The sequence below is a fragment of the Paenibacillus aceris genome (assembly GCF_017874035.1).
Classification (GTDB): domain Bacteria; phylum Bacillota; class Bacilli; order Paenibacillales; family NBRC-103111; genus Paenibacillus_E; species Paenibacillus_E aceris.
Genome location: NZ_JAGGKV010000028.1, coordinates 1 through 57,671, shown reverse-complemented (window position 1 = coordinate 57,671; position 57,671 = coordinate 1). Strand labels below are relative to the sequence as shown.

Annotated in this window: 50 protein-coding genes (1 of these 50 running past the window's edge); 5 read left to right on the top strand and 45 right to left on the bottom strand. The window is 41.6% G+C overall.

All coding sequences use genetic code 11. From position 1 onward, the window contains the following. The 31 genes from J2Z65_RS30780 to J2Z65_RS30630 form a co-directional block, all read right to left on the bottom strand. On the bottom strand, positions 1–1,140 hold the 5' portion of the coding sequence (locus J2Z65_RS30780; RefSeq protein WP_167052055.1) for a CDP-glycerol glycerophosphotransferase family protein. Its footprint begins 48 nt before the window's first position; the window shows 1,140 of its 1,188 coding nt (coding positions 1–1,140); its start codon is at positions 1,138–1,140; the stop codon falls past the left edge of the window. Between the two features lie 17 nt (positions 1,141–1,157). Further along, positions 1,158–2,216 carry a glycosyltransferase gene (locus J2Z65_RS30775; RefSeq protein ID WP_167052053.1) on the bottom strand — a complete coding sequence of 353 codons (1,059 nt, stop codon included), beginning with the start codon at positions 2,214–2,216 and terminating at the stop codon, positions 1,158–1,160. Then, positions 2,209–3,261, bottom strand: a complete 1,053-nt coding sequence (locus J2Z65_RS30770; RefSeq protein ID WP_167052051.1) for a glycosyltransferase — start codon at positions 3,259–3,261, stop codon at positions 2,209–2,211. Before J2Z65_RS30770 ends, J2Z65_RS30775 begins: the two co-directional genes overlap by 8 nt. A gap of 77 nt (positions 3,262–3,338) precedes the next feature. Beyond that, on the bottom strand, positions 3,339–4,412 hold the full coding sequence (locus J2Z65_RS30765) for a glycosyltransferase family 2 protein (protein ID WP_167052049.1): 1,074 nt from the start codon (positions 4,410–4,412) through the stop codon (positions 3,339–3,341). Positions 4,413–4,441: 29 nt separating this feature from the next. Continuing rightward, the gene (locus tag J2Z65_RS30760; RefSeq protein ID WP_167052047.1) at positions 4,442–5,620 is read right to left on the bottom strand and encodes a glycosyltransferase; all 1,179 of its coding nucleotides are present in this window, start codon (positions 5,618–5,620) and stop codon (positions 4,442–4,444) included. A gap of 18 nt (positions 5,621–5,638) precedes the next feature. Beyond that, entirely contained in the window at positions 5,639–6,739 is a 1,101-nt protein-coding gene (locus tag J2Z65_RS30755; protein ID WP_167052045.1) for an EpsG family protein, read from the bottom strand. Between the two features lie 15 nt (positions 6,740–6,754). Next, on the bottom strand, positions 6,755–7,894 hold the full coding sequence (locus J2Z65_RS30750; protein ID WP_167052043.1) for a glycosyltransferase family 1 protein: 1,140 nt from the start codon (positions 7,892–7,894) through the stop codon (positions 6,755–6,757). An 11-nt stretch (positions 7,895–7,905) separates the two neighbouring features. Further along, on the bottom strand, positions 7,906–8,838 hold the full coding sequence (locus tag J2Z65_RS30745; protein ID WP_167052041.1) for a glycosyltransferase family 2 protein: 933 nt from the start codon (positions 8,836–8,838) through the stop codon (positions 7,906–7,908). Positions 8,839–8,920: 82 nt separating this feature from the next. Continuing rightward, positions 8,921–9,724, bottom strand: a complete 804-nt coding sequence (epsE, locus tag J2Z65_RS30740; protein ID WP_167052039.1) for a glycosyltransferase EpsE — start codon at positions 9,722–9,724, stop codon at positions 8,921–8,923. Between the two features lie 3 nt (positions 9,725–9,727). Beyond that, complete coding sequence (locus J2Z65_RS30735) at positions 9,728–10,894, bottom strand: glycosyltransferase family 4 protein (protein ID WP_167052037.1); 1,167 nt, start codon at positions 10,892–10,894, stop codon at positions 9,728–9,730. Positions 10,895–10,905: 11 nt separating this feature from the next. Further along, positions 10,906–11,790, bottom strand: a complete 885-nt coding sequence (gene galU, locus J2Z65_RS30730) for a UTP--glucose-1-phosphate uridylyltransferase GalU (protein ID WP_167052036.1) — start codon at positions 11,788–11,790, stop codon at positions 10,906–10,908. 17 nt (positions 11,791–11,807) lie between these two features. Next, positions 11,808–13,637, bottom strand: coding sequence for a polysaccharide biosynthesis protein (locus J2Z65_RS30725; RefSeq protein WP_167052034.1), 1,830 nt, complete (start codon positions 13,635–13,637; stop codon positions 11,808–11,810). Between the two features lie 423 nt (positions 13,638–14,060). Further along, positions 14,061–15,236 (bottom strand): nucleotidyltransferase domain-containing protein, encoded by a 1,176-nt coding sequence (locus J2Z65_RS30720; protein WP_167052032.1) that lies wholly within the window; start codon positions 15,234–15,236, stop codon positions 14,061–14,063. A gap of 21 nt (positions 15,237–15,257) precedes the next feature. Then, entirely contained in the window at positions 15,258–15,713 is a 456-nt protein-coding gene (locus J2Z65_RS30715) for a lasso peptide biosynthesis B2 protein (RefSeq protein WP_167052031.1), read from the bottom strand. A 30-nt stretch (positions 15,714–15,743) separates the two neighbouring features. Beyond that, on the bottom strand, positions 15,744–17,552 hold the full coding sequence (locus tag J2Z65_RS30710; protein ID WP_167052029.1) for an ABC transporter ATP-binding protein: 1,809 nt from the start codon (positions 17,550–17,552) through the stop codon (positions 15,744–15,746). A gap of 11 nt (positions 17,553–17,563) precedes the next feature. Further along, the gene (locus J2Z65_RS30705; RefSeq protein ID WP_167052028.1) at positions 17,564–17,884 is read right to left on the bottom strand and encodes a lasso peptide biosynthesis PqqD family chaperone; all 321 of its coding nucleotides are present in this window, start codon (positions 17,882–17,884) and stop codon (positions 17,564–17,566) included. A 3-nt stretch (positions 17,885–17,887) separates the two neighbouring features. Further along, complete coding sequence (locus J2Z65_RS30700; RefSeq protein WP_167052026.1) at positions 17,888–18,817, bottom strand: aldolase; 930 nt, start codon at positions 18,815–18,817, stop codon at positions 17,888–17,890. A 110-nt stretch (positions 18,818–18,927) separates the two neighbouring features. After that, positions 18,928–19,056 carry a paeninodin family lasso peptide gene (locus J2Z65_RS30695; protein ID WP_167052025.1) on the bottom strand — a complete coding sequence of 43 codons (129 nt, stop codon included), beginning with the start codon at positions 19,054–19,056 and terminating at the stop codon, positions 18,928–18,930. Positions 19,057–19,071: 15 nt separating this feature from the next. Next, entirely contained in the window at positions 19,072–21,009 is a 1,938-nt protein-coding gene (locus tag J2Z65_RS30690) for a lasso peptide isopeptide bond-forming cyclase (RefSeq protein WP_167052023.1), read from the bottom strand. 176 nt (positions 21,010–21,185) lie between these two features. After that, positions 21,186–22,229: a nucleotidyltransferase family protein gene (locus J2Z65_RS30685; RefSeq protein WP_167052022.1), complete on the bottom strand. Its 1,044-nt coding sequence runs from the start codon at positions 22,227–22,229 to the stop codon at positions 21,186–21,188. Further along, positions 22,198–24,021, bottom strand: a complete 1,824-nt coding sequence (locus J2Z65_RS30680; RefSeq protein ID WP_167052020.1) for an ABC transporter ATP-binding protein — start codon at positions 24,019–24,021, stop codon at positions 22,198–22,200. The genes J2Z65_RS30685 and J2Z65_RS30680 overlap by 32 nt, the downstream gene beginning before the upstream one ends. A 23-nt stretch (positions 24,022–24,044) precedes the next feature. Then, complete coding sequence (locus J2Z65_RS30675; protein ID WP_167052019.1) at positions 24,045–24,413, bottom strand: S24/S26 family peptidase; 369 nt, start codon at positions 24,411–24,413, stop codon at positions 24,045–24,047. Between the two features lie 73 nt (positions 24,414–24,486). Next, a complete protein-coding gene (locus J2Z65_RS30670; RefSeq protein ID WP_167052017.1) occupies positions 24,487–24,756 on the bottom strand; it encodes a PqqD family protein in 270 nt (89 codons plus the stop codon). After that, the gene (locus J2Z65_RS30665; RefSeq protein WP_167052016.1) at positions 24,756–25,538 is read right to left on the bottom strand and encodes a hypothetical protein; all 783 of its coding nucleotides are present in this window, start codon (positions 25,536–25,538) and stop codon (positions 24,756–24,758) included. Before J2Z65_RS30665 ends, J2Z65_RS30670 begins: the two co-directional genes overlap by 1 nt. A 71-nt stretch (positions 25,539–25,609) precedes the next feature. Continuing rightward, complete coding sequence (locus J2Z65_RS30660; RefSeq protein ID WP_167052014.1) at positions 25,610–25,816, bottom strand: hypothetical protein; 207 nt, start codon at positions 25,814–25,816, stop codon at positions 25,610–25,612. Between the two features lie 12 nt (positions 25,817–25,828). Then, positions 25,829–27,547, bottom strand: a complete 1,719-nt coding sequence (locus J2Z65_RS30655; protein WP_167052013.1) for a hypothetical protein — start codon at positions 27,545–27,547, stop codon at positions 25,829–25,831. 21 nt (positions 27,548–27,568) lie between these two features. Continuing rightward, positions 27,569–28,852: an efflux RND transporter periplasmic adaptor subunit gene (locus J2Z65_RS30650; RefSeq protein ID WP_167052011.1), complete on the bottom strand. Its 1,284-nt coding sequence runs from the start codon at positions 28,850–28,852 to the stop codon at positions 27,569–27,571. 42 nt (positions 28,853–28,894) lie between these two features. Continuing rightward, on the bottom strand, positions 28,895–29,560 hold the full coding sequence (locus J2Z65_RS30645) for a CpsD/CapB family tyrosine-protein kinase (RefSeq protein WP_167052010.1): 666 nt from the start codon (positions 29,558–29,560) through the stop codon (positions 28,895–28,897). Then, positions 29,541–30,302, bottom strand: a complete 762-nt coding sequence (locus J2Z65_RS30640) for a YveK family protein (RefSeq protein ID WP_167052008.1) — start codon at positions 30,300–30,302, stop codon at positions 29,541–29,543. The genes J2Z65_RS30645 and J2Z65_RS30640 overlap by 20 nt, the downstream gene beginning before the upstream one ends. A gap of 185 nt (positions 30,303–30,487) precedes the next feature. Continuing rightward, complete coding sequence (locus tag J2Z65_RS30635) at positions 30,488–30,787, bottom strand: response regulator transcription factor (protein ID WP_167052006.1); 300 nt, start codon at positions 30,785–30,787, stop codon at positions 30,488–30,490. After that, on the bottom strand, positions 30,784–31,809 hold the full coding sequence (locus J2Z65_RS30630; RefSeq protein ID WP_167052004.1) for an HD-GYP domain-containing protein: 1,026 nt from the start codon (positions 31,807–31,809) through the stop codon (positions 30,784–30,786). The genes J2Z65_RS30635 and J2Z65_RS30630 overlap by 4 nt, the downstream gene beginning before the upstream one ends. Before the next feature lie 559 nt (positions 31,810–32,368). Between J2Z65_RS30630 and J2Z65_RS30625 the strand changes: the two genes are divergently transcribed. Continuing rightward, complete coding sequence (locus J2Z65_RS30625; protein ID WP_420850753.1) at positions 32,369–32,782, top strand: collagen-like triple helix repeat-containing protein; 414 nt, start codon at positions 32,369–32,371, stop codon at positions 32,780–32,782. Between the two features lie 198 nt (positions 32,783–32,980). Here the strand turns inward: J2Z65_RS30625 and J2Z65_RS30620 are convergent, their stop codons facing one another. The 12 genes from J2Z65_RS30620 to J2Z65_RS30565 all read right to left on the bottom strand — a co-directional run bounded on the left by J2Z65_RS30620 (position 32,981) and on the right by J2Z65_RS30565 (position 48,062). Then, positions 32,981–35,065, bottom strand: a complete 2,085-nt coding sequence (locus J2Z65_RS30620) for a right-handed parallel beta-helix repeat-containing protein (RefSeq protein ID WP_167052002.1) — start codon at positions 35,063–35,065, stop codon at positions 32,981–32,983. A gap of 391 nt (positions 35,066–35,456) precedes the next feature. Next, entirely contained in the window at positions 35,457–35,783 is a 327-nt protein-coding gene (locus tag J2Z65_RS30615) for a hypothetical protein (protein ID WP_167052000.1), read from the bottom strand. 313 nt (positions 35,784–36,096) lie between these two features. After that, on the bottom strand, positions 36,097–36,357 hold the full coding sequence (locus tag J2Z65_RS30610) for a hypothetical protein (protein ID WP_167051998.1): 261 nt from the start codon (positions 36,355–36,357) through the stop codon (positions 36,097–36,099). 273 nt (positions 36,358–36,630) lie between these two features. Continuing rightward, positions 36,631–36,867 carry a phosphoribosyltransferase gene (locus tag J2Z65_RS30605; RefSeq protein WP_167051995.1) on the bottom strand — a complete coding sequence of 79 codons (237 nt, stop codon included), beginning with the start codon at positions 36,865–36,867 and terminating at the stop codon, positions 36,631–36,633. A 394-nt stretch (positions 36,868–37,261) separates the two neighbouring features. Beyond that, complete coding sequence (locus tag J2Z65_RS30600) at positions 37,262–39,496, bottom strand: glycoside hydrolase family 88/105 protein (protein WP_167051993.1); 2,235 nt, start codon at positions 39,494–39,496, stop codon at positions 37,262–37,264. A gap of 16 nt (positions 39,497–39,512) precedes the next feature. Next, positions 39,513–41,252: a hypothetical protein gene (locus J2Z65_RS30595; protein ID WP_167051991.1), complete on the bottom strand. Its 1,740-nt coding sequence runs from the start codon at positions 41,250–41,252 to the stop codon at positions 39,513–39,515. 9 nt (positions 41,253–41,261) lie between these two features. Continuing rightward, entirely contained in the window at positions 41,262–42,212 is a 951-nt protein-coding gene (locus tag J2Z65_RS30590; protein WP_167051988.1) for a sugar phosphate isomerase/epimerase family protein, read from the bottom strand. 88 nt (positions 42,213–42,300) lie between these two features. Then, entirely contained in the window at positions 42,301–43,323 is a 1,023-nt protein-coding gene (locus J2Z65_RS30585; RefSeq protein ID WP_167051986.1) for a Gfo/Idh/MocA family protein, read from the bottom strand. Between the two features lie 26 nt (positions 43,324–43,349). Next, positions 43,350–44,429 carry a Gfo/Idh/MocA family protein gene (locus J2Z65_RS30580; protein WP_167051984.1) on the bottom strand — a complete coding sequence of 360 codons (1,080 nt, stop codon included), beginning with the start codon at positions 44,427–44,429 and terminating at the stop codon, positions 43,350–43,352. 119 nt (positions 44,430–44,548) lie between these two features. Next, positions 44,549–46,228 carry a type 2 periplasmic-binding domain-containing protein gene (locus tag J2Z65_RS30575; protein WP_240159441.1) on the bottom strand — a complete coding sequence of 560 codons (1,680 nt, stop codon included), beginning with the start codon at positions 46,226–46,228 and terminating at the stop codon, positions 44,549–44,551. A gap of 61 nt (positions 46,229–46,289) precedes the next feature. After that, on the bottom strand, positions 46,290–47,162 hold the full coding sequence (locus J2Z65_RS30570) for a carbohydrate ABC transporter permease (protein ID WP_167051980.1): 873 nt from the start codon (positions 47,160–47,162) through the stop codon (positions 46,290–46,292). A gap of 45 nt (positions 47,163–47,207) precedes the next feature. Next, the gene (locus tag J2Z65_RS30565; protein ID WP_240159446.1) at positions 47,208–48,062 is read right to left on the bottom strand and encodes an ABC transporter permease; all 855 of its coding nucleotides are present in this window, start codon (positions 48,060–48,062) and stop codon (positions 47,208–47,210) included. A gap of 413 nt (positions 48,063–48,475) precedes the next feature. Between J2Z65_RS30565 and J2Z65_RS30560 the strand changes: the two genes are divergently transcribed. From J2Z65_RS30560 to J2Z65_RS30550, 3 genes are all read left to right on the top strand, one after another. Further along, on the top strand, positions 48,476–50,176 hold the full coding sequence (locus J2Z65_RS30560; protein ID WP_167051977.1) for a sensor histidine kinase: 1,701 nt from the start codon (positions 48,476–48,478) through the stop codon (positions 50,174–50,176). Beyond that, complete coding sequence (locus J2Z65_RS30555) at positions 50,163–51,713, top strand: response regulator transcription factor (protein ID WP_167051975.1); 1,551 nt, start codon at positions 50,163–50,165, stop codon at positions 51,711–51,713. The genes J2Z65_RS30560 and J2Z65_RS30555 overlap by 14 nt, the downstream gene beginning before the upstream one ends. A gap of 366 nt (positions 51,714–52,079) precedes the next feature. After that, a complete protein-coding gene (locus J2Z65_RS30550) occupies positions 52,080–53,654 on the top strand; it encodes a sensor histidine kinase (RefSeq protein WP_167051973.1) in 1,575 nt (524 codons plus the stop codon). An 82-nt stretch (positions 53,655–53,736) separates the two neighbouring features. On the opposite strand, the gene J2Z65_RS30545 is transcribed toward J2Z65_RS30550, so the two are convergent. Beyond that, the gene (locus J2Z65_RS30545) at positions 53,737–54,270 is read right to left on the bottom strand and encodes a YceI family protein (protein ID WP_167051970.1); all 534 of its coding nucleotides are present in this window, start codon (positions 54,268–54,270) and stop codon (positions 53,737–53,739) included. Between the two features lie 197 nt (positions 54,271–54,467). Here J2Z65_RS30545 and J2Z65_RS30540 point away from each other — a divergent pair, with 197 nt between their 5' ends. Further along, positions 54,468–54,620 (top strand): hypothetical protein, encoded by a 153-nt coding sequence (locus tag J2Z65_RS30540; protein WP_167051968.1) that lies wholly within the window; start codon positions 54,468–54,470, stop codon positions 54,618–54,620. 176 nt (positions 54,621–54,796) lie between these two features. Here J2Z65_RS30540 and ade read toward each other — a convergent pair whose 3' ends face one another. After that, positions 54,797–56,590, bottom strand: coding sequence for an adenine deaminase (gene ade / locus J2Z65_RS30535; protein WP_167051966.1), 1,794 nt, complete (start codon positions 56,588–56,590; stop codon positions 54,797–54,799). Positions 56,591–57,671 lie beyond the last annotated feature (1,081 nt).

The following is a 57,671-nucleotide window of genomic DNA, read 5'->3' as shown; positions in this document are numbered from 1 at the left end:
GAATAAGGGGAAAAACAGGTTTATACGTTCTAGATATCGTTGATCATTCGAAAGATCTCTTGAAACTAAATCCTCAATTCCACTAATTAATTCATCTTCTTTATGTACTGTAGGACCAAAGCCATCTCTATCATACTCAAAATACCCCTTTGGATAGTGCTTCTCAAAATACATATTTACGTCAAATTGATAATAAATGACTGGCTTACGCATATACGCAAAGTCGAAGGCTATACTTGAATAATCCGTAATCAATAATGCTGATTCTTTAAGTAATTTCTGTACATCGTAATCTCTTTCGTTTGCAATTATTATGTTACTGGATCTAGTACTAAAAGCATTCAAATAACCCTGCATTTCATGATGGGGATAAAAGACTAATTTTACGTTGCTTTCTTTTAAAATCTTATCGATTTGTTTATTATTTAATAAGGACTGAAAACGCTTGTAATAATCAGAGTTTATAAATTCCTTAATTTCCTCTTCATTTCGACCTGATTTGGGAGTAAACCCAAACCATTGTCTCCATGTTGGCATCAAAAGTATCTGTTTTTCAATACTAAAATTATGCAGCTCATCAAAACGACAAAGTCCAAGATACTTTACTGCTTGGTCTGGATATCCAAATCTTTTGCTAACAAAATGATATTCTGGTTGTGCGCCGCAAACGAAAAGATTAGCTTTGGTATTTGGGTACATTAACTGCGGTAATGTTTCCTTTGTAATTCCATGTTGAATAAAAGCCCTCTTCTTCTTCAATATCCCTAACTCTTCAGCCTTCCAACATATAGGGGATTCAGGTACTGTGCTACCAAGATGAGCACAGACAAGTTTTTTAGCCATAACATAATAAACAAAGTGCTTAAAGCTATCATAAAAAATAATATTCCCATAATGTTCAATATGCCTCAAATCATCAGAATTAAAATCAATCACATAATACACTTTTTTAAATGGATATTTTTCTCGTATATATTTAAATAAGTGATAACCATTATCTCTAACTTCGCCCCGTCTTTCCGAAATTAGCCATATATCTTGATTTGACAACTTTAATTTTAGAATCTTACTAATCATAATTGCTCCGATTAACTTTAAAATGTCAAGAAACCATCTTATCTTTAGCTTTCTTTCCATCATCCCTCTACCTCTTTAGATCAATAATTAGTGTAGTTTTTAAGTACTATTAATGCATTTTTGGTTTTCCACGAAGTATTTATAATAAATCGAAGACATGTTAACAATCTAAATTTAAGTAGTATTATCAGTAACTTCTTCATCTTGGATTTCGGAATATATGATTGGATCGCCATATTGAATTCAGAATTTGAGAGGATATTATCAATGTACGCTGTTGCTCTATTTTTTTTCGGTTGATTTAATACTTCTTTGTAAATACACCCTATGCACTCATCTACAAATCTTCTATCCAATTCATTTTTATATTTGGAAATATCGACTCCGGATGCCCGCAAAATATGATGCAAATGTTTTCTTCCGCTCAAAAAAAGTTCAAACTGATTCTCATTATATTTCAACATTAATGAATTTGTATTAATATGCATGTAATGATAATATTCACCAGTCGTAAAAACTACGCTTGTGGCCTTTGAGAATATCTCTAAATTAAACCACCAGTCTTCCCCATGATTTCTTTCCTCGTTGATAGTAAGGTTCTGTTCCAAAAGCCACTCTCTTTTATAAACTTTATTCCAAAGACTGTAATACCCCATATTATCGTTAGTTGCAAAGGATGTTATTATATGTTCACTGATCATCTCTTTATCAAGTAGATCTTGATCTTTAAATGGATGAGAAATTATTAAAGAACGATTTGGATTCATGTACTCTTCAATATAATTGCACATTGCTACTTGGGCGTTATTGTTACGTGCAGCTTCATACAGCATTTCATACATACTAGGATCGACCCAATCGTCCGAATCCACAAAGCCAATATACTCCCCTCTAGCAACTTCGATCCCCCTATTCCTTGATGCACCAGGACCACTATTAGGTTGGTGTACCACCTTAATTCGATCGTCACCTTTTGCATATTCGTCAGCTATTTTGCCGGAATTATCTGGAGAACCATCGTTTATTAATATCATTTCAATCTCTTTAAGTGTTTGTAAAGAGATTGAATCTAAACATTTTATAAGAAATGGCTCACTCTTATACATAGGTACAATGATACTAATCTTAACGTTAGACATCTTTTTTTAAATCTCTCCTTTTCAAACCTCTTAAAGGTGAAATGATTCCTTTCTGTATCAACTGTAAGCATATAACTAATGGTCCTTTTTTTGTTCCTATCGCCCACATCATGACTCTCTCTTTAAAACTTTTAGGATGTATTTGCTCCAGCATTAACTTAATCTCTTGATATGAAAGCATGTATTCAATATTTTTTATTCTAGTTACCATGTTCTTCATATTTAGGCCTGAAAGTTCATTATTAATACAAAACCATAAAGCATCCTTTATACGGAGTAAAAGTAAATGCCTTGATTCCACTGTTGCTAATCCGTGAGTTAAATAAATGTCATTTAATTTATTTTGGACAAGTATTTGCATTTCAAAAGCGTTATTCTGATACTGTATTGTTATACTATTTTCATTTCTTCTATCATAATAATACAAACTTTTATCTATATAAAAAAAATTTGATGCATGCGCAGCAATTGTTAAGAAAAAAACTTGATCCTCACTCATTTTAATATCTTCATCAAATTTAATAGTTTGATTTCCACGAATTAAATCCACAGATATTAACTTGCCGCATACTAACCCAGCACGTCCAATCGTTATTGCTGATATTACATCATTTTTATGCAATATTTTATCTTTTTTATCGTGAAATAGTACCCTTCTATCCATTCTGTCTGGCCATATTTCATAGTTGTCACAAAGAACCATTACGTTGCTATAATTTTTAGCAAGTACCATCATATTTTCAATTGCACTATTCGCAATATAGTCGTCAGCATCCACGAAAATAATGTATTGTCCATTTACCTTATCCATGCCAGAATTCCGAGCTGACGAAGGTCCTTTATTGGGCTGTGAGTATACATGAAAACGAGTATCATTTTTAACAAATTGATGTATTAATAATAGACTGTTATCGGTAGAACCGTCATCAATAATTATTACTTCGATGTCTTGCCACGTCTGCTGTCCTATAGATTGTAGACACCTAATTATATATAGCTCGGCATTATAGACTGGTACAATAATACTTACTACAATTGACTCCACAAACAATCAATCCCTTATTATTTAGTTCAACGATTTTAAATTCCTGCTCCAACAGATGAGCTTTTTCATCTATCGCATTATCCCGTTTTCCCTTTTCCTATGTTATAAATGGTAGTCATGAGTCTGGAAGCTGCTGTATACATGTTTAAAACACAAAACAGCATGAATAAACGCTGAACCATTCTACCACTTAGTCGATAACCCTTGCGCTGCATATCCCTTGAGCATTCATGACGAAATATCAATTTTATTGCATTATTTTTAAAATATGGGATAGAAGAAGCCTCTTTTAATTCATTTGCGATTATTTTAACACTCTTTTTATGATATACACTGTGAATCAGATTGATATTTCGTTGTTGAAAATATAGAAACATATAGGGGGATACACGCTCCGCAATAGCCGCGTTACCTACCTTGTGAGAATATTCACGACACCTCTTGAGTAAGTTTGCCGTGCGGAACATTTCACCTTTCTTATATGTTCGTGCCGTTGAGCCAACGCGCGCCGTGCCTTTGTAATATAGCTGACTGATTGAACATAACCGCACTGTATGGCATAACGCTGAATAATTAAATAATGTGTCCTCAGAGCCAACAAATTTGGTATCCTCGAAACGAAGATGATTAAATTCAATTAGATTCCTCTTGTATAGTTTGTTACATACTGACGGAGTATGAGGAAATAAAAAAGAATCTAGAACGTATTCCTCTAACCCCGTTTTTGTAAAATCAAAAATTTTCTCTGGTAGTTCTACTCGTCCTTCGAGAATTCCTTTTTCACTATATACAAGACGTCCACATACAGATATATCAGCCTGCGATTCTTTTGCTGCTTTATAAAGCCCCTCAAACATTTCAGGATCTACCCAATCATCCGAGTCAATGAAACCAATATATTCCCCGTTTGAAATTTCTAGGCCTGCGTTACGTGCTGAACTCTGTCCTTCATTTCTTTTATGCACTACTATTACACGGGGATCTTTCAATGCATATTTATCTGCTATAACACCGCTCAGATCGGTTGATCCGTCATTTACTAATATTATTTCTATGTCATTTAACGTTTGAGAAAGAATAGAATCCACACACCTCTGAAGGTAGGGTTCTACATTATATATGGGTACAATTATACTTATTAACGGACTCATATTTGTCCTCCAATAAACTAAAGCGTAAATTAATTGTCAATCATTTGGTATAGCCTGTGAATCTCATATTCATTATTCCAGGACCCTTCCGATGACTTTTCCTGATATGCTTTTGCTTCCTCAGGATGGATGACTAACTTCTTTATTCCGCCGAATATTCCCTCAACACTATTCTCAACTATTAATCCATCATGTCCACTTTGAATCTGATCTTGTGCAGATGGATAATCAGTTATGATTATTGGCAGGCTAAAAACCTTGGCTTCAGTAATCGCAATCGACTTCCCTTCAAATCTAGACGGCTGAACATATAGATCCGCAAGTTTAAAATAAGGATATGGATTATCTTTCTTTCCAAGGATTATGAAATTATCTTGAATACCGAGTTCCTTAATACGTTCTTTTAAAATTGGTTCCTGCATCCCAAAACCTATGACATACCACTTCACATTTATTCCATCGTTAAGAAGAAGTTTACATGCTTCTACAGCCCTATCTACACCTTTATCAGGGTGAAATCGAGCTACTGTTAATATTCTGATTACTTTCTCTTTCTCTGAGATTTCCTCGTGAATACTCTGGTTAGCCATGGAAAGCATAGCCGACGGGGAGATGATGTTCTCCATAACAACCGATTTATCTATAAGTTTTGGTTGGGCCTTATCAAATGATACCTTGCAATTTGATGAAACCGAAACAATATAGTCGAGCTTTTTCATAACCTGTTTATCCATCCATTTAATGCTGTTTAGTTGCTTATAATCTGTATGTATCCATCCTATCTTTTTTTCCGATTTTACATTATTTACAATGAAATGGTGTGTCCATATGCAGCTTATAGCTACATCATATTTTTTCTCCAAACTGGGCAGAAACTTCGATGTTAGACCATTCATTAATTGGGTGTAAAGAGCTTTCATTCCAATTAGCTTAGAAAATAACGAAATAGCTACTCTGATCCCCCCGATTAGCCAGTATCCTGCCTTAACCGTCTGTTGGATAGACATATCAAATGTTGCATAGACCTTAATCTCGGGTAGCAGCCTAACGTTATGAGGTAACTGATTGATCAGTTCCCCCTTGTGTTGATACAAGAAAACATCCACATCATAAAGTGAATAATCGATTGAATTTAACATAGAGATAAGACTTTTTTCTGCACCGCCTATCTCAAGATTATACAAAACGAATAGTATTTGTTTTTTCATATGTATCCTGTCCTATCCTCACCACTGAAATAAATTAAAATAGCGATATGGCAATAAATTGGAGTCAAAGGGTAGTACTAAATAGCTGTACACAAAATAACAAACAAAAATACTATAATAAATAAATCGGTTGGTCTTTTTATCGAAAAGAGTTGCAAGTCTAGGTATTATCAATACATTGTAGATATCAAAATACATACACATTCTATATATTGATGCATTCTTTAATGACAGTATGGCAAATAGAAAACCTATAAAGCTCAGTCTGACTATGTATTTGCCCTCAGGCCATCTTTCGCCAAGTTTAGTTCTGAAAACTAGTGATGCTCCGATTGGAACAGCCCAAACCAGGACTCTTAGAATATTAGCTCCATTATCTGTATTAGTTAAAACACTACTATAATGACCATATTGTGACCCATCTAAAAAAGCAAAAATACTCTCTATAAATCCGGCATAAAATAAAAAACCACCTACAAAAATCGCAGACAAGAGCACACTGGTATATTTCCAATTAGTTACACGTATTAAAAAATAAACGAGCAACATAATTACTGCTGATAGATGAATAAACGATACTAGTGAAACTATTAAGAAATACTTTTTCCAATTGCCTTTTATTACATATCTAACGCACCAAAATATAACTGCACATGCAATCCATTGACGCAAACCATTAAATGAACTGTAATAGGATAGACCCAATATATAAAGAGCCATTGATAATTCAAAAGGCGATCCGTAATCCTTAATAGTTAAAACCACAAATACAATAATTATCATTGCATAAACCAAGAACGCAACCTGGGGTTCAATCGTAAATCTTCCAATTACCCACGTTAATAATGAAAATCCTTTGTCTCCAAAGCTATTTCCACCTATTACCTGAGTAAAGTCGAGCCCATAAAAGTAACTAATAAGGCCGTGGTAGGTGTGATAATCTGTACCAACACCACTACGCAAGCCTGCTACGAGAATTAATGATATCAATGCAATGAATACAAAATAGGAAGAAAGCCGGTATGAAATTTTATTATCCAACTTGCGCTTTTTTGCCGCAATACTTGCGAAAAGGGAAGAAATAAAAACTACAAGTAAATTAATAATATAAATTGCCATATAATCACCTGGTCCCTAAACCCCATATAATGACATCCATTCTGATATATTGGTTTTTATATCAAAACCTTTCTCTGAAATTTTATTTACTATTATCTTATTTCCTGGTCGTTTCATCGATAAAGCTTTCTGAATCTCCGATATCCATTGATCAGAACTTTCTTTTAGACTAACATAAGAGACTAATCCCAAACCCATATCCGTTTCTATGGGTACTACATCTGCTGCAATACAAGGTGTACCTGCAGCTTGCGCTTCTATCATTACAATACCAAATCCTTCAAACAAAGACGGAAATACAAAAGCGTCAAATGATCTCATAAGCCTGGGAATATCTGACCTCACTCCTACAAATCTTATGTAGTGGCTAATCCCAAGGCGTGCTGCCTCATTTTCAATATCATATTTTAATGGCCCATCACCAACAAGAACAGCCACAAAATCATGTCCATTATTTGCCATTTTTTTAAAAATACTAAGGAGAAATACATGATTTTTTTGCTCGTAAAAGCGTCCTATGTGCCCTATTACTTTGGATTCAGGCGGAATAGCCAATTCTCTTTTTAAGCTAGACTGACAATCATTGTTTAGCTCACTGTATCGACTAACTTCAATACCATTTTTTAACATGGATACTTTCCCTTTTTTAATGGTCCCCCCGTTAAAAAGGAATCGAGCCGCGTCCTCACTGCAGGCACAATAGTCGGTTCCAAATGCTCTAATCAGTAATTTTAAGATTTCAAGCGATACTCTTGCTTTAACACCTTTTCCCAATGTCCAATCATTATTGTGGGAATGGCAAATTCTTTTCCTAATTCCCGCCTGTTTAGCGGCAAGTGTAACAATACCACTTTGAAAATCGGTATGGGCATGAACCGCGAGATATGGACCATTATCACTGATGAGCTTTTGTAATTGCTTAACATAATGAATCGGACCTAACTTCCCGAGGCTAGGAATCCTGTAAACCTGCCCACCAAGGCTTACAATCTCGTCATCGTAATCACATTTTTCAGGGAGATGGGAAACAAAGTCAAACTGAATTTTTGAGTGGTCTACATTTCGGTAAATGTTCATTAATAAGGTCTCAGCGCCTCCTCGATTCATTGCGCTAACAACATGCAAAACTTTATTTGGAAAGGTGTTACTTTTCATTATTAAAACCCCTAATTCCTAATATAGGTTAATCCGTCGTTTAGGCCTTTGATAAAGGCTTGTAACTCCTTCTTTTTTCCCCTAAAAGCCCCATTAAGCATTTTATACAAGGAACTTGTAACCATCCAATAACTTAACGCAGCTATATTAATAATATTGGATATAATCCCTTTTTGTTGTTTAAAAACAAATTTGTACCAAAAAATGATGTGATTTATGCCACTTGCATAAGATGCGTCAACGGAACGATTAAAACTGGTAGCGCCGGCATCCAAATGTTCAAATCCAACATCAGGTATCCCCATTACCTTAAATCCACTAATCCAAGCCTTATAAAACAAGACCATATCCTCCCATAACGGATAACTTGGAATTTCTACCCACAACTCGTTTCTTATATCAGCTTCAATCAAAGCCTGACGCCTCGCAAACATACAAGTTCCAGGTGCGGAATGAGCGTAGATTGGTTTTTTATATTGATTAGGGACTCTGTAATATGACCACCCTCCCGAAGCTATAACCTTCGTATACATGTCTTTTTTTATCATAGGTACAGCCGATAAGGTTAAAGCCGGAATCAGAGTCCTGATTCCTTTTTCAGGAAGCATTTCCTGATAAATAGGAAATGTTATTTCTGCCAATCCTTTTTTTATAGGTGCTGATAATTTGTTAATAAAGTCAGGTTCAAATTCTACATCATCGTCTACTAAAAGTACGTATTCACTTTTAACAGACTCATATCCAACAATTCTTTGGATCAGCATTCCCTTTTCACTATACACAACCCTTTCGTATCCTAAGACCTCAATCGGTGCGGAATAGCCATGTGGAATTACAATGATTACCTCTTCTGGTCTGCTTTTCAGTGATTTTATACTGTTCAACAGCCTTGAGTATTTTTCTCCTCCTTTTCCAAGAGTTCTTATACAAATAGAATAATTCATCGACGACCCTCCTACTTAAACTAAAAAGTAGCCATACCATATAATATATTAGAGGCTACTTCTAACATTTTATATTTGATGGCTACTTAATAAGTTGCTGTTTATGATATAGGTTCATAATATATTTTGGTGTAAGCCCTGCTATAATTGGTTTAAGGACATATAGATAGCTCTTTACCGGCAGCTGTAATTTACGACATGCCTGGTAGACGAGACCCGCTGTATCAATCGAATACGTTAATTTGCGTCTTTTAAATGCATCGCTATTTTCACGTACTTTATAAAGCGGCTCTTGAAGATTGTATCCACGGAATCCTTTTTCAAAAAACCTTATCCATAGATCCAAATCTTCCATACGACGTGTTTGTCTACATACTCTATAACCATCGAGTGCTTTGTATGCTTCGCTTCTCATAATAATAGTAGCATGACAAAAGGGATTTCTCTTTACAATTGAATTGGGTTCTGGCTTAGGATCTGCCAGACGCACTCCCCGATCACCCTCTTCGTCAAAAGATAACATACCAGTTCCAACAACCTGAAGATTTGGATTGTTTTCGAGAAAATCAATTTGCTTTTCGAATCTGCTCGGCATAGACATATCGTCTCCGTCCATCCTTGCCACATATTTTCCTGTTACATATTTCAAACAATGATTAAGAGCACCAGCTAATCGCATATTTTTTTCATTACGAAGGATTTTAATTTTGTCTGGATACTTTTGCTCATATGATTTTGCTATGTTATACGTATTATCTGTTGATGCATCGTCACACATGATCAGTTCCCAATTCTCATAAGTCTGAGTAAGTATTGATTCTATACTTTCAGATAATGTTTCCTCACAATTGTATATACCCATAATCACCGATACTTTAGGTTTCATCAGTCATCCCCCATAAACGGATCCTTTAATATAGTCACCTAAATCCGCCATGTCAGCTACGTTGGTTCTATATATGTTCATCATTTCATTTACCGCGGCACGAAGTGAAAATAGCTCCGCCGCTGCAAGTGAAGCCTCTCCCATTCTTTTAGCGACCTCTTTCGACTTAGCAATAGCATGTAGCTTATCGGCAATTTCGACAGGGTTGTAGGCTGTCAAATGACCATTTACTCCTTCAATTACGAGCTCTCTATGTCCCCTATTATTAACCGCTACCATTGGCTTTCCACAAGCCATCCCCTCTATTAGATTTAGACCAAGCCCCTCTCTAATACTAGAGGCAACCGAAACATCAGAAAGCTTTATTAATTCATCTATATCTTTTCTAAATCCCAGAAACTTCACGTTTTGATCTACGTCCAATTGTTTGGCAAACTGCTTATATTCCTCCTCCATATCGCCTTGACCAGGCAATAATAGTCGAACATTAGGAATCCGTTGTTTTAGTTCCGTTACTGTTTCAATTAAGACTTTCTGATTTTTGTTTACATTAAGTTCAGCAGGGTAAATTAGAATAAAATCATCCTTATGAAACCCATGTTTATTTCTCAACAAATTCTTTTCATGGCTTAGGACAGGCCCGAAACGGTTTAAGTCAACGCCCATCCCATGAACCTTTACTATTTTTTTGGCTCCTCTTTGCTTATTAAGTGATAATTGATAGTCCTCTTCATTAATTGTTATAAGGCAGTCTGTAACATATGCTAAAGCTTTCTCCAATGGGAAATACAATAGCCAGGAAAGGAGAGGAGCTCCCTTATAATAATAGTGACCATGTGAGGTATAAAATACTTTCGTTCCGTTTTTGCGATATTTCATAGCAGCAATTCGTCCTAATGTAGCAGAAACAGGAATATGAAAATGCATAATATCGTAATTGTTTTCGGCCATTATTCTTCGAAGTTCAAAAAAAGCTTTGATATTTACCTTATTAAAGGGTGATCGAGAAAAATGAACATTGTATTTCTTATCTACATAAGGAAGCTCAATGTTTCCATAAGAAGCCACATGCACTTCCCAATCGTGTTCTTTAAAAAACTTCAAATAAGGCAGATGAAATGCTTTAAAATGTGAGTCAACAGTTGCGCAGAATAGAATTTTTTTTTTCATTAAAATTTCACCTATTCTATTGGGTGTAAATTTTTTTCAATAGTACTGGAAAGATATTTTAATAAATCTTGCCTTAGGTCATTACGTTGTAATGCGAACTCAATTGTTGTCTTAATAAACCCCATCTTCTCACCTACATCATAGCGAACACCTTCAAATTCGTAAGCATAAACAGGTTCATACCGACTCAATCCTGCTAGGGCATCAGTAAGCTGGATTTCTCCACCCGTCCCTGGTTCCTGAGTACTCAGAATATCAAAAATTGTGGGGCTCAAAACATAACGTGCCATAATTGCAAGATTAGATGGCGCTATCTCTTTCTTTGGTTTTTCAACTAGATTACTAACACTATAAAAATGCTCGTCTATTTTTTCGCCGTCTATAATGCCATACCTGGCAACCTCATCATTAGAAACTTGTTGAGCGCCTATTATCGTTGCATTATAACGGTCATATTGTTCCATGAGCTGCTTTAGGCAAGGTTTTTCAGCTCTCACAATATCATCCCCTAGTAAGACTGCGAAAGGCTCGTTCCCAATGAACTTACGAGCACACCAAATGGCATGCCCCAATCCTCTAGGCTCCTTTTGGCGAATATAATGAATATCAATCATCTTGGACGATTTTTGAACTTCATGTAACAAGTCAAACTTGTGTTTTTCCAATAAATTTTGCTCTAACTCGAAGGAACTATCGAAATGGTCCTCAATAGCCCTTTTTCCTTTTCCTGTAACGATAATAATATCTTCAATTCCTGACTCTACTGCTTCCTCTACAATGTATTGAATAGTAGGTTTATCTACAATTGGAAGCATCTCTTTAGGCATTGCCTTGGTTGCAGGAAGAAATCTAGTGCCGAGCCCTGCTGCCGGTATAATTGCCTTTCTGACTTTCATAGATACATACACTCCTTTTAAACTGCTGAGATTAATTTTTGGGTTACCGTGCCAGTTTTATTATTCGCTAGATTTAATAACGCTTCTCTCAACTTTCCTTTATCAAGAGTTGAGTAGCTTGAAATGATTTCTCCGATTTCTTCGATGTAAAGATCAGCCGTTTTCCCTATATAGATTTTTGGATAGACTTGCTGTTCATGAATTTCATCTTCTTTTAACAGTTCTTCAAATAGCTTTTCTCCTGGTCTCATTCCGGTAAATTGTATTCCAATTTCCTCAGTGTTGTTCCCAGAAAGTTTGATGAGATTATTGGCTAAATCAACGATCTTCACGGGTTCGCCCATGTCTAACACAAAAATCTCTCCACCTTTTGCTAACGCACCGGCCTGTATGACCAGTCTTGATGCTTCAGGAATTGTCATAAAGTAGCGAACCATGTCGGGATGTGTGATAGTAACCGGTCCACCATGTTCAATTTGCTTTTTAAATCGAGGGATAACGCTTCCTCGGCTTCCCAAGACATTACCGAAACGAACGGCAACGAACTTCGTATTACTTGATTTATCCATGTCCTGTATTATAACTTCTGCCAGCCTTTTTGTAGCTCCCATCACGCTTGTCGGATTTACTGCTTTATCTGTAGAGATCATGACAAATGTTTTCACTCCATGCCAGCTAGCCGCTTTAGCTACATTCATGGTCCCTATTACATTGTTCTTTACCGCTTCTTCTGGGTTATTTTCCATTAACGGCACATGCTTATGGGCAGCAGCATGGTAGACAACATCCGGAAGGTATTTACCCATTACACTCTTGATTTTCTCTGCATCTTGGATATCAGCAATTTCTGTAATAAGATTTATTTGAGTAGTTTCGAATACATCTCTCAATTCCATTTCAATGGAATAAATGCTATTTTCACCATGTCCCAATAAAATTAATTTATCTGGATGAAACGCCAAAATTTGACGGCATATTTCAGATCCTATTGACCCGCCTGCACCAGTTACTAACACTACTTTGTTGGTGATATATTCCGAAATGCCGTTAATATCCAGTTCAATTGGTTCTCTCCCTAATAAGTCTTCCACCTGCACATCCCGAAATTGATTAACCGAAACTTTACCCGTTACCAGGTCTTCTAACATGGGAAGGATTTGCGTTTTTGCTTTGGTTTTCAAACACTCTTGAAAAATTACATTTAATTCTTTTTTACTAAGTGAGGGAATAGCTATAATGATGTTGACAATATTTAGTTCTTGAACAACAGCCTCAATTCGATCAACGCCACCGCTTACTGGAATCCCTAAGATATGAAGACTCTGTTTTTTCAGGTTGTCATCAATGAATGCAACAGGTAATAATTCTGCTTCATTACTATTTATCAACTGCCTTGCAACCATTGTTCCAGCTGAACCGGCACCAACAATCAATGTTCTTTTTTTGTTAACTGATCCCTTTATATATCTATCTCGAAATAATCTCCAACAAAAACGTGAGCCTCCAATCAATAACATATACAGCATCCACGTTACAGTGAGTAGGCGAAAATAAATATCTTGAACAATGATTTGTTGCAATATGCCAGTAGTAATAATTGAGAAAGTTATAGCTTTAAAAATTATAAGTAATTCCCCTGCACTTGCATATTCCCATGCCTTTTTATACAACTTGTAAAAAAAAGCGTAAAAATGATGACTAAGAACCAAAGTGATTGAACTAACTACAATTGGTGTCGTTATGACATGTAGATTAGTATTTAACAAAAATCGGCTAAAGAAAATAGTACCTAATACGATAATTGAATCCATTAAGATCAATAAAGAAACTCTCTGTCTGTATGTCAAAAGAACCACCCTTTCACTCAAGTCTTAGAATTCTAGAAGTACCCTTAAAGTTCTTAAATATAAGTTTTTTGATAAAAACTTATATTTAAGAACTTTAATAAATAAAGGGCATCAAACCCGTCCTCACACCACACTCTTGACGACACGCGTCTAAGGTTTATACAACCCACAGTATGGTCGAGTGCCTCCATTGATAACGGCAGGGAGACATCACCGAATCATGATCTTTTGCCCATTAAATAAAACAAATGTTCTTAATAAAGAACAATAAGGCGATTTTCATTACATAATAAATTTAACTGAACTAATATTTATTATCTCTCAAGAAATTCTTTATATAGATCATATTAGTTCTTTATAAAGAACATGTCAACATGAAGTTTACTTCCCCTTAACATGTGATTCTTCCCATCAAGCGTCATCCTATGAAAACGATTGCCTTTTAGTTTTTCTCCAAATCCATAAAATGGGACGAAGAGGGAAATAGAGGAAATGTAGGTGTTTAGGTAACATCAATGTATCTGCATCCTCTTGGTAAGGATAAAGAAAACTCAGAATAAAAAGAATCCTTTGCTGATTTGACTTAATGGAAAACAAATACCGTTTATAATGTTTATACAACTCTTGTGAAGGATTTGTATGTAAATCTTTTGTTTCTTTGATATAAACAATCGCATCTTGCGCAAATCGCCATGAACGACTTCCGCCTGTTAATAATTGCATTTTCCTGCATAATGGGGTATTTAATAGCTGCGAAGCTAATATAAGTGCCTGCCCCCCTATATACATGCCATGATACTTCCTCATTAATAAGTCGAGTTTCTTCATATTAATGCTCTGTCTTACTAGTTGATCAATATCCGCGAGCCAACGAAGTCGAAACCAGCCATGACGCGCACCATGTGATACCAAGTATAAAAACAAATCCTCCCGTCCTAAATAATAGACAGGACTACTTGTGAGTGAACTAATCCTCTTCCGTCCCCATAATTCGTTAAAGCTTGGTTCCTTCCCTGGCCCATGACTCAACCTCCAATGAATTTCTATTGTAATCCTCTTTTGAGGATGAAAATAGGTTATATGATATTGTCTCCATTTCCATTCATTTAATATAGTCTGGGTGAAACCTTCTTTTTCATAGCCTGACTTTACAAGAAGTTCTTCCACCTTATCTAGATCATCTATAGGAATTAAGATATCCAAATCTCTAGATGCACGGAGAGAGACATCCCCATAAAGGTCGACAGCAAGCACAGGTCCTTTTAAAAGAAGTGGCCTAATGCCATGTGCTATAAACAACTTACATATTTGTTCCATTTCCCCACTTAAGTGAAGCATCTGAAATGCGTTTTTTTTGTATTCTTGGCATAAACTTTGAACTACATGTAATGGAATTCCATTCATTTGCTTTAACTTGGAATAAATGAAGGGATGTACACGATGATGCATTACTAGCAGGAAAAATTTATCCCAATCGATATCCATAAATATTTCATTATTTGATAGTAAGTCTTCCCCATTATTCATCTTCATTAAGGCAAGCAATAATGTTAATTCTTTAGGGACACGCGACAAATCTAATCTCTTTTCATTATCCAAATTTAATCCCCTTCGCTTTCTTTAATTGCCTATATATTTCGCGAATTTCCCAACAACCGTAAATCGTTCCATTCCTTCAGCTCCCGTAATATAGTACGTACCATTGCGAAGCCAGGCATGGGCGATCATTTTCCCCGATTCATCCCTGCCCGTTCCCAAATATAACGTACTTTCGATCTGACGCCTTTCAAGCATTTTCAAGGCAGCTATTGCCTTTACGAGGCATTTGCTTTCCCATAACGTATGCTTACATGCAATCTGAATGGTATCATGTATTTTGATTAATACGGCCTTCTTCCCATCGTGCAAATCTCTCGTCGTTTCCTCCATAGGGACACCTAAGGAAGGAGCAATTTTAGAAAATGGTACTGAAATTAGTATTCGAGCCACTCCCAAATAAAAAAAAGCCTCTGCAAACAAAAACATGGTTTTCGTATCTAGTGATAAAAACTTTCTTATCTTATTTACTGCTACCATGGTTTCCTCCCCTAACTGGATTTTTAGTTACTATCCATGCGACCAAACATTGGCCTGTTGTTCCAGCAGATGACTCAGCAGACTTTTCTTTTCTTTGGCAAGCTCGCTGAACATCCCTTTCTGTACGATTGTTCCTTGATCAATGACAATAACCTGATCCGCATTCCGTATCGTTGAGAGTCGATGGGCAATTACGATAATGGTCATCTTACCTTTTAATAAATCCAGTGCTTCTTGAATTTTAGTTTCATTTTCGGTATCCAGCGCGCTCGTTGCCTCATCCAATACAAGAATGGACGGTTTCCGCAAGATGGCCCTTGCCAGTACCAACCTCTGGCGTTCTCCTCCAGACAATCGAATACCGCGGTCACCGATAACTGTATCGAGCCCCTGCGAGAGTCTCCTAACGAATGTGGCAGATGCGGAAAACTCTAGTGCCTCCCAAATCTCATCATCAATTGCGTCTCCTTTGACCAACAACATATTTTCCCTTATGCTTGCATTGAAGAGAAAAGGATCCTGTGGAACATAACTGATTGAGTGCCTAAATGCCAATAACTTTTCTCTTGTAAGTGGAACACCGTCGATCAATACCTGCCCTTCCTCCGGCAGAATAAGCCCCATTAATATGTCAATCAGAGTGCTTTTCCCTGCTCCCGAGCGCCCTACAATGGCAGTCATACGGTTCGAGGGGATTTGTAAATCAACATCTCGAAGAGCATACAATGGTTCTTTGCGATTGTATCGAAAAAACACGTTACGACATTCCAGTAATTGATCTATACCTATTGGCTTAATATTTGTATAGGATTGGTCGCTAATCGTAAATTCGTTAGCTTCCTTACTTTCGATATGAAGAAGCATCAGAGACGTAAAGGCAGGAATTGTAGCGGCTATGCTCTCCATGTTGGATTGTATACCATTAAACCGCGGCCATAACCGAGAGAAAATAACGATAATCAATAACAACTGCTCCAACTGAGCATGAAATAGCCTCACCGAAAAAAATATAAAAATAACGATAAAAAAAGCTGAAGCAGTCTGATACACAAATTGAGACGTGGTTTTCAACTTGATTTGTGCAAGTTGTTCCTTCTGTATTTTTTGGTCCAAAGAGGCAAGCCATGCCATACGCGATTGTTCCAGAGTGTTGCTCTTAATGTCTTTAATTCCGTTCAATTGATCCGTTATGCCTGCATGATAGGACTTGGATAGTTCCGTCGTTTGCTGCCCAATCGATTTAGATCTATGAACAAACCTTCTGAAGAGCAGAGCCACTATCAAGCCGCAAATCAGAACAAAAATGGCTAACTTCGCAGATAACCAGAATGCAAAACAAATCTGAATAAAGGTGAAAACAAGAGAAGTAACCATCTGTAATAGGGTATTCATCCCTCCGCTGACGCCTCCTATTTCCGAGGTCAGTGAATTGACAAAGTCTGATTTTCTTCTTTTTATATGAAAGTCCCAGTTTGCTTGTAATAGAGAACCAAAAGTATCTGTTCTCAAATGGTGCATAAATCCCTGGTGTATTTTAGAATTACTAATCGTTACAGTCCGTTTTAAGAAGCCTTGGCCAAGTACAAGCAGAAAATAAATGCCTAAAATAATAGACAACTTCCACGTTTCTGAAATATTTTGTAGAAATTGAAATATTACGGAAAGAGGAATTAAGTCAGTGTTCATATTGATGATCCCGCTCATACTGAGCATAGGAATTAATATAATAACTCCTATTCCCTCGATTAGACTGATGAGGATCATACCTAAAAGATTCATATACAGGATGTTCCCTGAAGTGGAGTATAACCTTTGGACAAAGTACAAAATAGCTTTCAATGTATACCCTCCTATGAACACTCCTCATCTATATTTACTGTAGGATAAATGGAAATTAGGCCTTCTTTACGCAGCTGTTCCAAGAATGATAACACTTGATTCTCACAGACTGATTTCTCTACTTCGTATTCAACTATTAGTTTATTTACAAGCAGCTCAATCGTGACTGGTTCATTTATCATATCCCAAATTAGTCCTCCAATTGGACCCAAATTGTAATACTTTCCATTATGGATGCTCAGCATGACCTTTTCCTCGCCCATATCACTTACAATATTACCGCTTTCTTGAACGACCAATTGATTCGATGAAATTATCTTATTAGTAACCATGAGCTACCCATCCTTATTTATTGTAGTTAATATAAACGAAACTAAGTTTGGAACGGTAAATTCAGAAACAGGTCTTTGCAATCGAAAAATCTCAATTTGAGCACCAATCTTAACGGTGGTTTCAAAGTGCCATGCTTGTAAATCCAGAGAGTGAACTAAAACATTCCGAAAAGTATGGCTATATAATACATATAAGCTTTCAAGCTTTGAAACTCGGTGAACTTCGACCTCATGTTTTTCTGACTTGAATAATTCGAATACACCCGCAAGAGGTAACGGGGTTGAGCAGAAATTAGATAATACGGGAATTGAAAATTTGGTTTCTCTTTGAAATAACGGACGGTAGTGTGTAGTATCCAACCCAAAGTGTTCCAAACTTTCTTGCCACATCTTTTGCTGAGGAAAAGAGGGTATGACATAAGGAGTCTGATCATTTGGAGAGAGGTAAATAGCGACCACATCGTCACTTAATAATTGATAGCCTCTTTGCAGAAAAGCCGAAGCAAGCGTCGATTTTCCCGCACCTGACTCGCCAACAATAGCGTAAGCCTTTCCATCAATAGCAACTGCACTGCCATGTAAGGGAAGTATTTTTCTTTGCAGCAATAATGCACCCATGCAGGACCCCAGTACATAAAGCCTAATTTCATCTATGTCAGAACCAATAGCAGGAGAAATGATAATCTTCTTCCCCTCTTGTATGCAAAAAATGGCGACATGGGGAACACGGAAAATGACCCGTTGTTCATTCGCTGTAAATACCCCATTCTTAACTTCCAATCGATTCCACAAGTTGGATAAGTCATGAACCTCGATTACAATATCAGGTACATCGTCAGTTCCACTTATTTGCGTTAACTCAGGTAATTCAAACTCACTTGTCACTATGAATCCGAAAGCTTGATACATCATTTTTTCTGTTGCGCTTCTCATCTTACCACTCCACGCTCATACTCATTAGATTTTAAAAAACAAGCCCTCATACTTGTCATATAAGGGCAGTTTCATAGAACTTGTTTCATAAGTATTTAGAATGCTTGAACCTAGCTAGGTCCCATAAGTTGTTCGGTAGCATTTGTATCCAAGTAATCTCTTTTTTGATCAGGATATCCAAGCATAGTCATCTTTACATCAAGCACTTCAAGTTCAGGTTTTTCCCATTTTTTATTCAAATTAATCACCTCCCTTCATGCATTTCTTTTAATGAATCTATATATGATCAAGCTGCGCATTAATATGCTGTAACCTGTATCATATTGACTCACTGGCCGAGTATTTCCCAGGAGTCCAGCAATAGCCTCATTAACAACGGGTATGTTCAAGTACTCAGAAATGTCAGGGTCGACGCTTAATTGCTGTAATTCATTCACGAATGAACTCCACTCAGGCACCATCCGGTGGATACCGTCAGCACCCTGTATACCGCGTACTCGTTGGTTTAATCTCACATCATCTGGAAGCAGGTGTTTGGTTGACCTCCGGATTAATGCTCGATCCATACCATTCTGTACATATTGATCTTCCGGAACAGCTAGACAAAACTTGATCACACGTAAATCATTAGTCGGATCACGGTCCCACAACGAGTAACGCAACGACATCTTCGTTCCGCATGTACCATTTAAGTTCCAAGCATTTGCTTGTTCGAAATGCTTTTTTCTGGCTTCATAAATATTAACAAGCTTAGAAAAACCCTTATAATCGATCCCATGCAGCTGCAATTTATTAAAAACATCCGTTTTCTGTGCAAACTCCGGATTAATCAGCATGGGGAATTGGTAATGTTGTGATGCCTTATTCCGATCAATGTAAGGAAAAGCTTTTTTTGTAACTGCTTTTAAAAATATAGATTTACTAACTCCATTGTTGTTGCCGTACAATAGCATTTCCCTGTAAAGGCGAATCCATTTCATATTTTTGAGTAACATGGCGTAGTGAGACAATGCTGAACCCCATGAAATCGTATTGTTTCCCCTAGCTCCGCCCAAAAGCACTCCTACTCCTTGCTGATATGCTTTTTCATGTATCCCTTTAATCCAAAATGAATTCTCAAATACTTTGTAGGGCATTTCCAACATTTCCAGCCAATCATCAACTTCCGACAAAGGGCTTTTCCCCTTAAAGTCCAAATAATGATCTGTGATGTTTCCAACATGCTGAACAGTGGATTGAATATACGGTCTTTCGTCTGCCATCAGACTTTTGGGAGTCCAGTCTTCATAATCTTCTACCGGGATATGGCTGTAAGTATGTAGTCTTTTATTCTCCATACTCAATGCTCTTGCTGCTAAGCTGACGACTGAACCTGAATCCAGACCTCCGCTCAAAAAAGCGCCAACAGGTCGATGAGTACGCAACCGAGCAGTAACTGCGTCTTGGTAGACATCCAGGAACGCCTCTTCGTATTCCTTATCAGACTTAAGTTTTAAGCGCTCTCCCTGGGTTATCATGATGTATCTGGTGAATATTACTTTGCCATTTTGTATAGTAATGCTATGCGAAGGTGGCACTTGCTCTATTAGTTTAAAAACGGTAGAAGTTTCATCTAGGGTTTCTACCAGACCTGGGTTGGCTAAATACTCAGCAATCCACTGCTCATTTATGTAATTTCCTACATAAGGTAAATTAAACAAAGGTTTGATGGTCGAACAAAAAGCAAAACAATTATGATTTCTATGAAAATATAAAGTACGACTTCCAGAAAAATCTCTCGCACCAAATAGCCTCTGTTTTTCATCATCCCAAATCATAAAGGCGAAATCACCAATCAAGTACTTCGGGGAGTCTTCCCCCCACTTATCGTAGGCTAGCAAAATTAACATACTGTCAGACATTCCTTGTCTAAGACCATGTTGAACCTGTAACAGTTCAAACAATTCTTTGCGATTGTCGATGATCGCATCCGCTGCAATAGCTAACCCTCTACTGGAGTCATGGTAGGGATTCCGTTCACCAACCGACTCCTTGGTGATCCATTGTCCATGGCATCCAAGAAAAATTCGTTCACTATGCCAGATCTGAATATCATCCGCCGGGTACTTTTCCAGGGCTTTCATTAAACCTGTACCATGCTCCAATGGTACTGGCTCTTCATTAAAGTGAAATAATCCGGTAATGGCACTCATACTTTCCTCCGCAACGGCACATGATAAATGGAGTTTCATTTAATGTAAATGTTCTTTATAAAGAACGATGATTTTCTACTAATTACTTGTATTATAAAGATATATTACCTTGTATTTTGTATTTCCGCTCATAGTTGTTCTTTATTGAGAACAATATCAGAATAACATCGAACTTCTTATCTGTCAACTGTCTCTTTCATCTTCTTTATTTTACCTGAGAACATCCTATTCAATAAACGATACGAAAAATCTAATAGTGCGGCCAAACTATGCTTTACCGTATCAAAATCAAAAATTTGATGAAAAGTCCATTGCATATACCCCTTAAAAGATCTCTTATTAGCCCTTAAAGAATAATAATCCCACAATTGGGGTACTTTCCATTCACTAGGTAGCTCTTTTGTATCTGCTAGATACGGAAAATAGGCATAAACAATGGCTAGTGTCCTGGCGATCCTTCTCCTGGTTCTATGGGCAGCAGTGTCATTCAGTAAAAGCGTGTAGTTTAAATCATCCTGCAGCATATGAATCATCTGAATGATATCTAAAAAGTATTTAAGTGAAGACAATTTATGCTTCCAGCCATGCAAACAAATCATATAAAACGTATGGTAATCTGATAATTCCTTAATGTACCGGTAGTAACCCAATGGTGTGGCCTGATCCCAAAATTCATCCATCTTTAAATCCGACGTTTTTTCTCTCAACAAATCCCAGTGCAGCTCAATCGTCAGAGGAATTGGAGAATCAGGTATCTCTTTACTGAAGCTCCAATGGAAATGAGACGGGATCCGCTCCTGCTCTACTGTATACCCAAGTGATTTCACACAATGAATAGCACTTTCTAGTTCAAATGGATGTACTAAAAGATCAATATCAGACGTACATCTGGCTCCTAAATGTCCAAAGTACTTTTCAGCAAACAGAGTACCCTTCAAAGGAACTGTCTGAATGCCTGCTTCTTCAAGTTTATCCAATACTTTATTCATTTGATTGCGGATAAATAGATTTTTACATAAAGAGTCTTCATATTTCTCTCGCAACCGCTCCTGAAAAAACGACGGCGTTCGCTCCAATTGTCCTCTCTGCTTTAATAACCAATATATTTGCGACGATATCTCAGAAAATTTCTCATCTTCCAATGCCTTCTCAAAGAACTCCATCCCCTGGGGCAGAGGATTTCGCGGATCATACAACGCTTGTATCAAAGGAATGATCAACGATCTCTTCCCCTTTCTGAAATCCTTTTCGATTTAAGGTGCGGTAAAGTCCATGCTCTTTCATTAAATCGGTATGGCATCCTGTTTGGACAATCTTCCCTTTATCCATGACAATGATCACGTCAGCATATTGAACAGTCGATAACCGGTGTGCGATAACAATTGTTGTGCGGCCCGCCATTAATCGATGCAGAGCTTCCTTAACTTGATGTTCGGTCTCATTATCCAAAGCCGATGTTGCCTCATCCAGCAGAAGGATCGGGGCATTTTTTAAGACTGCACGGGCAATCGCCAAACGTTGTTTTTGTCCGCCGGACAGTCTGACTCCTCTCTCCCCAATTTCGGTGTCATAGCCGTGTGGAAGGGACTGTATGAAAGAGTGGATGTCGGCAATCACTGCAGCCTTCATCATCTCTGCTTCGGTAATCCCCATTCGGGCTAATAAGAGATTTTCCCTTATCGTACTTCCAAAAAGGAATGTTTCCTGCGAAACATGGGCAAATAAACTCCTAAGTTCAGAAGGTGAAAAGTCTTCTGTTGAACAATCATCCATGTAAATCTTTCCCGATTGCGGTTTGTAAAACGCTAGCAGCAGATTAAATAAAGTCGTTTTACCTGCCCCGCTCAAACCGACTATAGCTATGACCTTTCCAGCCGGGAATTGCAAATAGAGATGATCAAAAATGTTAAGATGTCCATCATAACTAAATGTAATATCCTCAAACCGGATAGACTTCTCTAATGGTCTCGATTGGACCGCTGACGGTAATTCTAAGGATTCTGTGGGCTGGGCTAAGATTTTGAATATTCGTTCCATCGCGGAAGCAGCTCTTTGAAAGCCTGCCCATTGCCCAGCCAGCTCTGTCAAAGGATAGACCAAATTGTTAACGAGATTTACAAAAGTCAGCAAAGATCCAACTGTCATTACACCTAATGACACGTAATATGAACCCATACAGAGACTTACGAGAAATGTTATAGAAGTAACCGCATGGCCCCCTACATAGAACCATCCGCGCAGTTTTGCGCTGCCGAGTTCTAAGTTGTAGAGTTCCTGATTTTTACTTACAAATTTCGCTAATCGTGATTTTTCCATCATAAAGGACCGAATGACATGCAATCCTTGAAATGTTTCATTAAGTAGGGCACTAATGTTTCCAATCAGGCTATAAACTAATCTTCCGTTATTACGAAGCAATAATCCGAAGACAACTCCCAAAAGCATAGCAATCGGGGCGACGAGTGCACAGAGGAGTGCTAAATGCCAATTAATTTGCATCAAATAGATCAAAACTGCCAGGTAAGTGAAGGGAAGTCTTAGTAGATCAATTAGACTTCTCCCGATGACTCCGTCAATGCTATGAATGTCATTGGAGAAATGAGACATCAGCTCACCAGAGTGATGGCTCGACATCATCTTTCCGTTTAACAACAAGATATGCTTGAGTAAATGTGCGGAAAAGTCCCTCTTCACCGAATTGGTTGCCATCGTTTCAAGCACGGTATTCAAATAAGTTGAAGTAAGACTAAGGGTAACAAGTGTAACACCTATCGGAATTAGCTGTTTCATGCGAGTGAAATTACTATGAATCGCAGCATCCGTCAGGTCTCCAAAGAACCACGCATATGCCAACGTCTGGCAAATATCAAAAAATAGCAAAAAGAAGAGAGCTGTATATGCCTTCCAATACTTCAACATGTAAGGTATCAACAATGCATAGGTTTTCTGAATGTCTTTGAACGTAATGTATTCCTTAACGACCGATAAGTAACTACGAATGATTCCAATCATACCCGCGACACTCCATAGAAAGTCTACGCTTGCGTGCTTTCTCTTCGATTTAAATAAAATCTTAACAGCAGCGATGTCAGGGGGAATGTGAGAACGACTCGCCCCCAGACGTAAGCGGCCAGGTCTGTTACATGGATGATCCGCCCATTCCGTTCTATCCACGTCAATTTGCCAATCACCTGATCCAAAGCAATAACTTCGTCATGCGCTAAGTTCGTATCACCCTTACAAAGGTAATGCAACTGTTGACTCCTAGTGACCAAACGGCAAAAACGATGGGCAACAAAGTTTCCGTTTGAGGTTCGAAATAAGATAATATCGCCTTTCTTTATGCGCTCAGTCTCTGTGAGTACAAATCGACAAATATCTCCCTTTTTAATAAAAGGATACATACTCGTTCCTCGTGCCGGGAGTTCAATCCAGCCTCTTTTTGCCATTACACGCGTAAGGAGCTGAAAGGATTCCTTATGAAACTGCATATTGAACCAGGCCTCGCCCAATCATATCCTTCAAAAATGCTTCAACATCTTCTTCAACCGACTCGCAGACGGATTCGTACTCCTTCCGAACCGCTTCGCTAATGGAACTTACGGTCTGAGCTACGCCGAGTAGTGACCAGCAGTATCCACCCACTTCGTTTAATTTCGTTAAGGTAAATTCATCCGTGTTCAAAATAATGCATTCCTTATCCAGTTGAATGGACTCATAATCATTCATCCGAAGGTATTCGGTCATTAGGATATCAGCTCCCAAAATGTATCATTTTTTTGAAAATGCAGCTCGGAAATGGAAACTGCGTTGACCACATGCTGCAATAATCGAAGGATGTTCCTCGTTTCTTCCAAACTGTGCGACCAATAAAACACTTTATTCATAAGAAAAAGAAGGCCATTCGATTTGGTAAGTGGAACAATGCGATTATCAATCGCCTGATGTAATAAATAAATGCCTGTTAACGTACTAGACTCTTTAACGCCTGTTCTTACCAATTCACTTCGAAAAGGAGAATCAAAAACGGTTATTTGATCAGGAGTGATTTTGATTATCGTTGCCTCATCGGATAGGAGTTCCCGGGGATGCGATAACTTCGCCACAGTAGATTTGCCAGCTCCCGAGTGACCTGCAAACATGTAGGCATTGTCCTTATCGATCGTGCAGGATGAATGAATTAATAGTCCCCATCGATGGTAAACCAGATAGGAACTGTATAGATTCATTAATGCATGCTTTAACGCTAATTCATTATGTACGGAAATGCGAGAATTCTGATAATCCAAACTAGTCTCAATTAAGTAATCGGCCCTGCGAAATGAAATGAGATTCGATTCTTTTGTGATCGTCACGTGATAGTCAACAAAAGGAATCCCATATCCCTCTGTAAGTTGAATGAAGAGATCAGGCTGATCTTTGATTGGCTCTACTACTTGGAAATTTCGTTCAATCCAATTCATAATCTTTGCCGAGTCGCAAAGGATTTGAATGAAATGCTCACCAATCGTCGTGTACATGCGCTCCATGATATATCCCCTTGGGACTCTATTGAAATTTGAGGTCAATGGCAGTATACCATTGACCTCTTTAGAAAATTTTACTTATTTTTTCCATTTCCGTTGCCATTATGAGGCCCAGTGTAAGGAGGGTTAGGATAATTGATGCCGCCGTTCCCTGTACCTGGGTGATTCAGGTTCCCATGACCTTTGTTCCAGCTTTGGGCTGTCTCAAAACGAACCGGCTGTTGACTTAAAACCATGGGGCGCACATACAACTTTTGTTCCCTCTTCGCCTTTTCTTCCATCGCTTCGCTCTCCTATCGTTTCGCAGTTTGGATAAGACGTCTTGCTTCCCCAAAGGGTGTATCAATCATTTCGTATATACGAAGATATACCGTGGTTTCAAGTCGATCCAAACTAAAATCGAGGGTTTGGGTTCCGCTGACCAGTTTATTATCCCCTGTAAATGAAAGGACTTTTGAAGCCATGATTCTGTTCTTGGCATCGACGAACTCCAGCCTCATTTTGGAAAAGCTTTGATCAACGACGATTTCATCCTGAAGTTTAATATCAAAATCCAAATTCGTCTTATAGGAGTAGGGCAAGCTTCCCCCCATATTATAGTTGATCCCCATTGACCAATTATTCAAAGTGACCTGAAAAGGATAGAAAGCAGAAGATTTATCTTCCGTCTCTTCGATGACTTTCGTCTTGAAGGCAGCCAGAGGAAGGTTATACGGCTCTGCGCTTTTCCCGTCCGTAATCTCCATAGCCAATTTCTCGCCGGTTTCTGCATTCGGAATAATAAATGAATAGTAGATGACGTAACTGATATTAGGAATGAGCGTTTCTACCTGCGTATTTTGTCTTGTGCCCAAGTATTTATTACCGCTAACACTTGATAGCACGGCCTGAAACTGCGGAACCTGCTGTGGGCTCTCACTCTTATTAAGCAGCTTGAACTTGGCAACAGCGGCCTTAAAGCCACCTCCTGCACTTTCATAGATGCGCAGATCCGACATGGACACATTGATCTCTGGCCGAATTAGCTTCGTTAACGGATCAAACTGAATCGGCTTATTCAACTCATACGGCGGCAGTTGGTTCATAAAGAACCGTACATCGTTAGCGCCAGGTGGTGTGATCGTTAGTCTGCCAATTAAATAATTCGTATGTGCTTTATCATCGCCCACGAAGTCTTCCGGCGTGAGGACCGATAAACTTTTCACTTCCATCTTATTTCGGATCGGAACCGCATAATGAACATAATTCTTCTCACCCGGTTCGAGGATGACCGGATCCTTCTCAATTCTGCTGCCGGTGTAGATCTTATTCTCCGTTTTTCCATTAATCCGAAAATCAGGTATGACTGTCTTCTTGTCCCCGTTATTCGTAGCAAGCAATGCCACGATCGTCATAGGTCCATCCGGCGTATTTTGTTCAGTAAGGCTGATCGGTTTGTACGCTAAGGTACTTGATAGCACAGGGATCGTAAACGTATCCTCCCATTTCTTCATCGTTGCCGGATCGGTCAGGACAGCCTTTTCACCTTTCCATTCTATGTCTGAAATAGGCAGTGATATGATTTTCTTTTCTTGCTTGGGATAGACGAATTCATCCACATCATAGAAGGAAAGTTCAGTTAGTGAAAAGACGTCATAACGCTCAACGATATTCATATAGCTAAGCTCGACCGTCTCTTTGGGTTGAATGTTTTTGGCGTTAGCTTGACTTGGACGCATGATATATTCCAAGCCATCTAAAGTCTTGGCTCGAACCTCGTATTCCGGTACACCCGTTAAGCGGTCTCCATCGTTAAATAGGCGGACAACCGTGCCGATCCTGGTCCCTTCCGAGGTTGATTCATTTAAAACACTTTTTACTTCTACCTTAATACCATTCGTCAATGAATAACTTTTCACCGTTGTCGCAGGCGCATATTTTTCATCGGCTGCTACATGGAAAGCTGCGGATGGAATCACTAGGGAGACGGATAAGATGAACATAACCATCGAATGTTTCCAGTTTATTTTCAATTCAAGTCACTCCAATTTTAATTATTGCTCTTCAATAGCCGTCATTTGAACTTTTTCTTTGTCGGATAACTGACTCGGGCTCGTTTTAACGACCATTTCTCCCTCTTTGAGGCCTGAGAGCACTTCTTGACTAGGCTCATTCAATCTGCCTAATTGAATGCTGCGTTTTTCTACCGTATCTCCTGTGAGTACGAATACAAACGCATTGTCACCCTCTTTAACAATGCTATAAGTAGGAACTGTCACTACGATTTGATCTTGTTCATCTGTCAGTTGAACTTTCAGCTTCGTGCCAGGCTTCAAGATCAGATCTTTGTTCGGCACCTCAAGATTGATTTCATACGTTTTCGTTTCCGGATCGATCACCTTGGAGAGATAACTGATCGTTCCTTTGTACTTATCTTTGACTCCCGGAACAAAATAAGATAATTCCGTCTTTTTGCCAATTTGATTCGTTTCCGCTTCCGTAAGCTGTGCCTTAATTTTGATCGGATCCAGTCGTTGGATGATACCGACCTTGTCTCCAGGCTGCAGCGCCATTCCCGCTTCGAGCGGCATCTCCGTCAATAAACCGCTCACCGTGGCTTTCACTTCAAGGTTCTTCATCGATTGATCCAGCTGCTGCAAAGCAACCTGAGCACTCTTGAGCTGTGTTTCGAATTCAGCCGGAACACTTAGCGGTTCTAAAATGCTCAATTTCTGTTTGAGCTGGTCCAGATCCATACGGGCACTCATCATCTGAGTTTCCATCTGATAAAGCTGAGCTTTCGTGACCAATCCGATATCATAATCGTTTTTCATTTTATTGTAATTCCGCATCAAAACGGTCATTCCCAGCTCCATCTTTTGGATTGAATTGCTCATATCCAGCCGTTGGTTCTCCGTTTCTTTCTTAGCCTTTACTTTGGCTCGCTCTATCGCTTCCTGGGCTGTTTGAACGGCAAGAGCTGCAGACTCTCGTTGAGTCTGGAGTTCACCTGATCTTATCCGGAGAATGACATCGCCTTCCTGAACCATATCTCCGCGTTTCTTCAAAATTTGATCAATATCCCCGGAAGCTTTAGCTGTAATACCAAATTGAGCTGACGATTGCGCTTCTGCAGCACGTTCCAGCGGATCTCCGATTTTCTGCTTAATCACCTTGAATACTTTAACGCTTTTCGGCGCTTGATCGCTATAAACGGAATTACCGTCCGAATTTGTAACCGCCGTATCTGAGCACCCTGCCAAAATACCAATGCTTAACGTCAAGATGCAAAGGGTTCTCACGACTTTCCGTTGCTGCTTTCGTCGTTTTTTTCTCATTAGATATGAACTCTCTCCCCTTACTTTGGTTTTCCATCGCGATCAAAGATACGACGCCGCATGCTCGTTTTTCATTTCATTCATGACAACGCCAATTAAATTTACTTTCGCAAGATGTAACTCCTCTTTCACTTTCTTGGCTATGCCGCGCTTCAATTTGCCAAATTTGACGATAAGAAGAGTCCCGTCGCATTTCGTCGCCATAATCTTGGCATCCGTTAACGTTAAGATCGAGGTTGTGTCCACGATGACCATGTCATAGTTTGCTCGAAGTTCTGCCAGCAGGACATCCATTTGACTCGAAGCCAATAGTCCGGAAGGATTCTGCGGTATCGGCCCCGACGTTAGAATGGATAGGTTCTCAATCATCGATTGGCGTACGATCTCGTTCAGTGTGTTCTGCTGAGCAAGATAATTCGTTAATCCACTCCCATTATCTCCACCAAATGAAAGATGAATCGATGGATTTCGCAGGTCAGCGTCAACTAAAATCACTTTCTTCCCGGTCTGCGCATACGCCACAGCCAAATTAATGGCAGTCGTTGTCTTCCCTTCACCTCTGCTTGAAGATGTGATGGTCACGACCTTGGCTTCGCGGCCGAAGACAGAACAATCGATATTAAATCTTAACGATCTATAAGCTTCCGCTGAAGGAGAATTGGGATTCTTTTGCATCATAATCGCAGAATTAGTGGATAGTTTTGGCATATGCAATATCCTCCACCTTTTTTCTAGATTTACTTTTCTGTTTATTTCGCATTACTTTGATTTTTACTTTCGGTATGTACGCTAAGGTCGATAGTTCAAAAGCCTCACGAATATCATCATCCGTTTTCAACGTATCATCTAACGCATCCAGCAGAAGAATGATACCAATTGTAGCAGCCAACGAAGCAACGAAGCTTAGGATGATGTATTGGTTGGATTTTTGATTAACCGGTACAGGATTGTCCTGAACTTTGGCTCTATTCAAAATGGTGATATTATCGACCTTCATAATTTTGGGGATCTCGGTTTGAAAGACATCGGATACCGCATTCGCAATCTTCACGGCTCTTTCATGTGAAAAGTGTCGGGCAGTAATCGACATGACTTGTGTTTCATTGAGATTCGAAACATTGACGATTGAAATCAACTGGTCTGTGGATACATTCAATTCGGGGTATCGTTGGACGACTTTATCCATGATAGCTGGAGTTTTAATAATTTCTTTATACGTATTAATGAGGGCCATATTAACGCCGATTGCTCCATAATCGATTTGCTCTGTGCCTAGTTGACCCTGTTCAGATGTTTTATTGACGATCAATTTCGTAGAAGCCTGATAAATCGGAACATAATTAGATGTCGTATACATGGCTGTAAGGATTGTACACGCAAGTACAACTAAAACAATGAGCCACCATCGCTTCTTTATAATTATCAAATATTCTTTTAGATTAATTTCCATGGTTCCCCTCCGCGAGAAGTCTACTTTTCAACTAAATGATACTATTTGTATCTTATTTCTACTCTTACTTTAAGATACTTTTCGTATCATGTCAACAAAATATTCCATTTTTAAGTTCCAAATTGTATCATTAAAAATGTACATAAAAAAAAAGAAAAGAACCCCAAAAGGCCTTCTCTTTTTGTTTAATTAACACCCACCGATGATACGATATTCTTCTCATTCGTAAGCCCTGAAACCTTAAACGCTTGCTGCAAAAGCAGCGCCAACAATCGACGCATCGAACCAATTCCAATCTTGCTCATAATGTTCGCCAAGTGAATCTTTACAGTTTTCTCGCTAATACAACAGCTTTCGGCAATTTCCTTGTTCGTGTACCCGTGGGTAGCAATCAGGGAGAGAATTTCCGATTCACGCTGTGTCAGTCCATAATTGGTGAAAAATTGTTGCAAAACTGTATTCTCTGCCATCGAATTATGCATCATACAACAACTTCCTTTATATGAATATGTCGTTCTCGACTAAGATCTACAAACGCTTCGTCAATTTTTACAAGGGGATTTGTATCATCCGTAGGATTGATATAGACAACTTCCGCCCAACGGCCATCGGTTAGCTTCACTTTCCTGCCAATTAAGCCACGGATTATATTGGTAAGAAACACCGATACGATATGCGGATCCAATTCACCAAAAAGGCCTGCTCGCATCTGTCGAACAACTTCGTGAAATGGCATCATGTCTTGATAAGGCCTTTTGGAAGTCATAGCATGGAAAATATCGGCAACGGCAACGATGCGGCTCAATCGATCGATTTGGCTATCCCTTAGCCCCATAGGATATCCGCTACCATCCGCTCTCTCATGATGCTGCAAGGCAACCAGTGACACTCGGTAGTTAATGCCTTTTGTCTCCCTAAGCAAGTTATAGCCTCGAACCGTATGCTGTTTCATTTCATTGAACTCTTCTTTCGTTAACTTGCCCGGCTTTTGAAGAATATCTTTCGATACTTCGATTTTGCCGACATCATGAAGCGTAGCCGCAAGAGTTAGCATACCTACTTCTTGCTCATCCAATTGGAGCCATTTTCCGATCAGCGTGGAAAGTATACCTACACCGACATTGTGCTGATGCGTGTACTCGTTTTTCGCTTTAACAGCTTCAAAAATTTCAAATAAATCCGAATGTTCAGCTGCCTGCTGTACGATAGGAATGAGTTGATTCTTAATTTCAAACAGTGGGATTTTCTTCTGGACTTCCATCTGCTCGAATAACTGCTTGGCGAATTGCGTTGCTTTCTGTACTAAGAGTCCTGAAGAATCCTGGGAATGGACATCTTCCAGTTCTTGTTCCTGGAGGTTTGTCGTAATAATGTCCATGAAGTCAATACGATGATGCCGAAATAAATTCAAGTGCTCTTCCATGAGTACGGTTTGAGCAGGTGCTAATACAAGCCCATAGTTCGTTGTTACATCGTATTTCAACATTTTCCCTGCTAGATCGCTCAATAAACCCCGCCCCAATACTTCAAAATATAACCAATTTCTATTATATACGACAAAATAGGTTCAAACCATGGGAGGTAAATCCCGTATTTTTTCCATTTCGAATAGGATAAAAAGCCTACAGGTTTCATAAATGCATTTATTATTAGGACTAATGGTATAGTTTGGAAAAACACTCCCTTTAGCCGGATCTGACCGTGACATCCGTCTAGTCTCCTGCATATAGTAAGTATCGACTAATCCGCTTTTACCTAAGGAGGTACTTTCATTCATGACTTCAAACAAAAAGAAAGAGACACGGAATTTGGAACTGGACAATGAAGTAGTGCAGCAGCCAGAAATCGACCCGGCGTATGCTGCATCCTATCCTCAAACCGCGCCTTATGCATACGGCTACCCTGTACCGCAAGCTTACGCTTGGGTACCTGTCTATGATACACGAGGTTTAGGCGGCATGTTCGGACTTCCCGGCATGCCTGGTGGTGGAAGCATGACACCGGGTTTCCCTGGTCAGTCAGGTTTCCCTATGCAGCCTGGTTTCCCAGGGCAGTCAGGTTTCCCTATGCAGCCTGGTTTCCCAGGGCAGCCTGGTTTCCCAGGGCAGCCTGGCTTCCCAGGGCAGCCTGGCTTCCCAGGGCAGCCTGGTTTCCCAGGGCAGCCCGGTTTCCCGGGGCAGCCTGGTCTCCCGGGCCCTGGCATGCCGCCGGGCGGCGATCAACAAGCGCCGACTTCGGCTCCTCCTTCGTACACTCCGCAAAAGCCGCATAAAGCTGCCGGCGCCACATTCGCCGTGGATCCGGGCGGCATTAGACGCTGTATGTTCCGTTTCACCTATGTGTGGCTGAGCAATGGCCAACAATTCTGGTATTTCCCGACTTTCGTCGGCCATAACTCCATTGCGGGTTTCCGTTGGAACGGCTTCTCCTGGATGTATTTTGGTATTGATTTGCGCTTTATTGATTCGTTTACTTGCTAAAGAATGCTAATTTGATTACCTAAATTAAATCAGAAATGATTCTATTGAGAATCCCTCTGTAAGCTTAAGAAGTGAACACCCCCGCCAGCCAAAGCTCGCGGGGATCTTATATTTTTAAAAAAGCCAAAGGTTAAATCTTATTCAATATTAATAAAAAAGTTGCAGAGCCTGCGTCTCTCTCTCTCTCTCTCTCTCTCTCTATAATGTTATTATCTGGTTATTTTGGTTCACATCATTTTCCTTCAGTTCAAGCTTTGAGTTAATTAAGGTATTGTTCTCAATGAAGTATGATGGAGCTCCTATACCTGCAGCAATCGTGCGTATACCCGTGGCTGGCAGATTAGAATAAATAGTGTTGCCATTGATGGATAGGGCTTCAACAGTAAAAGGTTGGGTACTACCATAATAAGTGTTAATTTCAATAAGCGGGGCATAGATAGAGGACTTTGTTAAAAAGCTCGCATTGATGACATTATTCAAAATAGATACCCTTTTCGCGCGTAATACATAGATCAAATACTGGAAGTCTTCTGAGTTTTCCAGAAGAGTAATTGTAGAGTTTTCGATAGTCACGTCTGTATTTAAATTTTGAATCATTAGAACAGCGTGACCTTTAGCTACGAATTGACAGTTATTAAATTCATATAACCCCGGGTTTTGGATACTGGTATATCCATCAATTGTGCCAACCTGGAATAAACAATCCGTGTACTTTCCTGGCAGCAAGGATTGTGGATATTTCGATACTGGATGATAATTGGTCAGTTTAAGGTTTGAAAAAATACTTCCCTGCGCATTTCCCGAAAAAAGGGACATTTTTGCGGGGCCGTCAATCAAAATATTAGAGAATTTTACAGGTTCATTTCCTAGTTGGAACATATTCTGCTTCTGTCCCGTGCTATGGATCTCAACATTCGAAACCGTAATTCCTAAGCTGTTGGAGTTTAGGAATTGAAACATCGTATCATAAGCAACTATTTCATTGATAACTACATTATTACCGTTTACGTTAACAGAAGCATTTTTAATCGTGTTGTTTTCAATAGTTACGTTACTCTTTGCAGAAATACCGCAGTTATCAAACACATTATTGTATACCGCTACGGGTCCATAGAAATGATCGCCTTGTGCAAGTCCTATATTGGACTTCCCAAAATAATTGCCTTCAATCACTGCATTGAATCCATCGAACAAAATGACATTATAAGCATTGTTATTATAAAATGTGTTATTCAGCACTTTGAAATTTTGTTGCATTGATGCTCGCCCGAGTTCGAAATCTATGGCACTAGCTGGTGCTGTTCCCTGAATATCATGAATAACATTATTCTGAATTGTCACATCATGTGCACCGACAACGCTGATGCCCTGTCTTCTATTGAAAGAAATATTACAGTTTTTCATCAGAATTTGTTTACTTAAAGCGATCAAATTTAAAATGACTGAATAACCATTTGACTTGGTAGGAGTGAACACAGCTAAGAAATAGTCAGCCCCTTGGGGGATGGGAACTTCTTCGGTGTAATATAATCCACCTCGTTCAGCACTAAGAAAAGTGCCATCATTTTTATAGAAGTAAACATCAAACCCGGCATTCTCGTCCACCCCTGCCTCTGGGTGAAACATCACAAAACCTCTGTTGAACAGCTCAGCTCGGGGAGCATTGTGGAAATCAGTCTTAATGGATTTTTTTGTTCGGATTCTGGTTGGATCGATAACAAGCTTGCCTTGTGTATCTATGGAGCCTGGTTCGATATCGGAATCCCAAAAACCTGAAAGCCACCCGCTTGAATTTCCGACCATGATTCCGTCACCAGTAAATTCTTTGATTACCACGCCTTCAATCGTTAAATTGCGTGCGCCATCCGACGTAATTCCAAATCCTGCTTCGTGAGTATTCTGAGTATACGGATATTGTTTTTGAGTATAGTCATGAGTATAACGATCTCCAATCAATATACCGCCTTTAATAGTTACATTTTGAACCATTGGTCCCACATACAAAAGTCGGTAGAATTCATAACCATTGCTTTCTTTTTTCAGGGTTGTTCCCTCTGCCATCTCAAATGTCATATTAGCAGGAATATTGATTTGTGCAGAAACATCGGTTTCTGGGCCTTTCTTTATTAGGAAAAGACCGGCCGGTACCCTGAATGTGGTCTTCCCGTTGTCATGTGCCCATTTCAATGCATCATTAAAGCCTTTTGTTGTTTCTACGGGATGTGTGCCGTCATTGTAGATACCCCAACGATCTAATTCCAACAAATAGATAGAATCTGCCATTTTATATGACCTCCTTTATATTTATTTATACTGGCTAACAATCCATGAACTCTTAACCTGCCATTCTGAGTTTCTCTTTATAATATATTCATAAACTACGCAATAGATTGGATTATTTCTCTATTTATTAATAGACTCTGTTAGTATATTGCATTAATTTGTCAAATGAATTTCGATAAAGTCACTGCCCCTCCGGATATCCCCTCTCTTTTGAGTTCTTTCTTTTCCAAAACCCTTTGTGCCTCCATGTCAATCTTAATTTGACTAGATGTCATTTAGAATTGTTTAAAAGAAAAAAATCCCCCTTGAGTATGCAGTAAGGAACTAATTCCTTACTGCATACTCAAGGGGGATAAAACAAACACCCTCCGACGAAATCGTGAAATCATCACTAATAACAAATCGGCTTATCTAAGAACTCTTTACAGAAATTATACCAGAACCCCCAGTAATGGTCATCCTTACTACCATCATCATGGCCCTTGTCAGGAGAATACCCTAAACAAACATTGGATTCATTCTTATCGTACTTATCTTCCTTATCATACTCATTATGCTTATCAAACTTATCATACTTATTTCCAGAGTAGTAAGATTGAAACAGCTTAAAAAAAGAATTATCTTCTGACTTAGCAACTGTTGAAGCAAATGCAGGTGTAGGGAAAATTAATGTAATAATGAGTAAAATAATAAATGCAGGCTTTTTTGCTGCTAACATGCAAAGACTCCTTTCAATATAAAAATTAATAAGGCGTTCTTTATTAAGAATTATACTTCATATTTATATATTTGAGAACGAAAAAATCCAAATTAATGTAATGAGGTTACCTATTTATTTTGAATCTGTTCGGCATAATCTGCTACTAAAAAAGTATCGGCTAACCAAGCCGAAAGAGCCTTTACATGAGAGTGTACTTCTTACATACTACCCATTCGCATGCACATCTCCATAGATATCCCTCACCTGTAGAAAGAGGTTTAAACCTTTTTAATAGTTTCGAATCATTCTACTGTCTACAAATGGTGGGGTATCATAGTAAAGCACCATCACGCACATTCCTCCGATTTAATCGACTTGTTGCTTCCATTAAGATTGGCTCCCTATCATTCCACCACACGATTTGAAGCTCAGGATATAACTTCGCAATATGAACGGGTCGCGATGCTTCACTTTCCACATAGCGGGTACATCCAAGACCAAGTGCCTTTTTCCCTTTCCATTCAGCAGTGGTCTTTTTCGTGGGACGTAGAATTTGGTCATCCCTCAGAAATACATCCATTCTTAATGCCATAACTAGTCATCCACAGTATGGTCCGTTCTTCATCCATCATAGGTCTGCCCGTAACAATAACATCTCTCTTTTCTAAAACATGCGCTAATGGCGATAGAGGATATGTATCTCTGAGCAATAATGCAGTCTCTAGTAAATCATGTCGTATTCAAACGGTGACGTTCCCAAGGCAGAATGAATCTGGCCCCTCTATCTTGGCGTTCAATGCAATAGTAGTTAGGTTGACTGGCAGATAAATGATCTTTACACACTGCAACGTATCCCAGAGTCAAGCTAGGAATTGTTTGCAATAATGACTGTTCTACCGGAGCCCGCAAAATCTTCTATTAGCAAAATTCGTTCAGATTTCTGTGGTTCATGAAACCAAACAGGTATATTTAGACTGCGATTATAATTCAAAAAATAATAAGGTAACCCCGTTAAAAATGCCATCTGTGTGCCTGCAAGAGCCCCTCCGCGCATAATAATGACTAAAGCATCGTATTTTTGTTCTCTAACTTCTTGAGACATTTGATCTAATCTCCAGATGACCTTCAGTAAACGGAGATTATGTATTTAAAGTTAAATCCTTCCTAAAAACATTAAAAATTTAAGCTCCGCTTACCTCGTACCTGCAATTACCTAGAAAGTTTGGAAAAGGCTCTTGAGATTCGCCTAAATAACTCTCATTCCCTTATTTAGGCGAAAAGCGAAACTTCGGAGGTTGAAGGGGAACTACAGTCTCTTATTTCACGCATTCATCCGAATATATGTCTCCAACAGCAAAATAGTGCCCTGTAGTTCCCCTATGCGAGACTAGCTGTATGCCCTGCCCGTCATCCTACCCACGAGACACGCCCTTCGCCGCACGAAAAAAAGGGCGAGCTCCGCTCACCCCCCACTCAATTAACTTGCCTAATCAGGCTTAACCTACTTCGCTCGGTGCTAATCTCTGCTCCCCAAGCCAGTCCTTCAGCTTAACGATCTCCGTACCCGCAAGCATCATAATGCCTACACCGTGGTTATCATTCGTGACGGTAAGCAGATCCTTCTTGTAATAATCCGCTGTAAAAGCATACCGCGAGCCGCTGCACACACCATGCACATTGCCTTGTGCGTCAATGGCAAATTGCGTTAAGCCATTCCAAGCGTTCAGCGCTGCCTGAACGAACCGCTGCGGCTCCGTGAGCCAGCCGAACCGGACGCCCCTGGCAAACGAATAGGCAAACATGGCGGTGCAAGAAGCTTCCTGATACGCGTCGGGATCGTTCAAGACCTGATGCCACAGCCCGCTTTCCGCTTGAAGTCCGGCATATCCCGCACACAGCTCGTTAAAGAAGCGGACGAGCTCATGGCGATGCACATGGTCTGCCGGCAAGGCTTCTAACACTTCGGTCAGGGAGAATAGGGTCCATCCGTTTCCACGCCCCCACGGAATCCTCGTCGGCATCCCGTATTTGAAATCAAATACGTGGGACATGATCCGCTGCTCCGGCATAAACAAATAGTTCCGGAACAAAAGGAACTGCTTAGCCGCTTCATCGAGCGCTTCACGGCTTCCCGTTATTGCCGCATAGCGGCACAGAAATGGCGTACTCATATACAGATCGTCGGCCCACATCGTATTAGCTGAGTACTCGTCGTGGCACACTCTGTAAAAGGCCCCGTCTTCCTTTCTTTCCAACTGCTGAAGCATGAAATCGGCAATTCTTTCCGCAATTGGCAAGTACCCCGAATTCTTATCTTCTTTATACGATTCCAACATGGCAGAGCCGAACGAGCCGCAGTTATCAAGCATTTTCATCATAACAAGCTGTTGATTGATTGCTGGAAACCCGTACTGTTCGCGATCCCACAGCGAGTAATCGAACATGTCGGTACAACTTTGAACGTGCTCTAGCGCGTACGAGAGAACATCGGATCGATCCAATAAACGACCCGTTTGCAGCAATCCGTAGATGGTTACCCCCAGCGGGTAGTCCCAACGGGCATAATTGGTGGTATTCCCGACGGTCCATTTATTGCTCAGCATCGCATTTTCGTAATAGGGACGAATCCACGTCGACGGGCGGTCCAAACGCCAATAATTGTCAGCAATGACACGCTTCGTTGTGGCGATTTCCTTGGCATTCAGCTCCGCATTAGCGTCAAAAGGGCCCAAATAAAGCCATGCCTCATTGGAGCCATGCACGTCCACAGGCGAATGGAATGGAACTTGCTTTCCACCCGCAAAAGCATTCACAGCAAAGCCCCAAGAAGACGAAGTGAGCTCGCATTCACTGCGGATCAGTATATCGTGCTTGCCATACGCAAGCGGCACCTCTACTTGGAAGTTGCCCTCCGTTCGAAACTCTGCCGCCTGCTCCCCATCTACCCAAACGGTTAAAGGACCGGTCGTTGTCCCCTTTAGCACATAGGGAGCCGCACCGATACTGGCCGTGTTCAGCTGGGTCCAAGCATACGCCTTCTTACCAGGTTGAAGGCCGAACAAGCGCTCACAATTGTGCAGGGCTAACGCCTCTTCACTCCACTCGCATGCCGGCAGCCAGGTTAAGTTATGCTCCTTCTCGGAAGAGAGCGCCGCTGGCAGCGGACTCTCTTCAAACCTATCAGCGTCAATCGGAGCTGAGTACACCCAACCTGCCTGCCCCTCTCTTTCGGCAAAAGGAGAACGTACATTCAGGATTCTGACTTTAGCTTCATCGGATCCGAACAAGCAGCCGAATCCCGCCGCCGTCACCTTGGCTTTTATGAACAGACGATTCCAGCCTTTCGCGAAATTGAGGTTCAGCTTAACTGTCGCATCCGGCTTCAATTCATCAATAACGTTAGATCGATAAGCAAGCTCATCGTTAAAATAAAACTGAATTGGCCCCAAACAACGCATTAAAACATCTAAATTACGTTCACTATCACTCCATACAAGCGAGTACGCGTAAGAAATTTGACCTTGCTTTGCCTCTGGAAATCTGCAGCCAAGGTTTAGATCGAATAATCCTTCCTCATTTTGCAGAATACCTGAGCGATTGAACGCACGGAACGCGAACGGCACGGGAGGATTAGCCCCGATATAACGATCCGCAAGCACCTTTAATGTACGTTTATCATCCCGGCCCAAGCGGGATTGGATACTCTCTTGCTCATTGAAATAGGTTGTCATAGCTTCACAATCCTTTCTATAGCAGCCGCACGGTGAAAGTTCGATCGAACGGTGTCACCAAGTTCACGTGGACATATTGGCATCCTGCCGGATGCTGATCTTCTCGAAGTATAGGCAGTAAGTGTTCAAAGGCTCCTGAGGAGATTTCAATTCGATCGTCATCCACGCTATAGGTCACAGCCCCATTTTTCAGGAAATATTTCCCTTCCCCTGCATTCTGCAGATCGCCGCCATCGACAACACCCTCATTGCCTAAAATAAAGGTTAGCTGCGTAAATACGTCTTCGCGCTCATCCGAATGAATGCGGATCGTCCAATCTGACGCTTCTTGTTTAATCTCTACCTGCAGTTCATGCGTTTGCAAATGCGTCATCGGCCTGACCTGGTGCGGCAGCAAGTACCATGGACTTACCGAACCTTTTGCCGAAAGGGGCAAATACTGCTGCGGGATTGGCCCGTTATAGCCTTTTTCCATGGTGGCACTTAAGCGGTAAACGCCATCCTCTACGTTCAACTGATCAAATTTAACGATGCCCGGTGTAAAAGAAGTGGACAGTTTAATGCCCAGCAGCCTTGCTTTCCCATGACGAAGCGAGAAGAAGGACGGCGTTTGCGGCATGATGGTTACGCTCTTATCCATCTCGCGAATGCGTACGACCGGTGCTCCGAAGGCCAAGTGCATAGAGCTATGCTGAATTTTCAAATGATGGCCGACAGCCTCGATCAAGCTCAAATGTTCGTTCATGGGATGATGGTGATTAAGGATGCAGGCGTAATGATCGGGCAGTTTAGCACGTTCCAAATCACGGATAGCTTCTTCTACTTCCGGATAAAGAAGTACGTGTAATAAGGCATTATTGTTTACGCCATCAGGATGCTTGATGAAGGTACCCGCATAATCACACATTGCAGCAAACACAGGATCCTGGTCATGAGCGGCCATTAGGCGGTATATCGTGTAGTACGTAGCCATGTCGTAGGTTTGGCCGAAATCCTGCCTCCCTGAATAGTCGGTCACAACTTCACCTGAAGGGTGAACGAGGTAAACCATCATGCGCAGATTGCGGCGCACGCTTTCCAGTAATTCGGGACGGTTCCATACACGAGCGGTATGATACAACGCAATATTGCTGACAGCATTGTAAATGCCGTTGCTGCGTTCGGTCCACTCGCCGTCTGCCGTTATATCTAAGCCTTCGGCCAGCCATTCATCCGCTCTCGCGAGCAGCTCGGGCTTTTTGAAAATGTCATGTAATTGGGCTAAGGCAGCCGTAATGACCCACCGGTGATTCGGCGTATGGCATCCGCCTGTCAGCATGGCAGGAATCGTTCGCTCGAGAAATAGCTTTAGCTTAGCAGCACTGTACTTTACACCAGCCCAATCATGACGAGCGAGCAGCTGATAAATTTGCGTTACGCCACCAACTACAAAGCCGGTGTCAGGAGGTGAGTTGTAATTGGTTGAACCCAGCGAAATCGTCCCGTCTGCATGCTGTCTGTTCAGCATGAAATCCGCTGCTAAATCCAAAGAAGCCGCTATCGATTCACTATGGTAGTATCTGGAGTCCGGATTGACCAGAGCGGCAGACCATGCGGCTATATACACTGGGGTACTATGATGGCTTGCGCGCGCAATGCCGGTTTCATCGATAACTCCCCCGTAATACTTGGAGGCTGGATCCAGCACCTGTTTCCCTTGTGCTGCCGCTGCAAGATCGTCATTTCTTTCCACTAACTGCTTATATATGAAGTCCATATTCGTCACCTAACTCCCTTTCCTAGCCGCTATTTTACTTGTGATTAGTCTGTGGCTCTCATCAATCTCATCTGGTTGACACAAAGCCTTCAACTCGTACACTTTCACCTTTGCAATGTCGATCGCTTCAAGGAAATGATCAAAGTAATGCAAATCCTTACTATGCACATATGGACACCAGTGGTCGGAAAGCTCCAGCGTTTCATGAATATGAACGCCATATATATAACGCTTAACTTCCTCCAGCTCCTTCAAATTTTCGTACAATCCCATTCGGTCCATCATCATGGCATGACCGATATCGTACCAGAGACGAACGGGGCTTCCCTCCAAATTGTCGCAGATCGTCTTCGCTTCCATCAGCGTCGGCATCTGATACGATCTCGAACGCGTTTCGATGCCAATCGCGATATTCCATCCTTTTTTCGCCGTGTAATCACTCACTACTTCCAGGCTGTCCTGAATCCGTTTCGTATATCGCGGACTTAATTGGTTGCGCCTCTCCATCATGTTCTGCCACAACCCTTGATACTCGGCTGATGTCCTTCCATGATCCCGATAAAGCTTCTTCAAATCAAGATCAATATTGTATTCAAAAGGCACTTCGCCCGGGTGTACAACTACAGCTTTGGCGCCGTATCTGTTCGCATATTCCATCGATCGAATGAGCAGTTCAATGGAGCGCTTGCGCTTTTCTTCATCATCGAAGCCCAGCATGACGGAATCCGTGTCGTAATCCTTATCGTCGATGAACGGAAATACATTGTGGACACTCGAAACGCCGATTTCTCCTTTTTCAATCATCGGCTCGATGGTACTCATCAACTCATCTGTCACGTTGTAATTCAATTCTACATAACGGAATCCCAATGCTTTGATCTCCTCGATCATTTCCCGGCCAATCGTATGTTTTTTAATGTTCCAGCAGGTTGAAAATGAATATTCCCCTTTGTCGATCATCTTTTTGCCTCCTTATATTATGACAAAGACCAGATCACCCTTCTTCCATATGCAGGGGATGAACTGGCCTTTCTGCGGGTATGCCGCTTTATTCGGTAAGATCTCGCAATTGAAAAGCTGCACCCGATCGTGCTGATAACACCGATGCTTCCATCAAACGAGTCAAATCAAGCGCTAATTGAATATTCTGAGAAGCCGTTGTTCCATTCTTCATATGCGACACCCACTGTTCGAACGGGGTCGGCAGACTCGCCGGCAGTTCCTGGGCTACCTGCCATCCTGCTGCTGCATCGCCTGGCAACTTGGAGCTGCGAATATACACCAGATCATCGGTTCGAGAATACTTCATACTTCCCTCGGTCCCTTGTACCTCAATGTCGAATTGCGAATAACTGTTCACAAATCCCGCTTCAACAATTCCAAGTGCTCCGCTTGGGTAACGCAATAGGGCAACCGCGCTATCCTCTACCTCACGACCCGTTATATAGCCGAAGCTGGCGCTGACGCTTTCCGGTAAACCCAGAAATAAACGGGTCAAGTACATCGGATGGCAGCCAAGATCCATCAAGGCTCCTCCCCCGCACTGCTCCAGATCGAAGAAATACGAAGGCAGGGAGCCATTCGGATTGTTCTCTGTCGGGAGCGCGCCATTATGAGCAAGCCGGATACGTACCGTCGTTATCGTGCCAAGATAGTCTTCTTGAATAGCGTTCGTGATGCTTTGAGCAAACCCGGTGTACAGCCGCGGCAAAGACACCGTGAGCTTTACGCCCGCAGCTTCAACCGCTGCTAGTATTTCCTTGCATTCCTTTGTTGTAGTAGCAACAACCTTTTCTGTAAAGACATGCTTACCCGCGCGAGCCGCGGCGATAATCACATCCCGATGCACCGTTGTGGGTGTATCTACAATGACCGCATCTATCTCAGGATTGTCCAAGAGCTCCTGCAGATTCGCATAAAACCTAACGCCAAACTCATCGGCTTTCTGCCTGCCGCGCTGCGCATCTTCATCCCAAATGGCCACGATTTCGGTATCGGGATGCTGACTTGCCATACGTGCATAGTCTTTGGCATGCACATGCCAGAAGCTTAACATTGCAACTTTTATCATCGAGTAGCCGCCTCTTTTCCGATCATTTAGTCAAAATAGACCGCTTTCCCAGTTCGATTCGATTCATAGATCGCTTCAAGGATTTCCGATACGACGCAGGACTGCTCTGGCGTTACGATCGGCTCTTTATCATGAATAATGGCATCAATCCATAGACGAATTTCTTTATCCTGCATGCTTTCTTTCTTACCTTCGTAGAAGTCAGCACCCTTGGCTTCGAACTGCATCTGGTTTACATACAGACGGCTGTGATTTTCACCATTAATTCGCAGGCCATCCTGCATATCGGCCCCGCCCTCGGTACCGCAAAGCGTACATTTCGCTTCCTTGGTATCCAGCGTATTGAGCGCCCAACTGGCTTCCACCATAATGGTTGCCCCATTCTTCATGACAATCATCGCAAATGCGGAATCTTCAACTTTGAACTTGCTTGGATCCCACGGCCCCCATGAATTCGCAGCGTTCTCCTTGCGTGACAATTTATGGTAAGCGGTGCCCAGCACCACCTTAGGTTCGTAGTTATTCATCAACCAAAGTGTTAAATCAAGAGCATGCGTACCGATATCGATCAGCGGCCCTCCACCTTGTTTTTCTTCATCCAGGAAAACTCCCCAAGTCGGGACACCGCGTCTGCGGACCGCATGGGCTTTCGCGAAATAAATCTCACCTAAATCGCCATCTTCAATGACACGTTTCAAATGTTGACTGTCTGCGCGAAAACGGTTGTTGTAGCCAATCGTTAATTTTTTGCCTGAACGCTTAGCGGCTTCCACCATACGACGGGCATCCGCTGCTGTTTTGGCCATCGGCTTTTCGCACATCACATGCTTGCCTGCTTCCAAAGCGGCAATCGAGATTTCGGCATGCGTATCATTCGGCGTACAAATATGAACAACATCAATCGTAGGATCTGCCAGTAATTCGCGGTAATCGTCGTATACCCTAGCTCCTGGTGCACCAAATTTCTCTGCAGCTTTGTGCGCACTTGCAGGAAAAATGTCGAAAAATCCGGAAATTTCCACTTGTTCAATTTTACTCAAGCAGGGTAAATGCTTCCCCGTTGCAATACCGCCACATCCAATGATGCCGACTTTAACCTTGTTCATATATGTTCCTCCCATGATGTAATCCTTTATTCTGGTTATCAAAGAAGATGCTGGATAGCGATGAGCCGCCTGAATGCACAGGCACCCTATCGATATCCAGCTCCTCTATCAAGAATGAATTATTTGACTGTTTCCATTTGTTGTTTCGCGATGGTCATAGCATCCTTAGCAAGGAACGCTTTATCTTTATTCTCTTGATACCATTTGTTCATGAAATCTTCGAGCTGCTGGCCGCCTGCTTTCGCCCAAGCGGCTTGCGAGTCTTTAATGGCTTGTTCCGGCGTGTATTTAGCGCCGCTAAGGATGGCCTTAACGAATAAGTCACCCTTTTCTTTCAGGATCGTTGTGTTAATGACTTGAAGATCAGCTGGATACACAGGCATGTGGTCGCCTAAAGCAATCCCTGGATATTCTCTTTGCGGATCGAAGTAAAGCTTCTGAACTTCTTTATACATATCCATTCCAGCTTTTTGTGCTGGCACCTCGGCGTTAAAGCCGTTTAGAACATAAGTACATTTATCGACTCCCGATGAGAAGAACATGGTATAGTCATACGCGTAGGCGACTTCATTCTTCGACTTAGCAGGGTCTATCGCCTGTGGACAGCCATTAGGAGCTTTCTTCCAGTGGGTACCCTCATCTCCATTGACAATTTTATTAGCGGTTTCCGGCTTCATAATAAAATCAAGATAGCGCCCAACAGCTTCAGGGTCTTTCGCTTTTGCGTTCACAACGGTCGTCATCTGAACTGGATTATCGATAGCGCCAGTAAATGTCCCGAGCGGTGATTTCGGATAACCTAACGGAGCCACATCCGCCCCAGGCGCATTTTTCTTCAGCGTAGTCAGGTCGTTCATGACAAAGTCATACCAGCCTCCCGAGAACTTAACGTAAATCCCGATCTTACCATTCAGAAAGTCCTGTTTAGCCTTTGCGCCGTCTTTATCATTAATGTAGTCTTTATCAATAAGGCCTTCATCATAGAGACGTTTCTTAAATGCAAGGGATGCGAGTTCTTTGTCCCAAGCACGGACCACTTTGCCATCCTTAAGATCCCAAGCCAATAGCGTACTTGAAGAGCTTTCGCCGAACATCTCATTGATGGCTTGTTCCGAATAAGTGCTCATATTTAGGCCATACGTATCCTTTTTACCATTACCGTCTGGATCTTGGTCCGCAAATGCCTTGGCCACAGCCAATAATTCATCCGTTGTTGTCGGCATAGCAAGATTCAATTTTTTCAACCAATCCGTACGAATTAATAAAATATGCGCAGGAACCGCTTCTTTTACCTTACCGATCTCGTAGAGCTTGCCGTCTGGTTTCGTCCCTGCCTTTTTCAACTGTGGATATTGGGTTAGCAGCTTCTGGTATTCAGGCATGTATTGCAAAATGTTATCAATTGGAAGCAATTGTTTTTGATCATACAAACTACCCCGAAATGGTGTATTATACTCGTTGACGATATCCGGTGCGGAACCCGATGCAAACAAAACATTCAATTTTTTCGTTGAATCGCTGCGGAGGATCGGTACAAACTTCACATTCTCCGGCCCGTTTTGGTTGATCCATTTGCTCCAACGATTTTCTTCATAAGATCCTTCTGACGCTGGAACAGCACCGCGATCGTACATGGATACCGTAACATCCCCGCGTTTGGCTGGTTTGTTGTCAGCAGGCTTGCTTGCAGCCGTGGTTGCTGCTGCTCCCTCTTTTTTGTCACTGCTGCATCCAACTAACGTTGCGCCTAAAGCTACAACCCCTACTGTCATTCCAAGCCACAGTTTCATGTTTTTCATGTGCATTTTCCCCCTGCAAAATTTTATGGTGAAGTTTTGTTAAACGGGAACACCAACGATATTAACCCTTAACGGATCCAAGCATAACGCCCTTGACAAAATACTTCTGCAAGAAAGGATAAATCACCAGCATAGGCACAACCATCACAACAACGCCAACAGCTTTCACCATTTCCGTAGCAACCGCTGCCTGCTCCTCACTATTGAGTGAAGGCGAGTTCAAAAGATCGTTCTTTTGCAGCATGGCCTGAACAACGACGGTTAAATTCATCATGTCGCTCTTGTTAATGTACATGAGCACGCTCATAAACGCGTTCCAAAAGCTAATGCCATAGAACAGCGCTAGTGTAGCTAACATCGGCATAGATAAAGGCAGTATAATTCGGATGAGCAGCGAAGTGTCGCTGCATCCGTCAATTCGCGCTGCTTCCTGGACTTCATAAGGAATGTTCTCAAAATAACTTTTCATCAACAGCATATTGTAGGTACTAATAAACCCTGTTAACCATAATGACCAGTAAGAGTCAATGAGATGCATGTTCTTGATAACCAGATAAGTTGGGATTAAACCTCCAGAGAATAACATCGTAAACACCATACCAAGAACCAGATAACGACGACCAATTAAGTAGGATCTGGATAACGGGTAGGCAGCTAAAATGGTACCCAATAAACTTAACCCCACACCGATCAATGTAATTAACACGCTATTTTTAAAAGCATTAAACGCTGGGCTCGCAATGAAGAAAATTTTATAAGCGGTGAACTGCAGTCCTACCGGCCAAAAGAAGACATGACCTGAATCTACGGAAGTCCGATCGCTCAGCGATAACGCAATAATATGAATAAACGGCAGGATACAAGTTAAGGCAATTAATGCGAGTAGCACATAATTGACAGCATAGAAAAGCTTTTCTCCTCTTGTCGCTTTCAATACATGTCCTCCTTTCATTGGATGATTGCAAATCTCTTGGCAAACTTAGAACAAGGCTTGATCAAACTTTTTGGCAATTCTATTAGCAATCAACACGAGACTGCAGCTAATGATGGATTCGAATAGTCCCATGGCAGTCGTTAAGCTAAACTGTGAACTGCCCAGACCTATTTTATAAATGTAAGTACTGATGACCTCCGAAACGTCCGCAACTGCGGCGTTCTGTAAGTTGTACACTTGATCGAAGCCAACCTCCATCACCTTCCCCATCGCTAAGATCAGCAATAGAATAATGGTGTGCCGAATGCCCGGTAGCGTTACGTGCCACATTTGGCGCCACTTCGTAGCCCCATCCATGCAGGCGGATTCATAAAGCGATGGATCAATGGTCGTCAGAGCAGCCAAGTATATGATTGTACTGAAGCCCATTTCCTTCCAAACGCCCGATCCAATAAAGATACTGATCCAAGATTTCGACTCGTATAAGAAAGTAATCGGTTCAATATTAAATAGTTTGAGCACCTTATTAATGGAACCGTAATCGGTTGCAAATAAGGATAAGACGATACCTGAAACAATGACCCAAGAGAAGAAATGCGGTAAATAAATGATTGTTTGCACCCATTTTTTAAACCACGACTTCCTAACCTCATTGAGTAAAACGGCTAGAAAAATAGGAATTGGAAAGCCGAATACCAGGGTCAGAAAACTCAGCCAAAACGTGTTCCAAATAATTTCGAGCGTATTTGAGCTGGAAAACAAAAGCTTGAAATACTTCAGCCCCACCCAAGGGCTTTGCAAAATACCATCCGCAAAATTATAGTCCTTGAAAGCGATAACAAGTCCGCCCATCGGCCAATATTTAAACAACACGTAATAAGCGATAACAGGAATTAGCATGATGAACAAAGGAATGTTTTGTTTTAAACGCCTGCTCCGTTTTAACGAAGCTGCCTTTTGTAGATTCACGGATGATAAAGTGACAGGAGGTTCTTCTACCCGACTGCTCATGATTGCTCACTCCCTAATTCATTGATATGAATCCTATCATATCGGGTTCGTGACACAAAACCCTTAAAAAATTATAGAAGAATCTATAAATTCATTAGGTAATGGTTGGAATCGATTTTTATCCAAAAAAAATATTGTATAATGTCCTCATCACTGTTATTGGCCTAAATTCTAAGCAAACTGGGGAAATTGAGATGCAAATCTGGCGCAAATTACTCATAGGAATCAACAGGAGCTTTAGGATCAGATTAATTTTCAGTCTATCCGCCATCATTCTACTTGCCTTCGGAGTCACCGGATATTTGACTTATCAGTATAACCTGAAGCTGTTTGAAGAGGAGATCAGCAAGCAGTTTTCACGTACGAATGAAGAGGCTTTGGCTAAAATCGAGCTGAAAGTGCAAGAAATTGTTCGCGTCTCACAAACCGTCGTATTCAATCCGCAAATTGAGATGCTCATCAAGCGAATCAATTCACAGGAAGATTCTGATGCCTTTAACTTGTACTATGATAAAAAGCAAATTGAAGAACAGATTTTCCAACTCAAGTCGGACGCTCCTTATATTACGGGCATGTACTTATACGACTTAAATGGAAATCCTTCTTATTTCAGTTACACCACTTCGGCAATTAAAAACTTGGATGCTCCTACCTTTCAAACGATTCAATCCAAGCTGAGCGATACATATGGAAACCTCGCTTGGATGAGTATGCCGCTTCCGAGCTCCATTGAACCGAGCGGTTTCAGGCAAACCATTATAATCGCCCGGCTAATGAAAAATAGTGCCTTACAAACGTACGGTGTCCTCGTGATGGCCGTCGATGAATCGTTTTTTGCAGGCATTCTGAAGGAATTAACCAAAGACGGCACAGGCGAAGTCTATTTGTACAATGAGAATAAAGAATTGCTGTTCAGCAATTCCACGCAGGAAACGGATGAGAAGGCGCAGCTGCTAAAGGATATGAACGAAACTCGCGTGATGAACAATCATCTCTATGTGCAAGGTGAATCCAAAGCAACCTCCTTCAAACTTGTCAGTTCGACGTCCCTATCAGACATTCAAGCTAAAAACAAAAATTTATCCAAGCGGATTGTGTATACCGGCTTAATTAGCATTTTGCTAACGAGCATACTCATCGTCATCTCTACGGGCAATCTGTTAAGACCGCTCAAGGATTTGCTGATGGGACTGCGCAAAGTACGCTCCGGCGACTTCAATGCCCGCATTGAAATTCGCACGAAGGATGAGCTGGCATATATGGCCGAGAGCTTTAATGCCATGGCTGAACAAGTCGGCAGGCTGATTAAAGAAGTATATTTAACGCAGTTAAGCGAAAGAGAAGCTGAACTTAAAGCGCTGCAGGTGCAGCTCAACCCACATTTTCTGCACAATATGTTTAATGAGATCTATTGGAAGCTTTATTTGCAAAATGAAAAGGACACGGCTGCATTGATCGCTACCATTTCGGAAATGCTCAAATATTCGCTGATGCCCGTTCGGACACTGACAACCGTGAGAGAAGAATTTCAGCAAATTCGCAATTACGTGAAGCTGCAAACGGAATTATTTGAGCCTGACCTGGAAACTATCATCCACGCGGATGAACAAGTGCTAGACAACGAAATGATGCGCTTCCTGCTCCAGCCTCTCGTAGAAAATGTATTCGTACACGGCTTCCGGAATAAGGTGGCGCATAAAGTCCTGGTTATTCGTGCACATCAGCAGCAAGACTATCTGGAAATTGAAGTAACCGATAACGGCTGCGGCATGGATGAAACCGCGATCTCTATCCTGCTGGGGCCGAAGGGCGCCTCCCTGCCTCAGCGCTCGGATGGACGGGAACATCTTGGTGTTCGCAGTGTCGTTAGGCGATTAGAGCTCGTTCACGGGCAGCCTTACCGTCTTGAAGTTGAAAGCGTTGTGAATAGTGGAACGACGATGCGCCTTATTCTGCCGAATAACCCAACAAGAAAGGAACTGAGCGAGCATGCTGAAGGGTAACGTGGTAATCGTTGAAGACCAGCCTAACTTCCGTAAAGGCTTGATCAAAATGTTCGAGGAAGGACAGCTTGGCTGGAACGTTGTCGGGGAAGCCAGCAATGGGCAAGATGCGCTGGCATTGGTCGATGAGGTCAAACCCGATCTCGTGCTTACGGATATTCGCATGCCCGTTATGGACGGAATCGAGTTCGTAGGGCATTTGAGAAAGCATTACCCCGATCTGCTGGTGATCATCCTTACAGGGTACAAAAATTTCGAATATGCGCAGGCAGCTGTTAGACTCGGAGCACTGGATCTTCTCATCAAGCCTTGCACCGAACAAGATGTGAAGCAGGTCATGAATAAAGCCTCCGAGCGTTACTATGAAAAATATGCACACCAGCAGCAGCTTCTTTCCCAGCGAAAGTTGCAGCAGGATCAAGAGCTTCGTGCGGCATTGTTAGACCTTCCTTCCTCATACGAAGCCATGAAAAACATGAATGAAGTTCTCTCTACAAAGGAGTTGTGGCTGCTTCAGCTGAATAGTGAAGACTTGGCTCATAAAAACTATGGCAAAGCGGACCTGAGCTTGCTGCAGTTTGCCTTCTCCAATATCGCTGAGGAGCTGCTGAAAGGAGCAGGCATAGAGGCCCGTCTCCTCTTGGTCGAACATGATCGTTTCGTCGCGCTTGCTGAAAAGCCAGGGCTGGACGAAAGTTTCGTACAAGCCGTGCAGGATGCTTCCTTGGAGTATTTGAATATTCGCGTGAACATTCAAGCTATGGGCGCGGCTCCCTCCTACAAGCAGCTGGCTCAATTTTATGAACAATTCAAGAGCGGCGAGCCCTCGGCAGCAAGCGCACAGCCTGTAGATATCGAATCAGGTTCGGGCTCAGGAATGACTCTCTCACTAAATCAGGCGAAAGTGAACGAGCTCGAAATGCAGCTCATGTCAGCCATTCTAGTCGGACAGGAAGCCGCGCTGCAGCAGCTATTGAATCAGTTGCTTACGGATTTAACCCAGCAAACGCCTGAAGATATGAAAATTCAAGCGTTAACGCTTTCGATTGCTCTGCTCGGAACCATTCAAAAACAGTTCGACCCTGACGAAAAAGAATCACTGGGGAGAATCCCGACGGACATACCGCAAGCGCATTGGACGGCCAAGGACGTTATTCATTGGGCGGACACACAGGTGAAGAGCTTCTTGCTTCTGTTTAACAGCTGGCAAGCGTCCAAAAGCGACAACGTCATTGAAAGAGCTACCAAATATATCGAAGAGCATTACAGTGAGGAATGCCGGTTAACGGATGTGGCCGCCCACCTCCACCTCAACTCAAGTTATTTTAGCGTTCTGTTTAAAAAAGCGACCGGCGAAAGCTTCACCCGATTCGTCACCCGATTGCGCATGGATAAAGCTGCCCTGCTGCTTCGGAACACAGATATGAAAATATTCGAGATCGCCTGCGCCATTGGATTCGATGAGCCGAATTATTTTACAAACGTATTTAAACAGCAGTTCCAGATGTCACCCAAAGAATACCGAAATCAAAGATAATAGAGGCTGTCCATCTTTTAGCTATAGGGGAACTACAGGGAGCTATTTGAGCAATATTGAGCTGATACCAAGGTTTTGAGGGAGCTACAAGGCCTTATTCACCCTTCAAAACTTACATATGATCCGAAATTTGTAAATTAGAGGACTGTAGTTCCCCTTGATTGGCAGAAGTATCGATTTTGCAAAAAATAGCGGATCGTTGTTCCCTATTGTGACAATCCCTCTTAAAATAACTAAAAAAAAACATCAAAAATTAACGAAATCCATGACAGAAACCGACAATTATTGAATCCGTCTTCGTTTATAATCTAAAAGATGAAGATTGCCAATTCCATTATTCTATACAATAGTCGGGAGTGTTATCTGTTGGTCATCAAGATAATCAAACATATAGGCGTCCCCTTTATTTGTTGTTTGACCATTTTTTCATCCATAACTCTGGGTAAAGCACCAAGCATCGCTGCAGTCCTCTTATTCGGTATCGCTTTTTACCTCAGCATTGCTTTCGAGCGTAAGCTCCCTTTTTCACCTAACATCCAGTTTATTTTACTCGCCCTTTTTCACTGGTCCAGTCACTTAAATTGGTGCTTGCTCCTGTATTATTTATTGATTGGATTCGCTATTGAAAACAGACTGAAGTACACCTCCACCTTTCTGACCGCACTGCTGTACATCGGGGTTTACTCCATGATTCGTTTATCCTACATGCCTCTTAATTACTACAACCTCCTAGTTTCGATCTATGACATCGCCAGTTCCATTATTTTCGTGCTGCTTGTCCAATTTGTTCTCAAATCCGAATTAGACAAGAAGCGGTTACAACAAGAAAATGATTATCTTACAACACACGATCCGCTAACTGGGCTGCTTAATTATGAAGGCTACGTGACCACGATTGAAAATTTAATAGTTAAGCGCTTTAGCTTTGTGCTCGTTTTATTGGACTTTCAGGATTTTAAATCAGTGAACAGCGAAAATATACATAACGGAAATGAAACTTTGAACCAGATTTCGCTTTTACTTGGCAACATGTTCTACGATTCTTACGCCATGTCGCGGTACGCCGGGGACCAATTCGCCATTATTTTGCCAGCCAGAGAGAACCTAATTTCTACGATTAGCGAGTCCTTGGACGCGAATATTTTAGGCTTTCAAGTAACTTACAGCTTTGCCGAGTATCCCTTAGAGGCGTCGACGAAGGAAGAGCTAATCTCTCTTGCCGAGGAGCGGTTGTTCCAAAATAAACGGGCTGTCTGGCTCAAAAGAGAAGAGCATTTATTCCGCTCTGAGAAAATGAAGATGATCGGGGAACTAGCTGCAGGTATGGCACATGAGATTCGAAACCCTCTTACAACGATCAAAGGTTTCATGCAAATCGCGACCACAAGAGCCTACAATATCCAACCTTGGCATGAGCTGATCATGAGTGAAATTCGAAGAATGAACGAGCTGACCGCGGAATTTCTGCAATTCTCCAAACCGCATATCAGCAACATGAAACCGGAATCCATAAGCGATTGCTTGGACAGGGTTCTGTCCTTAGCCGAATCGGATGCGCTGTATCGCGGGCATAACATCATTTTTGAAGACAATGAGGAAGCCCTTTATATATTCATTGACCGGGATAAAATTGTACAAGTTCTGTTAAATTTGATCCAGAATGCATTTGAGGCGATGAAGCATCCTGGCGATGTTCACGTGCGCATAAAACAGGAAAATGAACTCGCGATCATTGAAATTGAGGACTCCGGCGATGGCATGTCCGAAGGGGAGCTGGAGAAAATCTTCAATCCCTTTTATACCACCAAGGAGAACGGTACCGGTCTGGGGCTCTCCATATGCCATAAAATTGCCGTTGATCATGGCGGATCACTGGAAGTGAAAAGCGCGATCGGCTTTGGCTCCATCTTTAGCTTTAAGCTGCCGATGGTTGATATGTAAGATATGTCCCCCCTAGCTTCTTCGCGGCCATAGAAAAACAGCAGATCGGGAAGTTTCCCAATCTGCTGTTCGTGTTTTACATTCAGGGCTGTTTAACGCCCTCAATTTCAATTGAAATTTTGACCTCATCACCGATCAGAACTCCGCCTGTTTCCAGTACGGCATTATAAGTTAACCCATAATCTGCGCGTTTGATGCTTCCAACTGCACTGAAACCAACCTTTTCATTGCCCCAAGGATCTTTGCCCACGCCTTCAAACGTAACGTCAAACGTTTCCGGTTTCGTGACGCCATGCATTGACAGATTGCCGGTTACCGCGTACTCCCCATCGCTTGTTTTTGTGATTTGCGTAGACTGGAATGTCATTGTAGGATGCTGCTCGCTATCGAAGAAATCTGCCGAACGCAGGTGCGTGTCACGATCTGAATTCCTAGTGTCTATACTGCTTATGTCAACTTGGAAAAGAATATTCGCTGACGTCAGATCCTCTGCATCAGCTTCTATTTGTGCTTCAAACGAGTGGAATGTGCCTTTAACCTTAGCAATCATCATGTGCCTAACTGAGAAGTCAATACTGCTGTGACTTGCATCTACTGCCCATTTCGATTTTGCCATAAAAGTTGCGCCTCCTCATTAGTTATAACTTATTAAAAATAATATACTAACTAATTCTCATTCACTACTAATCGTAACTCTCAGGCCGCCTTTTGTCAAACAAATTCTGTAAGATACACATTGTTTAATCTCGCTTTATATGATACGTTATGTATCAGAAGGCGAAATAAAAAATCCCATTTTAGGAGGAAGCAGGAATGGCTACGGAACAAAATAAACCTGTGTATTATGATGGAAGCGGTATCATTCAAGTGCCTCCTCAGGAAACAAGTTCTAAGGACATCGTAATTAAACCTGCAGATGTGAGCAGCAAGCCTATTCAAATTCCTTACTTCCCTTATTTACGCTAAAGCACGGAAAAAGCGCGGAGACCGCCAGGGCACTAGCCCTGACGGTCCGCTTTATTAAGCCATAACTCAAAGGCAGCTTAAACTTGTCTCCACCAATAACCCCGCCATTCACCGGACCTTCCATTCACAATAATTTGGATAAAAAAAGAGTACCCTCAGGGGCACCCTCCAAGTTATTATACAATTTCCACATCAATTAGCTTAAACTGAGTCACGTCAACAATTCCGCGATTTGAAATCCGAATTTCCGGAATAACGGGCAGTGCAATCAATGAAAATGTCATAAACGGCGCGTTTAACGGGCAACCGATTTGTTTCCATGCTCCTTCGAGCTGCGCAACCTCTTCGACAACTTCAAGCAAAGATTTGTCTGACATGAGACCTGCAATCGTCAATGGAACTTGAGCCAGCACGCTGCCGTTCTCGACGACAATGGTTCCGCCTCCCAATTTGATAAGCTCGTTAGCGGCGAATGCCATATCCTGCTCATTAATGCCCATCACAATTAAATTGTGGCTGTCATGCGCAACGGTTGACGCTACAGCACCGGATTTCAATTGAAATCCGTGTGTAAAACCAAGCGAAATTTCACCGGTGCCGCGGTGCCGCTCTATGCATGCAAGACGGACAATATCCTGCTCGGTATCCGGCTGGATGATCCCTTGCTCAACACTCAGCGTTGCTGTCATTTTCGCTGTTCTCGCACTGTTTTCAATCACCTGTATGACATTGACGCTTGTTTTCTCCTCTTTGCCGCGGCTCGCAAGCTGGAAGTCCTCCACCGTCAGCTCCCGCTTCACGTTCATGGAGCTGCGAATATGCGCCGGATACACAAACGTAGGGAATTGAGCGACCAGCTTACCTTCGTCAAAAATGACCTGCCCATCCGTTATGACCGTTGTAGGCTCCACCTTTTGCAAATCATCGAGCAATAGAATGTCTGCGCATTTACCTGGCGTAAGGCTGCCTAGATCTTTCTCCAGGTTAAAGTAACGCGCCACATTAATAGTCACCATTTGAATAGCGGTGACAGGGTCGACACCCTCTTCAATCGCACGGCGCACCACATGGTTGAGATGTCCTTTCTCCACCAGCGTTTGCGGGCTGACGTCATCCGTGACGAGGGAGATATTGGACGTGTTCACCTTATCTTCCGTGACCACTTTGATGACCTCTTTCACATCATGCCAAGCCGAACCTTCCCGAATCATCAAATGCAAGCCCAATCGGACTTTGTTCAGCCCTTGCTCCCGCGTTACCGTTTCATGATCTGAGGTCACGCCGGATGCGATATAGGCTTGAAGCATATGGTCATCCTCACTCGGAAAATGCCCCGTGACCGTTTTGCCACTATTGATCGTCGCTTCGATCTCTCCGCACATTTTCGGATCACCGTACACGACGCCCGGGAAATTCATCACCTCGCCAAGTCCGACCACTTGATCCCACTGCAGTCCCTCCTCAATATCGCTCACTTCTAGGCTTGCGCCCGCATCTTCCAAGTCCGTCGTTGCAGGTACGCAGGATGGGAAAGTCGTAAACACTTTGAGCGGGAGCTGCTGCCCCTCTTCGTGCATCAGCCTAACCCCTTCTGAGCCAAACACATTGGCGATCTCATGCGGATCCATGAAAATCCCCGTTGTTCCTTTGGGCAGCGCCGCTTTGGCAAACTCCGTAACGGATAGCATCGTGCTCTCAACATGCATATGGCCGTCCAGAAATCCAGGAGCTATGTACTTCCCTGCGGCATCGATTACGACCGTTTGATCTCCGATGGTGTGGTCTGCATTCCCGACAAACGCAATTCTGCCAACGGCGACAGCAACGTCCGTATGCTCAAGCAATTCCCCGGAATATACATTGACAAGTGTTCCATTTTTAATGACAACATCGGCAAAAGCACGGCCTGTTGCAACTTGAGCCAGCGTTCTGCTTACTTCAACTAATTTGCTTCTTTTATTTAGAGTCATGGTTGGTAGGCTCCCTTTATGAGTTTCAACTACTATTATAGCCGGAAGCTGCAAAAAGACTATCCCACGCCGTGCCTAGGATAGTCTATAATTTTAACTTCTGAACGAAAGCCGTGCTTCGGGCATCACTTACTTCAAGTGTGCTTCTGGTCGTTGTTGTGATTTTCGCTTATGGATGCATCTGTTGAGAATATTTGAAATGAGTTCAAGCTGTTCAATACTTGCGACTTTTAAGAAATATCGCATGATTCTTCGAACATGAACGTGTTGTAAGGTTGTTTTCACACACTTCATCCTTTTCTGTCCATCTAGTTTAGTCCTATTGTACTAGAGATTCTGTGGATAAGGTGTCAGAAAATGTCGAAGTCATTCTAAAGAAAACATTAACCCCAACAACAAAGGCGAGGCCCAAAAATAACCGGCACTACGACGCAACTTCTCGCTCACTGAAGACTTATTGCGCAGCCCACTGTTTTCAGTGCCTCACTTAAGGGAACTCAGAGCCTCTATTCTGACTCATATGGCCGAATGCTCATATTAGCGGGAACTACAGGATCTTAATTGACATCCGAGCTATTAAGCCATATCGGTCAAAAACAGTAAAATAGAACCCTACAGTTCCCACTCAGCCGTCAAAAGTCCGCTTTTCAGCATAATAAGGGACAGTAGTTCCCTCAATCGATAGGCGCAAAATAAAAAAGCCCAATTTTGGGCTTTTGGGGAGGGCTGGGACGCGTGCTGGTCCACCACCTCTTAGCGATGTAAAAGAGTGTTACAGATGGGCTTTGACCGTGAGCGGAGCTCTCACGGCAGACCATCCACCACACTTTAGCGTTGAAAAACAACGTTACAGATGGGCTTTGACCGTGAGCGGAGCTCTCACGCCAACGTTAAGTTTGTTTTACATCGTTAACTTCATCTGGCTGCCGATCCACCACACATTAGCGTCGAAAAACAACGTTACAGATGGACCTTGACCGTGATCAGAGCTCTCACGCCAACGTTAAGCTTGTTTTACATCGTTAACTTCATCTGGCTGCCGATCCACCACACATTAGCGTCGAAAAACAACGTTACAGAT

Excerpts from the sequence above, each read along its gene's own strand:
- J2Z65_RS30715 (WP_167052031.1), bottom strand. The coding sequence starts at position 15,713 with ATGGTAGCAGTAAATAAGATAAGAAAGTTTTTATCACTAGATACGAAA.
- J2Z65_RS30670 (WP_167052017.1), bottom strand. The coding sequence starts at position 24,756 with ATGACCGAATACCTTCGGATGAATGATTATGAGTCCATTCAACTGGAT.
- J2Z65_RS30610 (WP_167051998.1), bottom strand. The coding sequence starts at position 36,357 with ATGGCATTAAGAATGGATGTATTTCTGAGGGATGACCAAATTCTACGT.
- J2Z65_RS30575 (WP_240159441.1), bottom strand. The coding sequence starts at position 46,228 with ATGAAAAACATGAAACTGTGGCTTGGAATGACAGTAGGGGTTGTAGCT.
- J2Z65_RS30735 (WP_167052037.1), bottom strand. The coding sequence starts at position 10,894 with ATGAAAAAAAAAATTCTATTCTGCGCAACTGTTGACTCACATTTTAAA.
- J2Z65_RS30775 (WP_167052053.1), bottom strand. The coding sequence starts at position 2,216 with ATGTCTAACGTTAAGATTAGTATCATTGTACCTATGTATAAGAGTGAG.
- ade (WP_167051966.1), bottom strand. The coding sequence starts at position 56,590 with ATGACTCTAAATAAAAGAAGCAAATTAGTTGAAGTAAGCAGAACGCTG.
- J2Z65_RS30590 (WP_167051988.1), bottom strand. The coding sequence starts at position 42,212 with ATGATCGACAAAGGGGAATATTCATTTTCAACCTGCTGGAACATTAAA.
- J2Z65_RS30635 (WP_167052006.1), bottom strand. The coding sequence starts at position 30,787 with ATGATGCATAATTCGATGGCAGAGAATACAGTTTTGCAACAATTTTTC.
- J2Z65_RS30645 (WP_167052010.1), bottom strand. The coding sequence starts at position 29,560 with ATGCCAAAACTATCCACTAATTCTGCGATTATGATGCAAAAGAATCCC.
- J2Z65_RS30660 (WP_167052014.1), bottom strand. The coding sequence starts at position 25,816 with ATGGAAGAAAAGGCGAAGAGGGAACAAAAGTTGTATGTGCGCCCCATG.
- J2Z65_RS30625 (WP_420850753.1), top strand. The coding sequence starts at position 32,369 with ATGCAGCCTGGTTTCCCAGGGCAGCCTGGTTTCCCAGGGCAGCCTGGC.
- J2Z65_RS30555 (WP_167051975.1), top strand. The coding sequence starts at position 50,163 with ATGCTGAAGGGTAACGTGGTAATCGTTGAAGACCAGCCTAACTTCCGT.
- J2Z65_RS30700 (WP_167052026.1), bottom strand. The coding sequence starts at position 18,817 with ATGAGAAGCGCAACAGAAAAAATGATGTATCAAGCTTTCGGATTCATA.
- J2Z65_RS30620 (WP_167052002.1), bottom strand. The coding sequence starts at position 35,065 with ATGGCAGATTCTATCTATTTGTTGGAATTAGATCGTTGGGGTATCTAC.
- J2Z65_RS30600 (WP_167051993.1), bottom strand. The coding sequence starts at position 39,496 with ATGACAACCTATTTCAATGAGCAAGAGAGTATCCAATCCCGCTTGGGC.
- epsE (WP_167052039.1), bottom strand. The coding sequence starts at position 9,724 with ATGAAACCTAAAGTATCGGTGATTATGGGTATATACAATTGTGAGGAA.
- J2Z65_RS30650 (WP_167052011.1), bottom strand. The coding sequence starts at position 28,852 with ATGAGAAAAAAACGACGAAAGCAGCAACGGAAAGTCGTGAGAACCCTT.
- J2Z65_RS30755 (WP_167052045.1), bottom strand. The coding sequence starts at position 6,739 with ATGGCAATTTATATTATTAATTTACTTGTAGTTTTTATTTCTTCCCTT.
- J2Z65_RS30605 (WP_167051995.1), bottom strand. The coding sequence starts at position 36,867 with ATGTCTCAAGAAGTTAGAGAACAAAAATACGATGCTTTAGTCATTATT.
- J2Z65_RS30640 (WP_167052008.1), bottom strand. The coding sequence starts at position 30,302 with ATGGAAATTAATCTAAAAGAATATTTGATAATTATAAAGAAGCGATGG.
- J2Z65_RS30675 (WP_167052019.1), bottom strand. The coding sequence starts at position 24,413 with ATGTATCCTTTTATTAAAAAGGGAGATATTTGTCGATTTGTACTCACA.
- galU (WP_167052036.1), bottom strand. The coding sequence starts at position 11,790 with ATGAAAGTCAGAAAGGCAATTATACCGGCAGCAGGGCTCGGCACTAGA.
- J2Z65_RS30545 (WP_167051970.1), bottom strand. The coding sequence starts at position 54,270 with ATGGCAAAATCGAAATGGGCAGTAGATGCAAGTCACAGCAGTATTGAC.
- J2Z65_RS30540 (WP_167051968.1), top strand. The coding sequence starts at position 54,468 with ATGGCTACGGAACAAAATAAACCTGTGTATTATGATGGAAGCGGTATC.
- J2Z65_RS30765 (WP_167052049.1), bottom strand. The coding sequence starts at position 4,412 with ATGAGTCCGTTAATAAGTATAATTGTACCCATATATAATGTAGAACCC.
- J2Z65_RS30565 (WP_240159446.1), bottom strand. The coding sequence starts at position 48,062 with ATGCTAATTCCTGTTATCGCTTATTACGTGTTGTTTAAATATTGGCCG.
- J2Z65_RS30745 (WP_167052041.1), bottom strand. The coding sequence starts at position 8,838 with ATGAATTATTCTATTTGTATAAGAACTCTTGGAAAAGGAGGAGAAAAA.
- J2Z65_RS30580 (WP_167051984.1), bottom strand. The coding sequence starts at position 44,429 with ATGAACAAGGTTAAAGTCGGCATCATTGGATGTGGCGGTATTGCAACG.
- J2Z65_RS30665 (WP_167052016.1), bottom strand. The coding sequence starts at position 25,538 with ATGGAGCGCATGTACACGACGATTGGTGAGCATTTCATTCAAATCCTT.
- J2Z65_RS30595 (WP_167051991.1), bottom strand. The coding sequence starts at position 41,252 with ATGGACTTCATATATAAGCAGTTAGTGGAAAGAAATGACGATCTTGCA.
- J2Z65_RS30760 (WP_167052047.1), bottom strand. The coding sequence starts at position 5,620 with ATGAAAAAACAAATACTATTCGTTTTGTATAATCTTGAGATAGGCGGT.
- J2Z65_RS30585 (WP_167051986.1), bottom strand. The coding sequence starts at position 43,323 with ATGATAAAAGTTGCAATGTTAAGCTTCTGGCATGTGCATGCCAAAGAC.
- J2Z65_RS30750 (WP_167052043.1), bottom strand. The coding sequence starts at position 7,894 with ATGAAAAGTAACACCTTTCCAAATAAAGTTTTGCATGTTGTTAGCGCA.
- J2Z65_RS30615 (WP_167052000.1), bottom strand. The coding sequence starts at position 35,783 with ATGTTAGCAGCAAAAAAGCCTGCATTTATTATTTTACTCATTATTACA.
- J2Z65_RS30705 (WP_167052028.1), bottom strand. The coding sequence starts at position 17,884 with ATGGTTACTAATAAGATAATTTCATCGAATCAATTGGTCGTTCAAGAA.
- J2Z65_RS30690 (WP_167052023.1), bottom strand. The coding sequence starts at position 21,009 with ATGAGTGCCATTACCGGATTATTTCACTTTAATGAAGAGCCAGTACCA.
- J2Z65_RS30680 (WP_167052020.1), bottom strand. The coding sequence starts at position 24,021 with ATGATTGGAATCATTCGTAGTTACTTATCGGTCGTTAAGGAATACATT.